This window comes from Micromonospora sp. CNZ296, from assembly GCF_007827635.1.
Map to the genome: position 1 here is coordinate 1 of NZ_VISW01000030.1, position 53,589 is coordinate 53,589.

The 53,589-nt window shown below is 69.6% G+C and carries 53 protein-coding genes and 2 pseudogenes; 38 read left to right on the forward strand and 17 right to left on the reverse strand.

Translation table 11 applies throughout. The features are described 5' to 3' along the window. The 3 genes and pseudogenes from FB455_RS31280 to FB455_RS34985 all read left to right on the forward strand — a co-directional run. On the forward strand, nt 1-270 hold a 270-nt coding region (locus FB455_RS31280; RefSeq protein ID WP_145755680.1), incomplete at its 5' end, for a transposase family protein. 94 nt (nt 271-364) lie between these two features. Next, nucleotides 365-1,128, forward strand: a pseudogene (locus FB455_RS31285) (transposase family protein). Nucleotides 1,129-1,195: 67 nt separating this feature from the next. Then, nucleotides 1,196-1,549 (forward strand): annotated as a pseudogene (locus tag FB455_RS34985) (IS701 family transposase); the annotation flags it as partial. Here FB455_RS34985 and FB455_RS31295 read toward each other — a convergent pair. The 4 genes from FB455_RS31295 to FB455_RS31310 all read right to left on the reverse strand — a co-directional run bounded on the left by FB455_RS31295 (nt 1,515) and on the right by FB455_RS31310 (nt 6,870). Next, nucleotides 1,515-2,738 carry a cytochrome P450 gene (locus FB455_RS31295; RefSeq protein WP_013285022.1) on the reverse strand — a complete coding sequence of 408 codons (1,224 nt, stop codon included), beginning with the start codon at nt 2,736-2,738 and terminating at the stop codon, nt 1,515-1,517. The pseudogene FB455_RS34985 and the gene FB455_RS31295 sit on opposite strands and share 35 nt — an antisense overlap. Further along, the gene (locus FB455_RS31300) at nt 2,722-4,707 is read right to left on the reverse strand and encodes a non-ribosomal peptide synthetase (RefSeq protein ID WP_013285021.1); all 1,986 of its coding nucleotides are present in this window, start codon (nt 4,705-4,707) and stop codon (nt 2,722-2,724) included. The genes FB455_RS31295 and FB455_RS31300 overlap by 17 nt, the downstream gene beginning before the upstream one ends. Next, nucleotides 4,697-5,419, reverse strand: a complete 723-nt coding sequence (locus FB455_RS31305) for a hypothetical protein (RefSeq protein WP_013285020.1) — start codon at nt 5,417-5,419, stop codon at nt 4,697-4,699. Before FB455_RS31305 ends, FB455_RS31300 begins: the two co-directional genes overlap by 11 nt. Nucleotides 5,420-5,571: 152 nt before the next feature. Continuing rightward, nucleotides 5,572-6,870 (reverse strand): MFS transporter, encoded by a 1,299-nt coding sequence (locus tag FB455_RS31310; RefSeq protein WP_049794821.1) that lies wholly within the window; start codon nt 6,868-6,870, stop codon nt 5,572-5,574. Nucleotides 6,871-7,912: 1,042 nt separating this feature from the next. On the opposite strand from FB455_RS31310, the gene FB455_RS31315 reads away from it, so the two are divergent. From FB455_RS31315 to gntD, 4 genes are read left to right on the forward strand one after another with little or no spacing between them, the layout of a single operon-like run. After that, nucleotides 7,913-8,182 carry a hypothetical protein gene (locus FB455_RS31315; RefSeq protein ID WP_145755681.1) on the forward strand — a complete coding sequence of 90 codons (270 nt, stop codon included), beginning with the start codon at nt 7,913-7,915 and terminating at the stop codon, nt 8,180-8,182. After that, nucleotides 8,179-9,429, forward strand: a complete 1,251-nt coding sequence (locus FB455_RS31320; RefSeq protein WP_114919805.1) for an ATP-grasp domain-containing protein — start codon at nt 8,179-8,181, stop codon at nt 9,427-9,429. Before FB455_RS31315 ends, FB455_RS31320 begins: the two co-directional genes overlap by 4 nt. Nucleotides 9,430-9,447: 18 nt before the next feature. Then, on the forward strand, nt 9,448-10,302 hold the full coding sequence (locus FB455_RS31325; RefSeq protein ID WP_083791314.1) for a thioesterase II family protein: 855 nt from the start codon (nt 9,448-9,450) through the stop codon (nt 10,300-10,302). 36 nt (nt 10,303-10,338) lie between these two features. Continuing rightward, nucleotides 10,339-11,361, forward strand: coding sequence for a guanitoxin biosynthesis L-enduracididine beta-hydroxylase GntD (gene gntD / locus FB455_RS31330; protein WP_013285016.1), 1,023 nt, complete (start codon nt 10,339-10,341; stop codon nt 11,359-11,361). Between the two features lie 3 nt (nt 11,362-11,364). Here the strand turns inward: gntD and FB455_RS31335 are convergent, their stop codons facing one another. Continuing rightward, nucleotides 11,365-12,141 (reverse strand): integrase core domain-containing protein, encoded by a 777-nt coding sequence (locus FB455_RS31335; protein ID WP_013285015.1) that lies wholly within the window; start codon nt 12,139-12,141, stop codon nt 11,365-11,367. A gap of 50 nt (nt 12,142-12,191) precedes the next feature. On the opposite strand from FB455_RS31335, the gene FB455_RS34990 reads away from it, so the two are divergent. Then, complete coding sequence (locus tag FB455_RS34990; protein WP_275896027.1) at nt 12,192-12,326, forward strand: hypothetical protein; 135 nt, start codon at nt 12,192-12,194, stop codon at nt 12,324-12,326. A gap of 6 nt (nt 12,327-12,332) precedes the next feature. On the opposite strand, the gene FB455_RS31340 is transcribed toward FB455_RS34990, so the two are convergent. Continuing rightward, nucleotides 12,333-13,115: an IS5-like element ISMau1 family transposase gene (locus tag FB455_RS31340; protein WP_114919804.1), complete on the reverse strand. Its 783-nt coding sequence runs from the start codon at nt 13,113-13,115 to the stop codon at nt 12,333-12,335. 135 nt (nt 13,116-13,250) lie between these two features. On the opposite strand from FB455_RS31340, the gene FB455_RS31345 reads away from it, so the two are divergent. After that, nucleotides 13,251-13,832 carry a hypothetical protein gene (locus FB455_RS31345; RefSeq protein WP_013285013.1) on the forward strand — a complete coding sequence of 194 codons (582 nt, stop codon included), beginning with the start codon at nt 13,251-13,253 and terminating at the stop codon, nt 13,830-13,832. Nucleotides 13,833-14,021: 189 nt separating this feature from the next. Here the strand turns inward: FB455_RS31345 and FB455_RS31350 are convergent, their stop codons facing one another. Continuing rightward, nucleotides 14,022-14,474, reverse strand: coding sequence for a hypothetical protein (locus tag FB455_RS31350; RefSeq protein ID WP_013285012.1), 453 nt, complete (start codon nt 14,472-14,474; stop codon nt 14,022-14,024). Nucleotides 14,475-14,846: 372 nt separating this feature from the next. Here FB455_RS31350 and FB455_RS31355 point away from each other — a divergent pair, with 372 nt between their 5' ends. After that, on the forward strand, nt 14,847-15,227 hold the full coding sequence (locus tag FB455_RS31355; RefSeq protein WP_013285011.1) for a hypothetical protein: 381 nt from the start codon (nt 14,847-14,849) through the stop codon (nt 15,225-15,227). A gap of 293 nt (nt 15,228-15,520) precedes the next feature. On the opposite strand, the gene FB455_RS31360 is transcribed toward FB455_RS31355, so the two are convergent. The 5 genes from FB455_RS31360 to FB455_RS31380 form a co-directional block, all read right to left on the reverse strand. Then, complete coding sequence (locus FB455_RS31360) at nt 15,521-16,129, reverse strand: hypothetical protein (RefSeq protein WP_013285010.1); 609 nt, start codon at nt 16,127-16,129, stop codon at nt 15,521-15,523. Nucleotides 16,130-16,297: 168 nt separating this feature from the next. Then, the gene (locus FB455_RS31365; RefSeq protein ID WP_013285009.1) at nt 16,298-16,549 is read right to left on the reverse strand and encodes a hypothetical protein; all 252 of its coding nucleotides are present in this window, start codon (nt 16,547-16,549) and stop codon (nt 16,298-16,300) included. Continuing rightward, a complete protein-coding gene (locus FB455_RS31370; RefSeq protein WP_041798892.1) occupies nt 16,533-16,754 on the reverse strand; it encodes a hypothetical protein in 222 nt (73 codons plus the stop codon). The genes FB455_RS31365 and FB455_RS31370 overlap by 17 nt, the downstream gene beginning before the upstream one ends. A 455-nt stretch (nt 16,755-17,209) precedes the next feature. Continuing rightward, nucleotides 17,210-18,346, reverse strand: coding sequence for a tyrosine-type recombinase/integrase (locus tag FB455_RS31375; RefSeq protein ID WP_013285008.1), 1,137 nt, complete (start codon nt 18,344-18,346; stop codon nt 17,210-17,212). A 63-nt stretch (nt 18,347-18,409) separates the two neighbouring features. After that, nucleotides 18,410-18,712: a helix-turn-helix domain-containing protein gene (locus FB455_RS31380; RefSeq protein ID WP_013285007.1), complete on the reverse strand. Its 303-nt coding sequence runs from the start codon at nt 18,710-18,712 to the stop codon at nt 18,410-18,412. Between the two features lie 933 nt (nt 18,713-19,645). Between FB455_RS31380 and FB455_RS31390 the strand changes: the two genes are divergently transcribed. Next, complete coding sequence (locus FB455_RS31390) at nt 19,646-20,188, forward strand: IS1096 element passenger TnpR family protein (protein ID WP_013285006.1); 543 nt, start codon at nt 19,646-19,648, stop codon at nt 20,186-20,188. Nucleotides 20,189-20,408: 220 nt separating this feature from the next. On the opposite strand, the gene FB455_RS31395 is transcribed toward FB455_RS31390, so the two are convergent. Both FB455_RS31395 and FB455_RS31400 read right to left on the reverse strand, forming a co-directional pair. Continuing rightward, complete coding sequence (locus FB455_RS31395; RefSeq protein WP_244879772.1) at nt 20,409-21,332, reverse strand: TRM11 family SAM-dependent methyltransferase; 924 nt, start codon at nt 21,330-21,332, stop codon at nt 20,409-20,411. A 61-nt stretch (nt 21,333-21,393) separates the two neighbouring features. Then, nucleotides 21,394-22,320 carry a hypothetical protein gene (locus tag FB455_RS31400; RefSeq protein WP_013285004.1) on the reverse strand — a complete coding sequence of 309 codons (927 nt, stop codon included), beginning with the start codon at nt 22,318-22,320 and terminating at the stop codon, nt 21,394-21,396. An 836-nt stretch (nt 22,321-23,156) separates the two neighbouring features. On the opposite strand from FB455_RS31400, the gene FB455_RS31405 reads away from it, so the two are divergent. The 15 genes from FB455_RS31405 (at nt 23,157) to FB455_RS31480 (ending at nt 39,695) form a co-directional block, all read left to right on the forward strand. Continuing rightward, complete coding sequence (locus FB455_RS31405) at nt 23,157-24,041, forward strand: hypothetical protein (RefSeq protein WP_013285003.1); 885 nt, start codon at nt 23,157-23,159, stop codon at nt 24,039-24,041. 633 nt (nt 24,042-24,674) lie between these two features. Next, nucleotides 24,675-25,067, forward strand: coding sequence for a pilin (locus FB455_RS31415; RefSeq protein ID WP_013285002.1), 393 nt, complete (start codon nt 24,675-24,677; stop codon nt 25,065-25,067). Between the two features lie 2 nt (nt 25,068-25,069). Beyond that, complete coding sequence (locus FB455_RS31420) at nt 25,070-25,984, forward strand: TrbL/VirB6 family protein (protein ID WP_013285001.1); 915 nt, start codon at nt 25,070-25,072, stop codon at nt 25,982-25,984. Next, nucleotides 25,981-26,943, forward strand: coding sequence for a PrgI family protein (locus FB455_RS31425; RefSeq protein ID WP_013285000.1), 963 nt, complete (start codon nt 25,981-25,983; stop codon nt 26,941-26,943). Before FB455_RS31420 ends, FB455_RS31425 begins: the two co-directional genes overlap by 4 nt. Further along, nucleotides 26,940-28,763 (forward strand): VirB4 family type IV secretion system protein, encoded by a 1,824-nt coding sequence (locus FB455_RS31430; RefSeq protein WP_013284999.1) that lies wholly within the window; start codon nt 26,940-26,942, stop codon nt 28,761-28,763. Before FB455_RS31425 ends, FB455_RS31430 begins: the two co-directional genes overlap by 4 nt. Next, nucleotides 28,760-31,270, forward strand: a complete 2,511-nt coding sequence (locus FB455_RS31435) for a helicase HerA domain-containing protein (RefSeq protein ID WP_013284998.1) — start codon at nt 28,760-28,762, stop codon at nt 31,268-31,270. Before FB455_RS31430 ends, FB455_RS31435 begins: the two co-directional genes overlap by 4 nt. Nucleotides 31,271-31,644: 374 nt before the next feature. After that, nucleotides 31,645-32,484 carry a replication-relaxation family protein gene (locus FB455_RS31440; RefSeq protein ID WP_013284997.1) on the forward strand — a complete coding sequence of 280 codons (840 nt, stop codon included), beginning with the start codon at nt 31,645-31,647 and terminating at the stop codon, nt 32,482-32,484. Nucleotides 32,485-32,962: 478 nt separating this feature from the next. Next, on the forward strand, nt 32,963-33,775 hold the full coding sequence (locus FB455_RS31445) for a hypothetical protein (protein ID WP_013284996.1): 813 nt from the start codon (nt 32,963-32,965) through the stop codon (nt 33,773-33,775). Between the two features lie 423 nt (nt 33,776-34,198). Beyond that, nucleotides 34,199-35,035, forward strand: coding sequence for a hypothetical protein (locus tag FB455_RS31450; protein WP_013284995.1), 837 nt, complete (start codon nt 34,199-34,201; stop codon nt 35,033-35,035). Continuing rightward, the gene (locus FB455_RS31455) at nt 35,032-35,349 is read left to right on the forward strand and encodes a hypothetical protein (RefSeq protein WP_013284994.1); all 318 of its coding nucleotides are present in this window, start codon (nt 35,032-35,034) and stop codon (nt 35,347-35,349) included. The genes FB455_RS31450 and FB455_RS31455 overlap by 4 nt, the downstream gene beginning before the upstream one ends. Nucleotides 35,350-35,608: 259 nt before the next feature. After that, nucleotides 35,609-36,760, forward strand: a complete 1,152-nt coding sequence (locus tag FB455_RS31460) for an FAD-dependent monooxygenase (protein ID WP_013284993.1) — start codon at nt 35,609-35,611, stop codon at nt 36,758-36,760. A 32-nt stretch (nt 36,761-36,792) separates the two neighbouring features. Beyond that, nucleotides 36,793-37,143, forward strand: coding sequence for a histone-like nucleoid-structuring protein Lsr2 (locus tag FB455_RS31465; protein WP_013284992.1), 351 nt, complete (start codon nt 36,793-36,795; stop codon nt 37,141-37,143). Between the two features lie 177 nt (nt 37,144-37,320). Then, on the forward strand, nt 37,321-38,319 hold the full coding sequence (locus FB455_RS31470; RefSeq protein WP_013284991.1) for a hypothetical protein: 999 nt from the start codon (nt 37,321-37,323) through the stop codon (nt 38,317-38,319). A gap of 95 nt (nt 38,320-38,414) precedes the next feature. Beyond that, nucleotides 38,415-39,062, forward strand: coding sequence for a GGDEF domain-containing protein (locus FB455_RS31475; protein WP_013284990.1), 648 nt, complete (start codon nt 38,415-38,417; stop codon nt 39,060-39,062). Between the two features lie 123 nt (nt 39,063-39,185). Then, nucleotides 39,186-39,695: an immunity 21 family protein gene (locus FB455_RS31480; protein ID WP_114919799.1), complete on the forward strand. Its 510-nt coding sequence runs from the start codon at nt 39,186-39,188 to the stop codon at nt 39,693-39,695. Nucleotides 39,696-39,746: 51 nt separating this feature from the next. On the opposite strand, the gene FB455_RS31485 is transcribed toward FB455_RS31480, so the two are convergent. Further along, on the reverse strand, nt 39,747-40,265 hold the full coding sequence (locus FB455_RS31485) for a hypothetical protein (RefSeq protein WP_013284988.1): 519 nt from the start codon (nt 40,263-40,265) through the stop codon (nt 39,747-39,749). Nucleotides 40,266-40,437: 172 nt separating this feature from the next. Further along, nucleotides 40,438-40,986 carry an aspartyl/asparaginyl beta-hydroxylase domain-containing protein gene (locus FB455_RS31490; RefSeq protein ID WP_013284987.1) on the reverse strand — a complete coding sequence of 183 codons (549 nt, stop codon included), beginning with the start codon at nt 40,984-40,986 and terminating at the stop codon, nt 40,438-40,440. A gap of 657 nt (nt 40,987-41,643) precedes the next feature. Between FB455_RS31490 and FB455_RS31495 the strand changes: the two genes are divergently transcribed. The 12 genes from FB455_RS31495 to FB455_RS31550 all read left to right on the forward strand — a co-directional run bounded on the left by FB455_RS31495 (nt 41,644) and on the right by FB455_RS31550 (nt 52,391). Continuing rightward, nucleotides 41,644-42,078, forward strand: coding sequence for a hypothetical protein (locus FB455_RS31495; RefSeq protein ID WP_049794816.1), 435 nt, complete (start codon nt 41,644-41,646; stop codon nt 42,076-42,078). Between the two features lie 22 nt (nt 42,079-42,100). Beyond that, entirely contained in the window at nt 42,101-43,138 is a 1,038-nt protein-coding gene (locus FB455_RS31500) for a hypothetical protein (RefSeq protein ID WP_013284986.1), read from the forward strand. 111 nt (nt 43,139-43,249) lie between these two features. Continuing rightward, nucleotides 43,250-44,320 carry a M23 family metallopeptidase gene (locus FB455_RS31505; protein ID WP_013284985.1) on the forward strand — a complete coding sequence of 357 codons (1,071 nt, stop codon included), beginning with the start codon at nt 43,250-43,252 and terminating at the stop codon, nt 44,318-44,320. Nucleotides 44,321-44,438: 118 nt separating this feature from the next. Further along, nucleotides 44,439-45,110 carry a hypothetical protein gene (locus tag FB455_RS31510; RefSeq protein WP_013284984.1) on the forward strand — a complete coding sequence of 224 codons (672 nt, stop codon included), beginning with the start codon at nt 44,439-44,441 and terminating at the stop codon, nt 45,108-45,110. Nucleotides 45,111-45,187: 77 nt separating this feature from the next. Further along, nucleotides 45,188-46,288 carry a DUF4314 domain-containing protein gene (locus FB455_RS31515; RefSeq protein WP_041799207.1) on the forward strand — a complete coding sequence of 367 codons (1,101 nt, stop codon included), beginning with the start codon at nt 45,188-45,190 and terminating at the stop codon, nt 46,286-46,288. A gap of 56 nt (nt 46,289-46,344) precedes the next feature. Next, complete coding sequence (locus tag FB455_RS31520) at nt 46,345-46,827, forward strand: hypothetical protein (protein ID WP_013284982.1); 483 nt, start codon at nt 46,345-46,347, stop codon at nt 46,825-46,827. A gap of 338 nt (nt 46,828-47,165) precedes the next feature. Then, entirely contained in the window at nt 47,166-48,335 is a 1,170-nt protein-coding gene (locus FB455_RS31525; RefSeq protein ID WP_013284981.1) for an AAA family ATPase, read from the forward strand. A gap of 30 nt (nt 48,336-48,365) precedes the next feature. Next, entirely contained in the window at nt 48,366-50,003 is a 1,638-nt protein-coding gene (locus FB455_RS31530) for a VWA domain-containing protein (protein WP_013284980.1), read from the forward strand. A gap of 280 nt (nt 50,004-50,283) precedes the next feature. Then, nucleotides 50,284-50,895: a hypothetical protein gene (locus FB455_RS31535; protein ID WP_013284979.1), complete on the forward strand. Its 612-nt coding sequence runs from the start codon at nt 50,284-50,286 to the stop codon at nt 50,893-50,895. Continuing rightward, nucleotides 50,892-51,500 carry an HAD domain-containing protein gene (locus tag FB455_RS31540; protein ID WP_013284978.1) on the forward strand — a complete coding sequence of 203 codons (609 nt, stop codon included), beginning with the start codon at nt 50,892-50,894 and terminating at the stop codon, nt 51,498-51,500. Before FB455_RS31535 ends, FB455_RS31540 begins: the two co-directional genes overlap by 4 nt. A 38-nt stretch (nt 51,501-51,538) precedes the next feature. Beyond that, nucleotides 51,539-51,937 (forward strand): hypothetical protein, encoded by a 399-nt coding sequence (locus FB455_RS31545; protein ID WP_013284977.1) that lies wholly within the window; start codon nt 51,539-51,541, stop codon nt 51,935-51,937. Then, entirely contained in the window at nt 51,930-52,391 is a 462-nt protein-coding gene (locus FB455_RS31550; protein ID WP_013284976.1) for a DUF4262 domain-containing protein, read from the forward strand. Before FB455_RS31545 ends, FB455_RS31550 begins: the two co-directional genes overlap by 8 nt. Nucleotides 52,392-52,732: 341 nt before the next feature. On the opposite strand, the gene FB455_RS31555 is transcribed toward FB455_RS31550, so the two are convergent. Continuing rightward, nucleotides 52,733-53,482: a hypothetical protein gene (locus FB455_RS31555; RefSeq protein WP_013284975.1), complete on the reverse strand. Its 750-nt coding sequence runs from the start codon at nt 53,480-53,482 to the stop codon at nt 52,733-52,735. Nucleotides 53,483-53,589 lie beyond the last annotated feature (107 nt).

Below are 53,589 nucleotides of genomic sequence, written 5' to 3' on the forward strand. Positions count from 1 at the left end.
ATGACCTTCGCGGACAAGGGCTATCAAGGCGCCCCCGGCAGCGTGCGCACCCCGTTCAAGCGGCGCCGCTTCCGGCCGAAGCTGTCACGCCGGCAAAAGGCCGTCAACCGGGCCCACGCGAAGATCCGCGCCCGCGGCGAACGCGCGATCGCCACCCTCAAGACCTGGAAGATCCTGGTCAAGCTGCGCTGCTGCCCACACCGAGCGACCGCGATCGTGCAGGCCATCCTCGTCCTGCACCACGTCGAAGCCGACCGCCACGCAGGATGAAAATGGCTCAATGTTTCGATTCCGGTTTTAAGAAACGTCTCGTGGCACGGTCCTCAGTCCGCTGAGGACGATCGTTGGCGATGCCTGAGCGCAGGTGATCTCCACAGCCCGCCCCGAGTGGATCTTTTTGTTCACCGGGTTGCGGCCTGCCCAGTTCCGCCGACTGGTCCGGCTGGTCGCCGAGCGTGGCGGGGAATCGATCGCCGAGGGCCGGCCGGGCCGACAGCGGGCCCTCGACTTGGCCGATCGGGTGCTGCTGGTAGCCGCCTACTGGCGCAGCAAGCTGACCATGCGCCAGATCGTGGCGCTGTCTTGGGGTGTCGCACTCCGCCGCCCACGGATCATCGACACCCTCGGACCCCTGCTGGCCCTCACCCTGGTCCGCCAGCGGCCGGTCAGCCAGATCGCCATCGTCGACTGCACCCTGATCCCGACCCGGGACCACCGCCTCGCCGCAGCGAGCAAGAATTACCAGCACTCGGCGAACCTGCAGGTCGCCATCGACGCCAGCACCCGACCCGGTCATCGCCATCGGCGACCCATAACCCGGCAACTGAAACGGCGCTATCGCCTACCGCACCTCAGGCACCTATCAGAAATGTGCCGGACGGCCCTCGTGGCCGACGGCGTCTACTGCGGCAACCCGGAGGTGATCCCGTACCGCGAGCCCCCACGGCGGCGGGCCGCTACCGCCGTGGAAAGAAGACTTAATGCAGCATCGCACCGTCCAAGCGCAGATCGAACGCGCCTTGGCCAGAAAAGAACTGGAAGGTCCTACGCGGCCATCGCCACTCCGCCCATACATTGACTGCTGTCTATCTCGGCGTCGCTCACCTGCACCACGTCGCTCTGAGCTAGTGACCGCCCGTCCAGGCCGCAGGCAACCCCTCCATCCAGTTGCTCGGTTGTCTGCACCCGACCCCGCCCGGACCGGCCTGCCAGTGAGCTGTCCGGGCACCTCTTCGCTCTGCGGATGCGGTCCCGCCGGCCGGACCATCCGACGCGGCGACGTGGTCCTGCCCGAATGCTGGCTGCTCCTGTAATAGCCCCCCGGCCAGCACGAACCCACCGACTACTGACTGTCCGACCTGCCCGCCGAGACGCCACTGACCGAACTGGTCCGCCCCGGTCAGAAGCCGCTGACGCGTCCAGCACGACTACCGCGAGCTGGAGGCCGCCCTCGGGCTTCGACCACTTCGAAAGCCGCTCCTGGATCGGCTGGCACCACCACGTCGCCCTCAGCACTACAAGCGACGCATCCGGACGGGTAGGTGGTTAATGCCGAGGATGAAGTTGGAGCGCATCCGTTCCAACTTCCCATCTATTTCCCACTCGATCCGGTTGTCGATCAGTGTCTTGAAGAGAATCGACAGTTCCACATGACCCAGCATGGCACCGATACATCGGTGGATGCCGTTGCCGTACGACAGATGCTTGTTCGGTGTACGGGCAACATCGAAACGGTGCGGGTCGGGAAACTGCTCCGAATCACGGTTGGCGGACACGTTCCACAGCGTGACCGGGTCCCCCCGTCGGATGGTGCGGCCGGCCAGTTCGGTGTCCCGGCCAGCGATTCGTAGCACGTACGCGTTTGTGGAACTCCACCTCAGGATCTCATTGATCGCGGCGTCCAACAAATGAGCGTCGTCCGACAAACGTTGATACTGCTCAGGGTGCTCGGCCAATGCGACCAGGCCGGACGAGGCGGTGTGCGAGGTTGTCTCATTGCCCCCAACCGCGACGTTCATGCAGTTGTAGAGCACCTCCTCCTCTGACAAACGGCGACCGTTTAGCTCGGCGGCGGCCAGGATGCTGATAACGTCCGGCCCGGGTCGCCCTCGCCGGGAGGCGAGCAGCTCATCGAAGAACTCGAAGATCTCCATCTGGATTGCGGCGAGTCGCAGGCGCTCGTCGCCGGTCTGATCGACGTAGCCCGGGTCCCGGTAACCGACCATGCGTCTGGTCATGTCGATCAGCGCGCGTGCGTCTTGGTGGCCGATGTCCATCATGACCATAAGCGCCCCGGCCGGCAGCTCCGGCCCGATGTCGGTCGCGAAGTCGCAGCCCCCATCCGCGATCGCGCGGTCGACGGCTGCTTCCACGAGGCTCTCGACCTGTCGGGCGACTCGGGCGACCATCTCGGAGGAGAACGCGCGGTGCATCTGCTGGCGCAGCAGACGGTGCCGCGGCGGGTCAGTCGAGACCAGCATCCGGCCCGCCGCCGTGTCCGCTTCACTGCGGTAGGAGCCGCCTAGCATGGCCCCGCCGGACGACAAAAAGGTGGCGTGGTCCAGGTAGCTCGCGGACACCTCGGCATACCGGGTCAGCGCCCAGAAGCCACCCCCGTCAGGCAATCCGTGCCAGTGGACCGGGTCGTGTTCTCTCAGCAGGTCGAACATTGCGTGGTGCTGCCCACGGGCGAATACATCGACATCCGTCAGCGTCACCGATTCAGAAGTGATGGTCACCCGAAGAGGCCTTTCGCTTGCGAACGATTGTCGCGAGGTCAGCGAGCACCGTCGTACTCAGGACGTCCTGCATATCGAGCGGCGCGCCGGTGTCATTGATGACCCGGCGGCGGACGCGGAACGCCAGGAGCGAGTTCCCACCGAGCGCGAAGAAGTCGTCATGGACCCCAACCTGCTCGACATCGAGCAACTCCTCCCAAAGCTTGGCAAGGTAAGATTCCACCGCGTCTCGCGGTGGCACGGTGTCTCGGCGCCGGTCGAGTTCCTTGCGCGCCAGGTCCGCCAGTTGCCGGGTGTCCCGCTTGCCGTGATCGTTCGCCGGGATCTTCGGGACGACGGCGAAGGCGCTGGGGACCATGTACTCGGGCATAGTCTCAGTAGCATGTTCGCGCAGCTTCCGCAGCGACATCTTCTCCTCTCCCGCTACGAGCGCCACGAGATGCTTGCCGTCGCCCTCCCCGATTGCGACCACCGCCACCTCCAACACCCCGCCGAGGCGGGCGAGAGTTCGTTCCACCTCCCTCGGCTCGACGCGGTAGCCCCGCACCTTGACTTGATCGTCGATTCGGCCCAGGAACTCTAGCTGCCCGTCCTCACGCCGCCGCGCCAAGTCACCCGTCGCGTACATACGGCCGGGGTGGAAAGGATTCGGAAGGAAGCTGGCCGCGGTGAGCCGTGGCTGGCCGAGGTATCCTCGGGCCACCCCCGATCCTCCCACGAACAGCTCACCGGTCCTCCCATCGGCAACCGGATAGCGGTTCTGATCCAGTACGTAGATCTGTGCATCCGCCAAAGGAGCGCCGATGGGCACGCTGGTGTCGTCCGGCAGCACGGTCTTGACCCGGTACGAGGTGCAGGCGGTCGTGCCCTCGGTTGGCCCATACAGATTGTGGAAGTGACCACGAAAGGAGCTGCTCAGCAGGTCACGGCACGCAGAGGGCAGGATAACGTCGCCGCCAGTGTGCAGGAGGCGCAACGTCGAGAAGGATTCCCGGTCCTCGCGTACAACATGGTTGACCGCCATGGTGGGCACCAGCATCGCGGTGATCCGTTGACGGCGCAGTTCGCGTTGCAGATCTCCTCCGATCAGGTCAGGCATGGTGGGCAGTACGACGATTTCCGCCCCCGCTGCCAAAGAGCACCAGACCTCGAAGTTGAACGCGTCGAACGACAGACTCGACACGTGTCCCACCCGATCCTGTGGAAGGATTTGGGGCAGCGCCGGATTTACAGCGAAATATGCGAGATTGCGGTGCTCCAGGACGATGGCCTTTGGCGTTCCCGAGGATCCCGAGGTGAAGAGGACGCAGGCGGCCTGGCAACCCATCACCGAAGTAGCGGGCAAGTGGTCAGGACTCTCGCCCGTCAGATCCGGCGGTAGCGGCGCTATCGCCTCCAGTCCGGCGAGGCCGTCCTGTGGGCCGGGCGTCGTGATTACGAGCCGCGCTCCGCTGTTTTTGATCATGAGATCACGTCGCGAGTCCGGCAAACGGGCGTCGATCGGGACGTATGCACCGCCGGCCTTGAGCGTGGCCAGCAGCGCGATGATCACGTCGACGCCCCGGGGGAGGAATACAGCCACGCGGTCCTCGCGCTGAACGCCTCGGCCCACCAGGGCCGCCGCCATCGCGTCCGACGCCTGGTCCAGTTGGACGTACGTGAGGGAGCGGACGGCGTCGGACACGGCCGGGCGGCCGCCGTGACGCGCAACGCTGTCGGCGAACAACGTCAGCAGGTTGGGGTGATCGCAGGTGGAGGAATCCATGCATTCGGCGACAGGCTCGGCCGAGGTCGACCCCAGCGCCTCCGCCTGTTTGAGGCACGTCGCATACGTTCCCTGGTGACCAGTCGGCGTCCAATCGGCGGGCAGTTCCCGATCCACCGGCCAGATACTCAACTGCCCGTTCGTCCAACGCACCACCTGGAATGCCATTCCGCTGCGTTCCCAGCTCGCGGCCTCAGGCTGCATGCTCGGCCTCCTTGACGAGGATCGAGAGCACGGCTTCTGCGGTGCTGGCGTGGCGAAGCAGGTCGTTGCGCGACGCGTCGATGGCGACGGTTAGAGTTCGCGTGGCACCCGGCCATTCCGACGCGTGCTCGTGCCCTCGGGAAACAATCTGGTACGCCGGTCCACCCCAGGCCGGCCACGAGGTGTTATGTGCCGCCACGAGGTGGCCCAGCCAGTCGAGGTAGAAGTCAGCGATGGCCTCGGCATCGGCCATTGTGGCAGCGGCGTCGCCGGGAGAGTAGGTCGCCGCCTGCTCACCGACACCCAGCAGTCCCGCGTGCATTGACCGGAGCACTGCCTCCGGCCGCTCGCGCACGGCCACTTCGTCGAACATCGACGTCGGGGTCCACCCCGCCTCGTCCACGGAGAGAAACTCTCTCAGCTTATGGAGCGCCATCTCGTATTGCTCCTGGACCGCAGGTGCCCGGGCAGGTTCGCCGTCGAAGAGTATCAGCGGCAATGCGCGGCCGGTGATGGCGTAAACATAGGCCGCCAACTCCTGTGCGATGGGAGCCGCCATACAGTACGCCAGCACCGCCCGCACGCCGTCAACGTCGCCCTGCCGGCCCAGCAGCTCCATGGCGTAAGCGCCAGCGGAAAACTGCCGCGGAAACGGTGGGCTCAGCATGTAGTGCACCATGTGCCCGTGCGACTCGAGGTCCAGCGCCGACACGGGCGCCTCCGGCCGCCGCCCGGTGTAGTCGAGGACGAGAATTCTGCCAGTCCCTCCCGCGCCATCACTGGCGCCGGGTGTCCATGCCTCATTAATCAATGCAATCCCTCGAAATATGCCAAGAGTGGAAGGTCTGACGACAGCGGTCCCCGTCATCTTCCTCTCTCCCCCAATGCCGGCGCCGCGTGGCTCGTGCCGCTTACGGGGCCAACATGCGGCTGCGTCTCTACAAGATCGGCCGACGCCATCGCCTCCTCTGGCTGCAATGGGGCGTGCGAGGAAAGCGTCCAGGTGATCGGCATGGCGAGCGCGGCCAGCGTCACGGCCAGATAGAGGACCGAGGCACCGACGAGCGTAACCTGCGTGGTGATCGTCGCCGCGACCGAACCAACGACGGCCAGCCCGATGGGCCGCAGGACGGTGGAGCCGAGATAGTCGTAGGCGATGACCCGCGATAGCACACGTTCGGGCACGTGGTTCTGCATCACGCTTTCCCAAATCGCGTCGGCGAAGGCTATCACGGCACCAAAGAGGAACGACATGCCAGCGAGGGCATAGACCGGTGCCGGCGCCGCGAGCCCCAGCAGCACGGCCGGTGAAAGCAGCAGCGACCCGCCGACCGCGACCAGTGGCCGCTTTGGATGCCACCGCACCGCGACGAGACTGCCCAGGAGCGACCCCATACCCACGGAGGCCGACATGATCGCCCACGCGGTCCCGCCACCCAGGGAGGTCTTAGCGACGACTGGGCCGAGCACCCAGAAGACGGCGAGAAGCGCGAACTGGAACAGCGCGAAGTTCAGGATCCAGGAACGCAGCCATGACCGGGAGATTACCTCGTTCCAGCCCTCCGCCAGGTCCCGCACGAAGCTCTGGCGCTCCTTCGCAGGCCCTCGCTCTGCGGGACTGACACGAGTGAGCAGGAAAGCACTGACCGCGAACGACGCTGCATCGATGGCAAGTGCCCATGCGGGACTGGTTACCGCGAGGAGTACACCGGCGATCGCCGGGCCGGCCACGTGGGTCAGGCCTGCCATCGAGTACATAAGGCCGACACCCCGCTGACGCAGCTCCCGGGGCAGCACCTGTGCTAACAGGCCACTCGACGCTGGCCGGTAAAAGGCGGTCGCCGTGCCGTGAACGGCTTGGAGGACCACCATGGCCCACATGGGCGCATGGTTGGCGAAGATGAGCGCCGCGAAGATGCCCTGGCTGACGAATCGCACCGCGTCGGAGCCGACCATGATCAGCTGACGGGGCAGTCGGTCAGCCCATACGCCGCCGGTCAGGACGAACAGCGCCATGGGCACCGTCCGCGACAGGAGGACGATTCCCAGGGCGGAGGCGGAGCCGGTGACCTGCAGTACCGCGAAGGCGAGTGCTACCGGAACGACCTGGTCACCGAGGAATGAAGCCATGTTCGCGAAGAAAAGGTTGCGGTAGTCCCGCACTCCTAGCGGTAGGACAGACTCCCTGATGGAGGCTGACATCAGACATTCCTCTCGACGAGCTGTCGGGCATCTTCGCCTGACCGCCCCGGTGCCATGGAAAATGATGGGTCTTAGCGTGTCCTGGCGAACGGGACGGGCGGTCCCTTTCGTCATCCAGACCGCTGTGGATCCCGAGCCTGTGGCCGCTATACAGAGGCTGCGGCATTGCCGGGGGGGGATGCTTACGGGCCCAACTGCACCCCGGTCTCCCCAGGGGCGTCGAACGCCTGCCGAACATCAGCGTTTGGCTGGCCGATTGGGGGTACTACAACGCGGCCTGGCCCAGCCTTGGCACCCGTGACGTGGTGACGGGCACGCACCCCAATGTCGTGCCGTGGTGCCCCGGCCGAAGCCGGCAAGCCAGGCTGGCCGAGCGCGAACAGTTGCCCGCAGTTGTCCTCTATGGCAACAACGGTCTCGGCCAACTCCACACCCGCCTTGCAGGTATTCACATCGAGCACGGCCATGGTCTTAGTGCTACTTTCCGATGTAATCGCACGGAAGGGTTTCAGTTGGCCTGGATGGCGGTTGACCTACCCATAGTGGTCGATGCCATGCCTCGAGGCGGCGCAGCTTTCGACACCGACGAGGACGCGGCGGACGCCGGTGATTCGAGCACTGGCACGAGGAAACCGAATTGAAATGCGATCACCGGTGGGAGAATTTGACGAATCCTCCTCCGCATGACCGGCGCGCCTGGACATAGCCATGGAAACCCCCGCTTGCCTTCTGGCCTGTTCGGCGCATCAACCTACGGACACCCCCACCGCCTGTCAACCACTCGTATGGACTAGAGAGGACACATAGAGGTTCATTTGTCCACTTCGTACGCCTGGTGCTCTCAGCCCGACTTAGGACGATAAGACCCCTCTCCGCCGCTGATGGTTGGTGGTTGACGACGCAGCAGGTACCGGCTATGTTCGCTCGCTAGCACTGTCCTCAGTCATGCAGCAGCAGATGGGCGAGTGATCGACGAGGACGTCGCTGTAACGGGGAACAAGTTATGGAGACAGAATTGAAGCATGCGGGGGATCGCATCGTCGCCAAGTTGAACGTGGCTGATTGCGTTCATTCAATTCAGTCATTTCCCCCTGCCACATTCAGGCGTTTCGGCATTGTCAGGTTCGTGCTCGACGATGTCTCACCAACTGGCGACCCGCTCTCTACGCACACGCACTTACTTGCCGTGCATCACGTGCAGGACTCGCTGCTGCCGCTGACAGGGGACAATTTGACCGCGAAGCTGTCCGGCGGCCGGGAGGTAGTGGCATGACGGACGTGCTGCCGACGGTTGTCGTCGTGTACGACATCGGCGCGGCGACGCCACTGGAAATCCTGTCGGCGGCCGCTGGCACCTGCGATGTTCTCTTCCTGTACGACCGCAGCCGACCTGAGGCGGCACCCGGCGTAGAGTTCATCCGGGAACTCGCCGACGGTCTCGACGCCACTGGCCGTACCGTGGACGAGCTCGCCGATATGCTGCGTGAGCGACGGCCGGCCGGCATTGTTACCTTCAGCGAGTACGCGCTACGACTGACCTGCCAGCTCGGAGAGCGGCTCTCCCTGCGCGGCCACGATCTCGCCACCCTGGACCGGCTGACCCGCAAGTCGCTGCAGCGGGAGGCCCTCGCCAGCGCCGGCGTGGACGGCCTGGCGTTTCGTCTCGTCCGCTCCGTGGAGGAGGCCACCGCCGCGCTCGATGAGATCGGCTTCCCGGCCGTGCTGAAGCCGTCAACTGGCACGCACAGCCGGGATACCTTTCGTCTCGACTCCGCCGAGGACTGGCATAACCTCGCCCGCTCCATCGACCTCTCAGAGGACTTCGTCGTCGAGGAGCTGCTGGTGGGCGACCGGCGGTGGACGGGCGAAGGGTGGGGTGACCACGTCTCGGTGGAGTACGCCAGTTTCGATGGCGACCATCAGCACATCGTCACCCTCGGAAAGTTTCCGCTGGCCGAGCCGTTTCGTGAGACGGGCGACTTCTTCCCGTCCACCCTCGACGAGCCTGCCCGCCAACAGGTCCGAAGCCTGGTCGCGGCTGCGCTCACCGCGGTCGGCGTGCGCGACGGGGTAACCCACACGGAGGTCAAGTTCACCGCGACGGGTCCGCGGATCATCGAGATCAACGGCCGCTTGGGCGGCGGCACCGCCGACATTGTCCGCAAGGCAGGCGCGCTGAACCCGATCACCATCGCCCTTCAGATCGCACTCAACTACCGACCGCAGCCCGACTGTCCCGACAAGTCGGAGGAGGTGGTCTTCGAGATGAGCGTCCTATCCCCGCTGGAGAGGGTGAGGGTCGAATCGATCGGAGGGCTCGATGCAGTCCGCGCCCTCGAGGGGATCGACCGTGTGGTCGCCGTTGCCCGTCCGGGATCGATCGTCGACTGGCGCGACGGCTCGGTGAGCCAGCTTTGCACGGTATTCGGCCGGATCCACGGGCACCCGGCACTGGCCCGGCTGCGGCGGGACATCCACAAAACCCTGGACGTAACCTTTTCGCCCGGCGCCGCATGGTGACCTTCACGGAACAGCCCGATGGATGACACTCAAGGTTCGCCTCAGATCAATCGATACCGGCCGGTTCTACCAGGGGTGTCGTCGGTCGGCACGCGCCGGCTAGCGAGTGCCGAGCGGTGGCTGGTATGCGGCAGATCGACGCCGGCGGCCGCCAGTCGGATCTACTGTCTGTCGCATGCCGGTGGCAGCGGCAGCGAGTTTGGTCGTTGGTCGCCGCCCGGGCAGGACATCGAGATTTGGGGCGTTCGCTACCCCGGCCGTGGCACTCGCCTGCGGGAGAAGCCGTACCGCCGACTGGACGAGATGGTGGCAGCCCTCCTCGACGGGGTCGACTTCGTGCCGCCGTTCGGGCTGTTCGGGCACAGCATGGGTGGGTTGGTCGCCTTTGAGGTGGCCCGCGTGCTCAGGCGGCAGGGACGTCCTGGCCCGGATTGGCTTTGGGTCTCGGCCTGCCCGGCACCGCACCTTGCCCGCCCGGAAGCGCCCATCCACCATTTGCCCGACAGCGAATTCCTCGAAACGGTGGCGAGCCGCCACGGGGGGATGCCCGCCGAAGTGTTGCAGGACCAGGAATTGGCCGGGATCGTCCTGCCGTACCTGCGGGCCGACCACGAGATGGTTGAGTCTTACGTCTACCGGCCAGACGAGCCCCTCGCCTGCGCGACCCACGTCCTCTATGCCACCGACGACCTTGTCTCGATCGACCGGTTCGAGGCTTGGTCGAGTCTGACGACTAGGCCGCCGACATTCCACCGGTTTACGGGCGGGCACTTCTACATCAATGAGTACAGGGAATCGGTGCTGCGACTCATGTCGAGCGTGATCTCCGAAGACCAACCACCCCACGTGGTCCGGTGCCCGCCCCCTCCCTGAAATGCACCCAGATCCGGAAGGCAATGAAGTCAAGCTATGAAGACCCTGGACAGGATCGCTCAGTACACGCTGTCGTCGGCCGAGATCGATGAGATCGTTGGGTACTCGCGCATGTTGTGCGACGAGCCGATCCCGCCGACCGACCCGCGCTTCTGCGACAAGCACTGGGACCTTCACCTGCATCTTCCTGAGGGAGTACGCCGGTTCCTGGAGTGGTTTCGCCGGACAGAGGCGGCCGCGGCTTGCTTGGTCAAAGGTTTCCCTGTGCCGGAGGACCAGGTTGGTCTGACCCCGCCGACGTGGGAGGAGGCACTTCTCGACCGCCCGGTCCTCAACCACGACATCTTCATCGCGATGTGCGGCTTGGCACTGGGGGATCCGTTCACATGGTCGACCCTGCAGAACGCTTCCATGATCCAAAACATCGTCCCGATCCGAGGCGACGAGCGACGGCAGAACGGGCACAGCAGCGAGGTGCTACTGGAGTTCCACACCGAGGACGGCTTCCACCCCGCACGCTGTGACTACCTGATGCTCTTTGGTGTCCGCAACAACGACGAGGTCCCGACGTACTTGGCCTCCATCGGCGACGTGGAGCTTTCCGACGCGGTTCGGAGCGTGCTGTCACAGCCACGCTTCCACATATTCCCCGACGACGAGCACGTGCGGCAGTTGCAGCGCCGGCACCCGGACCATCCGGCGCTCGCGCGGGCCTTGGAGCTCCAGCGGGCTCCGGAGGCGGTCGCAGTCCTCTTCGGTGACCGACTCAATCCGTACCTGCGGATCGACCGGCCGTTCATGCGCTGTGCTGAGGGCGACGTGGAAGCTGAGAGGGCGCTCGACGCTCTTATGGCGGAACTGAAGCGGCACCAGCAGTCGGTTGTCGTAGAGCGTGGGACCCTCCTGGTTGTCGACAACTACCGAGCCGTGCACGGGAGAAAAGCGTTCCGCTCTCGGTATGACGGCAGCGACCGATGGTTGAAGCGCATGATCGTCAGCCGTAACTTGCGGAAGGCCGAGGGCGATCGGGGGCCGTCGAGCTACCGGGTGCTGTTCTGAACGCTACAGGCAGATAAGCAGCGGTTTGCCGCTTGGCGGGGCTGGCCATACCCAGACGAACCTGTCGAGATGGCCCGGGCAGACGGTACCAACTGCAACATCAGGTCCGCATATCCACGGCGGGTGCCGGGGAACAAAAGATATCAACCAGTTCGGGGGCGAATAGTTCAGGACCCGTTGAGTGAGCCATGTTCTCCTGGGCCTAGTTGCTCCGCGCGGCTTCGGGCAGAGCGGGCGGTTGTGGGATGGCGCGTACGAACCGCTCGGGGTTGCGGGCGTAGGCGGCGGCCAGGACCTCGCGCACCCGCTCGGCGTGGCCGTGTGGACGTCGTTCGGGGTGTGCCAGCCGATGCCTGAGTGCCGGTGGATCGTGTCGTACCAGGTGAAAAAGGCCCGGCAGTGGGCTCGGGCATCCTGGATGGATCCAAAACCGTCGGGGAAGTCCGGCCGGCACTTCAGCGTCCTGAACTTACTCCCGAGGTCGTCCATCAATCGCCAGTACACGTCAGACTCGTAGAAGCCCTCAGCGTCACTGTTTCCCTCGGCGGGATCGATCTTGTACAACTCGGGGACATCATAGGCGATGGTGTATCCCGCCTCAGAGTTGTTCCACTCGACGCGGACAACCATGTTCGCAGTGCCGATGTCGTAGTTGTCGTTCCCGTGGTTCTTGACGATGTATTCGAACTGATACGTGAAGGTGTAGCTGTCGTCTTTCTTGAGCGACCGCAGATAGTCCTGCTCGTTTACGAAGCCATGGTTATCGGACTCACTCCACATGGCAGCAGCATACGACCACCCAGGCCGACGAGGCCTGCGGGCACTGGTCGGTGGAGGCCAACGGCACGGTGATCGAGCAGGCGCAGATCCTGACGACCTATAACCTGGCCGCCCTCGTTCATGCGGTCGGCGTCGCTTCCACGGGCGGCTGGCCCGAACGGTGCGACGCACGGTCGCGACAGTGAGCAGTTTCATCCTGCGTGACGCTTGGCTTCGACGTGGTGAAGGACGAGGGTGGCCCGCACGATCGCGGTGGCGCGGCGGGGGCAGCAGTGCAGTTTGGTCAGGATCTTCCAGCCCTTGAGGGTGGCGTTGGCGCGTTCGCCGATGGCGCGGATCCGGGCGTGGGCACGGTTCACGGCCTTCTGCCCTCGTGACAGCCGCTGCCGGTATCGGTGGCGTTTGAACGGTGTCCGGATGCTGCCGCCCGCGCCTTGGTACGCCTTGTCGACGAAGGTCATCACGTTGTCCCTACTCAACGCTTGGATCAGGTCGCGCGTGCGGGCAGCGGTCAGGTCGTGGACGGAGCCGGGGAGCGCGGGCGAGGCCCAGACGAGCCGACCGGCCGGGTCGGCGATGACCTGCACGTTCATGCCATGACGGCGGTGTTTGCCGGAGTAGTAGGGCTTCTGGCCCGCGACGCGGTCCATCGGGATGAGGGTGCCGTCGAGGACGACATAGGCCAGGCGGCGGATCCTGCGCATGGCGGCGGACAGGTCGTCGGCGGCTGCGGCGAGGAGGTCGACGGCCTCGCGGACGTACCGCCAGGCGGTCGCCACGCCGATCTCGAACCCGCCGGCCAGCCGGGTGTAGGTGTCACCGTTGCGCAGGTGGGCCAGGGCGAGCAGCGCCTGACGGCCGGGCCCGAGCCGTCGCCAGCGGGATCGGTGCTGGTGACGGTGCCTGCGGATGAGGCCGGCGAGGTGGTTCAGGGTCCGGGTGGACAGCGGAATCGCGGCAGGGTAAGACAGCATGGCGAGGCTCCCGTTACGGCATCGGATCTTGGTCGACTGCTGCCTTACCAGGAGCCTCGTCCTTTGTAGACACCGGGCCTCACCCGCCACCCGTGACCTGCACCATCACGATGAAAATGGCTCAATAATCCGCAGGTGGATGTTGCCGAACTACTCGCCCGGGCTGCGGCCATGGTCCCGGCTGATGTCGTCAACGAGGCCGGCGTGACGAGGGTGGACGTCCGCGAGTACCCCCACCACGACGAGTGGGAGGTCGCGCTCGACCTCCTTGCGGAGGACCTCGGCTCGGGTTGGCGACCACCGGTCGCTTGGTGGGATCTGCTGATCGACAGCGCCGAACTGATGGGGCTTTCTGATGCCGCGGCATGGTGCCGCTGGGGTCGGTGGGAGAGCATCCACGGGATCGTCCGCGCCGAGTTGCGGCTCCTGTCGCCCGCCGAAGGTGGCCGACAAACGCCGATCCCGGGCAAGGGCATCCTCCGACCGCTGTGGGATATCGGCAGGCGCACGGCCGCGGGCGACCCCGATATGCTCGTGGCACGCATCTGGGTGGAGTCAGCACCGACGATGCCGCCGGCCGCCACCGGGTCCGTCCGCCTTGGCCCGCTGTCCCCAGCCCTCTGGAGGCACCTGCAGCCGGGCATGACGATCACCATGCACGAGGGCCGGCCCACCGTAGGAACAACCACCATCATCGAGACGTCGAATGTGCGCTAACTCGGTGCGACCGAGAGCACGCTCGATCGGATTGTGGCGGCACTGCGTAGCGCGTCGTCTGAGGCATGAGCCGGCATACGTCGCCGTCGTCGGCGTGTCCGGCATCAAGGTTGTCGCCGAAGTATCACCGGGCGCATGGACGACAGCCGTCCCGGTGAGGATACGGCGATGCTACGGAATGCTCTCCCTTCACAAAGGCTGCACGCCGGCGGCCGGCACCGTCGCGATCACGTAATCCTCGATCAGGTCCGGCTGCAGGCCGACCATCGCGTCCCTACCGACGTAGCGGACGACGAACGTAGTCTCGCGGAGCCACGTCTCGTCATAGTCGGCAAGGCTCTCTGGCACCTCGCCCACGAGTCGCACCTCGTCACCCGGCTTGACCACGGCATCTGCCGGAGCCTCATCGCGTTGGACGGCCGTGATCGCACCGATCAGAGCCTTCAGCGGTTCGGTGTCCGCGCCGTAGTGCACCAGATGACCCGCCTGGCCGAAGACGACATCGGCCTGGGCTCCGCTCAAGTCGGCGAGCGCCTCGACCGCACCGGCCGCCAGGGACGGACTCCCCGACGTGTGAAGTTGCGCCGCCAACGCTCGGAGCAGGCGATCGATGACAAGCTCCGCGGTCTCCTCGTCCCTCATCTAGCGAGGATATGACCAGCCGACGGCACCGTTGACGGCCAGCACGTGCAGGGCCAACTCTGGTGTCATACCAGACGGCCAGTCCGTCGGCATCCGCCCCGGCGTGAGCGCAAACTGCCAGCCGCGGACCCCAGCCGCGCGCGCTGATACTTCGGTATTTCCAAAGTGGTCACACCGCGCAGGAGACCCTGGTCAGATGGCTGCTGGTGGGACTCGGGTCTCAACTGCCCGAATCCTACCAACTCCACCATGGCGGATCTAGAGCCGCACGTCGATGCAAGTTTGCCCCGGCGCGGCGCTGGGCGAGCAGCCATGAGGCTTGCCCATCCATCGCGGAGCACTGGCTCATGATCACTGGGATAAGCTCCGCCGGTGAAGCGACTCCTCGCCGCGGGCCTGCTAGGTGCCGTCCTCTTTCTCTCCGCCTGCAGCGACGACAAGCCGGAGGCAAGCCGTCCCAGCCCTGACCAGTACAGCCGCAGCGGCTGCATCTTGCTGGCGCAACGGTTGAAGGAGAATGACCATGGCTGGATCCTGAATGGCAGTGTCGCGACCCGGGCTGCTCGCTCGACAGACCCCGCGATAAACGCCGCCGGCAAGGAGTTGGTGCTGGCCGTGCAGGAGGCCGGCGACCTGGACGTAGGCAGCAAGGGCAAAGCAGACATGACACAGGCCGAGGCCCGGGTCACCGAAGCTCAACAGAAGCTGAAGACAGCGTGCCGTGACCTGCTAGGCGAAGAACCCTGGTCCTGACCACACGGCCGTGCCGTGTCCTGCACCGCGGAACCTTCACGCCCTGGGCTTAATCGCTGGCGGACTCGGCTCGAACGTGCAACCTGCGCCACGGAGCGACGTCGGCTTGATAGGTGGGCGTGGACCTACGTCACCGGATGACCCAGGACGCCACCATCGGCGGCCACTTCGTCGTCGCTGAGGTCCCAGGTCATGCCGGGCCCAGGTCCGCCATCGACCGAGTATCGCAGCTGGTCGTTCTCGTGTCGTCATGACTGCTCCCATGAGAACCCGGCGTTCAACGGGGCGGGTCCTCAGGTGGCCGGGCGCTCCAGTTGGGAACGCGTCTGCACGAACATGCTGGCCGCGCTACCGGTAGATGGGAAACCGAGGAAGGCCACCATGCCGACGCTGTGGTTGTCAGCCCACGCACAGACCTCGACGTTGACGCCCTGGGTTTCACCCTTGCCGCAGCGGGCGTCGCCGCCCATTGGCCCCGGCCGGGTCGGCTTGACACCGGACAGCCTCGGCAGGGTCGCGAAGAGTCTGTCGAGGGTTGCCTTCGGGTCTGTTACCTTTCCGGACACTCCGCTGGCCAGGGCGCTGTACTGCTCATCTGCATTGGTGTAGGCCGCTGCGACCGCGCTAGTTGGCTCACCGTCGAGGAGTTCTTTGAGCCCGCCCATGCTTTGCTGGGCTTGTTCGCGCAACGTCTGGCTCTTCGATTCGGGCCAGCCGCTCACCAACCTCTCCGGTTTTTCGAGACGCATGGCCGCGGTCGGTGAGGGCGACGCCGACCGCGCTTCCGTCTTCCGCTCGGCGTCGTAGGCGGGTTGTGAGCAGCCGCTCGCCACGAGCAGGCCGGCGAGGGCTAGCGCGACACTCGCTCGGCGCGGTGCGGCGTCGGTTTGCCGTGTACGCATGCGTCACTCCCTCGTCTCACGTCTACGGGCGCACGATATCCCGAAAGATCACCATGAAGGGTCCCGGCTTCCGGTCATCCCAGAAGCTATCGCCACATGGTCAGCGAAGGATCCTGGTGGACGACGGAGCCTTTACCCGCCTTGGATGAGGGCTTCACTGGTGTGCGGTTACTCGATGTCCAGGGTGACGATGACGCCCTGATTCGCGCACGCTGTCTGCAGGCCCGAGATGTGCGTCGTCATCGGGCCAATGAACGCCAGCGCGCCCATCTCCTGCCCATTCGGGATCTGCGACATCTGCCAGGCGAGGTCCATCAGCGCCATGCCGTGCGCGCGGATGTCGTCGTGGCGGGAGTTCTCGAACACACTGCGGGCCTGCCGGTACTCGGCTTCGATGAGCTTGTCATCGCCGCTGTCCATAGCGCTGCCGTCGGCCTTCTTTCCTCGCGCGCATGGCCTTGCAGACGACGACACCGGTGTCCTCGCGGATGAACCGGTCGTACAGGCCGTAGCCGCCGACGGCGAGCAAGAGCACAGCGAGGCTGCGGCGGCGGCGATCAGCGGCTTGCGGCTGGGCGCGGCCGGCGGTGCCGACGGCGTCATCCCAGCGGCGGCCGGCGGCCACTCGGCCAGCTGGTGCTGGACGGGCGGCTGGCCGTAGACGTCGTGCGGCTGCTGCGCTTGCTACGGGTTGGTTAAGACTGTCTCCCCACGTGACATGTCGTATCGATGATGGTCCGAAAGTGGGTGTTGACCTGCCCGTTGTCAGCTAGGTGACCGTGGGTGTGGCCGGTCAGCTGGTGCGGGTCGGTCGGAACGTGCCGACGGTGGCGGCCACATCGCCGGGCATGTGGCGCCGCTCGTCGAACACGTACGGCTCAAGGAGGGTCCAGCCGTCGGCGCTGAGCTGCGCGAACCAGGCTTGACGGCGGAGTCTCAGATGCTCTCCGCAGCGGTGCAAGTGCCCGCGAATGCTCGGCACAACACCCCCCGCTCAAACAGTGCTCGCCCATGTCCAGCCCTGGGCGAGATGATGTGGCCCCTAACGGCTGGACACCTATGCGCACCTCAGCAGCCTGATCAAGCGACGGGTCGCAGATGCCGCAGCGTGCTGTTGGGGCGGTCGGGATGGGTTGTCTCCCAGCGTCGCTGCAGCGCATCAACAAGGTTGGTGATCATGGGTTCGGTGACGTGGCTGTAGATGCCTCTGACGCCGGCGAGGCGGTGGCCGAGCCGTCGGGCCTGGGCGATCTCGGGGATGCCGTCTTCGATCAGCCAGGTCTTGTGGGTGTGGCGCAGGTCGTGAAAGTGCATCCCGGGAAGGATCGGCGGAATGTCTCGCTGGGGGCCGCCGGTGAGGGCGGGGGTCCACGCGCGGCGGTTGAAGTTGGAGCGACGTTGGTGGTAGCCGCGGGCGCCCGGGAAGACGGTGTCGTGGAGATGTTCGGCGAGGTGGGTGGCAAGGAGATTGGTGAGGAAGCGGGGTAGGCGGATGTGGCGGACGGAGTCGTTTGTCTTGGGTGGGCCGAGGTACAGCTTGCCTTCGACTTCGTGTAGGGCGCCGGTGTCGGGGTGGACGTAGATGCTACCGAGGGTGAGGTCGAGGTTGTCTCGGTGCAGGCCGGCGAGTTCGCCCCAGCGCATGCCGGTGTAGGCGGCGGTGAGGACCATCAGGCCGTCGGAGGGTCGGGCTTGGCGGGCGACGATGGCGGCGACTTGTTCGGCGGTGGCGTGGGGCCGCTCGGCGCGGATGCCTTTGGGGATGCGGATTCCTCGGCAGGGGTTGAAGGGGATCCGGCGGTCTTCTACGGCTTCTTGTAGGACCATCGACAGGACCATGATCACGTCGGCGACGGATCGGGGTGCGAGGCGTTTGCCGAGGGCGACGGCGAGGGTCTTGATGTGTTGGCGGCGGATGTCGACCAGGGGTAGCGGGCCGAGGGTGGGCAGGATGTGCAGCCGCAGGTGGCTGCGGTAGGCGGCCCAGGTCGCGGGAGACGCCTGGTGGGTGGACTCCCAGATGGGCACCCATTCGGCGAGGGGGATCCGTCCGCCGCGAGGGTCGATGAAGGTGTCGCGGGCGACTTCGACGTCGATCTCTTTGGCGCGAATGACGGCGTCGGCGCGCCGGTCATGGGTGGAGTCTGTGGTGACGGTGCCGTCGGTCATGCGGAGGCGGACGCGGAACTTCATGCCGCGTTGTTCCACCCAAGCCATGGGTTACTCCATTCGGTGCGGGTGCGGTGCGTCGGTGATGGACGCGTGACTTCGCGGGTCGGATCAAGTCGGCGTCGGCGGGTGGCGGCGTCGGTGGGTGCGGCGGCCGGTGGCCGGTTCTGCGGAGGCGGCGATGAGGGCGGCGAGGTCGGCGGCGGAGAAGCGCAGGTGCTTGCCGAGGAAGGTGCAGGGGATCTGGCGGCGCCCGGCGCGGCGGCGTAGCCAGGATTCCGGGATGCGCAGCAGCGCTGCGGCTTCGGCTGGTGTGTAGAGGCGCGGTTCCTGCTCGTCGTGGTGCCCCGTCGCGCGGACGGGTGTGGGTGGCGGCGGTGGGCGTCGTCGGGGGCGGGGCGGGTTGTCGCGCACGGTGAGCTCCTCGCAGGCGCGGGTGGGGCGTGCTCTTCGCGGGCGGATGTCTGGTCGGCCCGTGAAGAGCCCGCGGGTGGTCAGTGGTGACGGCACAGCAGGAGGGCGGACGCGGCGGCTGCTTGGGCGGGGACGACACCGTTTCTGAGAACCCGTAGCGCGACGGTGCGAGGCAGGGCGAACGCCGGGTGACCGAGGGGTCGGGCAGGCCCATGAGCCATGCCACGAACGGTGGGGCCAGGACGGGTTGGCCGCCTTGTCCGGGTTGGATGGATGCGGGGTGCGCCGAGCGTGGTGGTGGGGTGAGCGACGGTGGTGCGCAGGCCAGATCCGCCGGTGCGGTGGTGGCCGGGGCCTCTGGCATCAGGAGGCGCGGGGTCTAGGCAGCAGGACCCCGGACAGGGTTGGGCGGAAGTCGGGGCCGACTCGGTGGCCGCTGGTTCTGCTGTCGCTGGCAAATCGGGTTGGTGGGAGGTGGCGGGTGCCGTGGGGGTTCGGTGATGTCGAGCAGCCGTGATGGGTGCTCGGGTCCTTTACCCTCGCGGGCGCAGAGGGTGGGCAGCGCGAGTACCTGCTCCCCCGCCGCCGGTGGCGAGCAGGATCAGCTGGTCCCGTCGGTGCGGGCGTCGGATGCACAGGCATAGCCGGCTCGTTTCGTACCCGAGCGTGGCCAGGTCAGCGTGAACGACGTCGAGTCCGCGTGCGCGGAGGCGGCGACGTCTTCCACGAACACGAGGGGCGGTCGAAGATCGCGAACAGCGTGGGTGGCGCTTGTCGACAGATTGCTATGGACACCGCTAATGGCGGCGCGTCTGCCGGCCTTGGAGATGTCTTGTCGCTCCAATGTCAAGCTTGGGCTTCTGGCCCCCGGCGGCCTCCGAGGGAGGTGCCGCCGGTAGCGTTCTTTGCGCAGCTGGTGACGGAGGCGGTGCGGTGGCGCGGACGTGGTTGTCGATCCGGGTTGAGTTGGTGTCCGGCCGTGGCGAGGACTTCTGGCCTCGCCCAGGGCGGATCTTCGCGGCGGCGCGGACGCATACGTTTGAGCAGTTCGGCGCGGCGATCGATGACGCTTTCGGCCGATGGGACCTGGCACACCTGCGCCTGTTCACCCTTGCCGACGAGACACCGGTCTGCTCGTTCCAGGTCCGGGAAGAGGCCCCGGACGGTGCTGTCGACAGCGACAAGACCAAGCTGAGCCGGCTCACCCCAGGTGAACAGCTCGCTTACGTCTTCGACATGGGTGACGACTGGGCGCACCTGTGCACGGTCGATGAACAGCGGATCGATCCGCTGGAACAGCTCGGCTTCGTCCCGACGGAGCCGACGCCGTACTGGGGCTGGGGGAACCTGCCCGATCAGTACGGTCGACGGTGGGACGGCGACGATGACGAATCGCCGATGCCCAAGCCTCCCAAGAACCCGCTGCGTGATCTTCCTCCGATCCTGCCCTGGTGGGGACCGCGGCGCCGCGGCTAAACCCGGCGGACGTGCCTCAATCGGGAGATAGGGACCAAGCTTCAACTACGTCACGCCGGCAGATCGACACGGCGGCGGACGACATGACAAGACCCTCGTCAGCCCCCAGGGCGACAGCACGGAAACGAGTCAGCCCACCCACCGTGACGTCTCGACCACGGGCGGCGGACCGACCCGCCCAGCGCCGCACGGGGCGGCAGCACAGGAATGAGGCAGCCCGCTACCGCGCCTTGGGTTCCCCGTGAGAACACTTGGGTTCGCGGGAACTTCCGGAACTCTGGCTCTTGATGAACACGAGGACATCCTCGTGCGCGATCAGGTGCATGGGGGTGCCGGCGGCCCGCGCCTTACGGACGGCCTGGAGTTGGAAGAACGACGGCCGGGCCACGAGACCGCCGTCGCGGACGGCGGCGAGCAGCGCCACGCACCGGTCGACGGGGGTGAGACCGGCCCGGATGCCGGCGCCGATGACGGCCGACGGCAGGTCGACCAGTTCGCCGTGCTTGCGCCACGGCCGAGCGGTCACCACGACGACCCCACCGGGGCGTAGGAGAGTGTGGCAGCCGGCGAGGATCTGCGCGAACCCGTCGGCGAGCCCGGTGAGGTCGCGGTAGGCGAGGTTGCCCTTGTCGGTGCCGTCGTTGTAGGCGTTGTCGAACTTCGCCACCCCGTCGGCGCCGGGCCGCACCAGGCCGTGCACGGTCGGCCCATACGGCGGAGAGGTCACCACGAGGGCGACCTGCCCGGTCAGGGCCCCGGGTACGAGCGACAGGATGCGGGTGGCGTCGCCACGGATGACGCCGGCCCGGCCGGTCGCACCCTGAGTGTGGGCGTGCTTGATGTTGGCGTCGGCGATGTCGGACCAGCGGGACTCGTACTCCACGCCGATCGCGTCGCGGCCGGAATGGATCGCCTCGACCAGGGTAGTGCCGATCCCACACATCGGGTCCAGCACCAAGTCCCCCGGCTGGGTGTAGGCGGTGACGGCGTGCGCGGCGATCGCGGGAAGCATCCGCGCCGGGTGCTGCACCGACTCACGGACGTACCGGCCGCGGCGCTGGACCGGGCCGGTGGCCTGCGCGGTCGCCCACACCGACAGGCCCTCCGGGCCGGCAGCAGCCCGATGACCTCCGATCGAGTCGATGGTGAAGGGGGCAGTCGGTGTGCTCTGCTCGTCGGGGTCGCCGACGGTGTCTGCGCGGTGCTTAGCCACGGCCACCACCGCCCTCGCGCCCGCCCCGTCGACGCGGGGCGTCGCGCTGGCTCTGGGCCTGGCTGAAGACCATCAGGTCCGCATGGACTCGCAGGTGCGCCAGCTGCCACCGCTGGTCGGTGGTGGTGAGGGTGAGCAGTTCCTCGTCGGTGACGTGGTAAACGAACGCGTCGCCGTCGGTGTCGGCGGTGACGGCGACGAGGTGCTGCAGGTAGCCCAGTCCAACGCCGGCGGCGGCCTGGACCACGCCGGAGAAGTCTTCCGGGCCGGTGGTGGTGCCGGCCGGGACGGTGACGACGAGGATCAGGCAGCCGCCCGGTTGCAGCAGTGCGGCGCAGGCGGTCAGCAGCCACGCCAGCCGGACCCGGTTGGCGGCGGCGTGCTCGTGCAGGGGCCAGCAGGCGACCACGAGACTGGTCGCCTGCTGCAGGGAGCCGCCGGGTGGCGGGTCGGCCGCCGTGTCGGTCGGTGGGTGCAGTTGCGGGTCGGTGAGATCGTCACCGAACCAGGCGCCCATCTCGGGCAGGTCGTCCTGTTCCCCCGGTTCCGCGTCGCCGGTGGTGCCGGCGGACGGGGCTACGGTGGCTGGGCCGATGATCAGGCTGGACGTGTCGGTGAACCACGCGGGGCGGTGACGGCGTGCCCCGGCAGCGCAGGCCTGGGTGAGGGCGTGGTCGCCGGTGATGTCGACGACCGCCTCGCCGGGGCGGCTGTAGGCGGCGATGAGGCGGCCGGCCAGTCGGGTGCCGATGCTGCGGCTGGCGTCGCCCGGGGTGCGGGCGGTGCGCCAGACGGTGAGCGGTACCGGCGGGTCGCCGGCGACCAGGTCGGTCGGTGTCGGGTCGACCTCGGCCAGCGGGCCGGTGTCGACGGTGGGATCGGGATGCGGATTGTGGTGCTGCGGCGTGTGCTCGCTCATGTGGTGTCGGCTCCGCGCCGCGCCGTGGTGCGCTGACACCCTCAAACCGGTGTTTGTCAGCTGTGGCGAACACCTGCCCCTCTCACGGTCATCTCACGAATCTCTGACAGCCGGTTCCCGTCCGCTTAGCTGTCCTGGGGCTCCGGGATGTTCACGCGGGCGCCGACTCCATGGGTCGGATCAATATCGGGAGGCTGCCAGAGCCGACGATCGACCCAGTTCTGTCAGCCGCCCAGTGTCACGGCCACCTCGGCCACACCAGCGGCGTACGCCAATGACACGGAGTGCTGGCCGGCATTGTCAGACCGCTGTCCGACTTCCCCGGACAGCAGCGGCGCCACCGAGGGCACCGGCTCCGAAGCTGTCATTCGGACGGCGGCTCGTCAGACCGTCACGGCCCGGCGGACGGACGCTGTCAGCCGGCACGCCGGCGCACCCCACGCCCCGTGGACGCCGACAGGCGGCGGGGCGTCCAGCCGATCGCGGTCTGTCACTGTTCGCTGTCAGGCACTGTGAGACGGGCTGGGAGGCGTCGTCGGGCCAGCGCCGCGGTGGCGCGTCCTCTCATCCGGCCGCGGCTGCGGAGCATGTCCGTCCGTCTCTGGTCGTGTCAGCGCGCAGGTCAGCGTGGCGTATCAGAACGGTGGACGTCGACGTCGATCGTCAGTGAGCGGTGGTGTCGCGAGAGGCGACTGATGGCGTCGACCCGGTGTCCATGTCGGCCAGCCTGCGTTGTCAGAGGTCCGTGAGGCCGGGGTGGCGCAATGGCGGTCAGGCGTGCCGGCTGCCGCTTCGGCCCGTCATCGACATTCGTCTCTGACATGGGAGTTCCGGACATGACCTCCTCCGCCACCGGCTGGCCCGACTCGCCTCTGGACGCCGTGGACACCGCGTTCGCCGACCTGACCTGCGACCCCGACCCGTTGTCCCTGGACCTCGATTCGCTTGTCGGGCAGCTCGGTGATGACACCGGTCTACCCAGGGGTGTCATCGCGCTGCCGGCGTTGCGGCAGTGGCTGCTAAGGCATCCCCGCGCCTACTCGGTGCGGGACGTGGTGTGGCGGGAGCTGATCCGCCGCGCCCGCCTCGACGGGCCGGCCTGGGTCATCGCCGCGGTCGCCCTGGCGATGCCAGCGCTGCGCCGCTACGCCGGCCAGCTGCATACCGGCTGGGCCGGCGACGCCCACGACCTGGACGCCGAGATCCTCACCGGTTTCCTGACCGCGCTGCGCGACCGGGTTGACCTGGCCCGCCCGGCGCCGTACGCGGCGTTGTGCATGGCCGCGTGGCGGGCCGGCCATGAACTGCGGCAGCGTGCTGGCGCCGAGGCCGTGCCGGTGGACGACCTCGAGCACGTCACCGGCCCGCGTACTCCGAAGCGGCCCTACGGGCATCCGGACCTCCTCGTACGCCGCGCCGTCGAGGTGGGCATCGTCGATGAGTGCGATGAGCAGCCCTACATCGACCTGCGGCTGGGCCGGCGGGCCATCGAACCCATCGCCGCACGGCTCGGCGTGGAGGTCGACACGCTGCGGCGGCGCGTCGAACGCATCGACGTGCGCATCGCCGAAGCGCTCGCCGCCGGGTTCCTTACCGAGGTGCTCTCATCGCGGGTGCAGGAGGACCTCGCCGCGGCGGCCGAGCGACGACAACACATTCGGGCCGCCCGCGGTGCTGGTCCGCGACCGGCCGCGGCGCGGGTGACGCTGGCAGCCGCCTGAGGTGCCATCCCCCGTAGAGCGCCCCCACGCGGGCCCGACCATCTGGTCGGGCCCGCGACCGTGTGCGGCGAGCCTGCCGTGCCGCATCGGCGACCGGTTCCCCATCCATCCCCTGGTACGGCGGCGAACCGCCGTGCCCGTGGGCGGGGGCTGTCGGGACTCCCACAGCGGCGTCCAGGGGATGTCGAGGAGGCTGCTGTGAGGTTCCGGCGCCGACGCTGTGGGCGGCTCCGTCACCAGCGTCGGAAAGGCGTGCTGGCCAGGGCCGCTAGAGGTTTGTGAGGTCGTGTCGGAGCGCTGTGGGACAGGCAGGTGTTCGCCACGGCTCACAAACGCCGGTTTGAGGGTGCGGAACTCCTCCGGCGCCAGCACGACGTGACGCGGAGGTTGGTTTCGCCCGCCGTCGGGCCGGGACATAGGGCTGACACGGGACCGGGTGCCTCGGGTGCCGCGCCACGTTGATGCGCTGACACCTCATCGATCGCCGCTGACCCGAACGGGAGGACGAGCTCCTCCCGAGGTTCACCGCGCTCCCCTGTCCGGCATGTGTCTCCCGCGCCCGGCGGCGGCTCCCCGACCGCCGCTTCGACTATTCGCGCCGGCCATGAGCCGGTGCGGGAGGTGCAGCCACCCATGTTCCCCACGTTGTGGGCACGTTCTCGTGCTCTGACCATCGCGCTGTCCACGCTTCGCCGCGTCGCCCGGGTCGCCGCGCCCGCCGCGGCTGCCCTCGGGATGCTGGCCGTGCCCGCCGTCGCCTACGGCGACGCCGGTGAGCCGGTCATCCTGGCCGTCAACGACCTGCCCACCGTCATCGCCAACCTGCAGGCCTGGGTGATGGGCATCCTGGCCGCCGTCGCCACCCTGTTCCTGGTCCTGGCCGGTGTGTACTGGGCCACCGCCGGCGGCGACCCCGTCCAGGTCGACAAGGCCAAGGGCGCGTTGAAGAACGCGCTGATCGGCTACGGCCTGGCCGTGCTCGCGCCCGTCCTGCTGAGGGTCGTTCAGGGAATCGTCGGAGGCTGACGATGGCCTGGGCGCTCAACCAGATCCTCGACTGGTTCGCCGGTCTGCTGCTGGACTGCCTGAACGGGCTCATCACCGCGATCACCCGCGCGCTGCTGATCACCCCGGACGTCACCGCGCTGCCGCAGGTGCAGGCCCTCACCGGACGGTCGGTCTGGATCGTCGACACCGTCTTCGTCCTGGCGTTCGTCACCGCTGGCGTTCTCACCATGGTCGCCGGCGGTGACGAACGCGCCCGCTACACCGTCAAGGATCTCCTGCCGCGGTGCGTGGTCGGGTTCGTCACCGCCCACTTCTCGCAGCTGATCGCCGGCACGCTGATCGAGTTCGCGAACGCGTTCACCACCGCCCTGACCGCGCAAGACTTCAACGGTGACGGGGCCCTCGACGCCGTCAAGACCCACCTGATGGCCGCACGGGAGCAGAGCGCCGGTCTGCTGTTCGTCGTCTGCCTGGCGATCATCGTTGTCCTGCTCGCCGCCACGGCCTGCAGTGTGATCGTCCGCTTCGCGGTCGCGCTGGTGCTCACCGCGGTCGCGCCGATCGCCCTCGCGTGCCACGCCCTGCCGCAAACAGAGGGTGTGGCCCGCCTGTGGTGGCGGTCGTACGTCGCCATGCTGGCGATCCCGGTGGTGCAGGCGTTCGTGCTGTTCGCCGGCCAGTGGATGCTGCTGGACACCAGCGCCATGCTGCCGCTGCTGGGCCTGCCGGTCGAACCGGGCGGAGTGCTCAACCTGTTCGTCGTGATGGTTTTGCTGTGGACCACGGTCAAGGTGCCGGGGTTGATGCGCCGCTACGCCACGAGCGGCACAGGCGGGCGTGGCGGCAACCCGGTCGGCGCGGTCGTGCGGGTCGTCGTGGTCCAGCAACTCACCCGCGGGCTGCGCGTCCCCGGCCTGGGGGCGGTGCGGCGATGAACCGCGACCGCCGCGACGAACAGGCCGTCACCGCCCGCATGCCCGCCGACGTGGACGCGCCGGACAAGGTGCTCTACGGGCTGACATTCCGGCAACTCGCGATCCTCGCCGTCGCCGCCGTCATCTTCTACGGCGCCTGGCGCGCCCTCCACGCGATCGTGCCCGCACCGGTGCTACTCGGCGCCGCTGTCGTCCTCGGCGGCCTGGTGTTCGGCCTCGCGGTCGGCCGCCGCGACGGACTGCCCATGGACATGTGGCTGACCGCCGCGGTCCGCCACTCCCGGGCACCACGCGCTCTGTCCACCACCGACACCACCGCGAAAACACCCGACTGGGTGCAGGCCCCGGCGTCGAAGGTAATGCTGCCGGCCCCGCTGAACCTGCCCGCCGACGCCATCGACGACCACGGGGAGATCAGCCTCGGCGGTGTGAAGGCGGCGATGGTCGCGGCGACCAGCGTCAACCTCGCGTTGCGTACCGCCGACGAGCAGGCCGCCCTGGTCGGCACCTTCGGCCGCTGGTTGAACTCGCTGTCGACGCCGACGCAGATCGTGGTGTCGGCGCAGCCGGTCGACCTGCACTCCGCCGCCCGCACCCTCGCCCAGGCGGCGGACGCCATGCCGCACCCGGCTCTCGCGGACGCGGCGGCCGACCACGCCCGATTCCTCGACGACCTCGCCGAACGGCGGGACCCACTGCGCCGGCAGGTCCTCATCGTCACCCGCACCACCAGCGGCGAGCGCAGCGAGCACGCCGCCCGGCGCCGCGCCGACCAGACGGTCCGGTCGCTGTCCGGGCTGGGCGTCACCACCCGCGCCCTCGACGGCCACGCGACGACCGCCGCCCTGGCCGCCGCCGCCGACCCGTACCGGCCGCCCCGCCCCGGCGGACTCGCCGCCCCCCACACCACCATCACCGGACCTCCGGTCAGGAGGCCACGCACCAGGAGGACATCGTGATCTTCGTCAGGCGCCGACGCGCCTCGCACGACGACAACCCCAGCGCCAGCCCGCCGTCCGCAGGACTGGCGGCGGCGGTGGCACCGGCTTCGGTGGAGGTCACGCCCCGGTTCCTGCGAGTCGGGGACGGCTACGCCGCCACGCTGGTGGTGACCGGGTATCCGGCCGAGGTCGGGCCGGCGTGGCTGGAGCCGCTGCTGTCCTGGCCAGGCCGCCTCGACCTCGCGTTGCACATCGACCCGATCCCCGCCCCGGTAGCGGCGTCCCGGCTGCGCAACCAACGCGCCCGGTTCGAGTCGTCCCGGCGGGCCGATGCCGAGAAAGGGAAGTTGGCCGACCCGTCCGTGGAGGCCGCCGCCGACGACGCCGCCGACCTCGCCGAACGCCTCGCCCGCGGGGCGGCGAAGCTGTTCCGCGTCGGCCTGTACCTGACTGTGCACGCCCGCACCGAGGCCGAGCTCCTCGACGCGTGCGCGCAGGTGAAGGCCGCGGCCGCGTCCACCCTGATCGAGGTGCAGCCCGCGACGTGGCGGCACCTGCCCGGCTGGACCACCACCCTGCCGCTTGCGACCGACAGCCTGCAGATGCGCCGCACCATGGACACCCAAGCCCTGGCCGCCGCGTTCCCGCTCGCGTCGGCGGACCTGCCCGCGCCGCTGCCCGGCGACCCGGCCACCACCGGCGGGGTGCTGTACGGGGTCAACCCGGACTCCCAGGGCATCGTCTGGTGGGACCGGTGGGCGCAGGAGAACCACAACAGCGTGATCCTCGCCCGCTCCGGCGCCGGCAAGTCCTACTTCGTCAAACTCGACGTGCTGCGCAACCTGTACCAGGGGGTCCACGTCGCCGTCGTCGACCCCGAGGACGAATACCTCCGGTTGGCCGACGCGGTCGGCGGCACCATCGTGCGGCTCGGCGCACCCGGCGTGAAGATCAACCCCCTGGATCTGCCGGCCGGAGACGGCCGCCCGGACGTGCTCACCCGCCGCGGCCTGTTCCTCCACACGCTGATCAGCGTCCTGTTGGGGCAGGTACCGCCGCCCGCCGAGCGCGCCGCCCTGGACCGGGCGATCCTGCAGGTGTACCGGCAGGCGGGCATCACCGCCGACCCGGCCACCCACCACCGGCCCGCTCCCCTGCTGAAGGATCTGGCCGCGACATTGCGGGCCGACGACAACGGCGCCGCCCACGAACTCGCCGCCCGGCTGGCGCCGTGGGTGGCCGGGTCGTTCTCCGACCTGTTCGACTCACCGACCACGACCCGCCCGGACGGGCACCTCGTGGTCTGGAGCCTGCGGCACCTGCCGGACGAACTGCGCACCGTCGGCACCCTGCTCGCGCTGGACGAGATCTGGCGGCAGGTCGACCTCCCCCGGCAGTACCGCACCACCTCCTCGCCGCAGGCGCGGCGGCTGGTTGTGGTGGATGAGGCGTGGCTGCTGATGCGCGACGGGGAAGGCGCCCGGTTCCTGTTCAAGATGAGCAAGGCCGGCCGCAAGCGCAACGCCGGCCTGTCGGTCATCACCCAGGACGTCGCCGACGTGCTCGGCACCGACCTCGGCCACGCCGTCGTCGCGAATGCGGCCACGCAGGTGCTGCTCAAGCAGGCCCCGCAGGCCATCGACCAGGTCGCCGACGCCTTCGGCCTGACCGCCGGAGAACGACGGATGCTGCTGTCGGCCCGGGTCGGGCACGGCCTGCTGATCTCCGGCACAAACCGGACCGCGTTCGAGTCGATCTCCTCGCAAGCCGAACATCTTCTCGCAACCACCACACCGTCCGACCTCGCCGACCTCGACGACGGGGAGGAGGACCTGTGACACCGCCCCTTGTCGCATCGCCGCCGCCGGCACCCAGTCCTTCCGGGCCGGACGCCGGTGTCATCCTCCCGCCGAACGCGCCCGCGCGCTGGGTTCTGCACACCGCCGAATGGGTGGTAGACCGGCCGTGGCTCCTGGCAGTCGCCGCCGCCCTGCTGGTCGCGTCCGTCGCCGGGCGCCACCTGCTCGACGGGTGGCGGCATCGTCGCCACGCTGACCGGGCCCGCCTGGTCACGGTCGCTCCACCACCGGAGGTCGACCCGCACAGCGCCGCCGCGCTGTGGGCGAACCTGCACGGCACGCTCACCCCGTCGCGCCCGCGCCGGCTGCTGTACGGCAGTCCGCACGTGGTGTGGCAGTACACCTGGACCGGCCGGCAGCTCCTCATCTCGATCTGGGTGCCCGGCACAGTGCCGGCCGGGGCGGTCGAGGCCGCCGTGCGGGCCGCCTGGCCCGGCGCCGCCTGCACCACCGACGACCAGGCCCCGTGGCCGATCCCACTCGACATGCCGGCCGCCGTCGGCGGCCACCTGCTCCCGACCGCCGCGGAGTGGCTACCGATCAACACCGACCACGACAACGACCCGCTGCGGGCGCTGATGTCCGCCGGGTCGCAGCTCAAATCGGACGAGTACGCCTGCGTGCAGATCCTCGCCCGCCCCGCCGCCCCCCGCCGCGCCGCACGCGCCCGCCGCGCCGCCGGCCGGCTCCGCGACGGCAAAACGGCCGTACCGGCCATCGATCCCGCCGCGCCGCTGCTGTGGCTGATCGAGGCGTTTCTTCCCGGCCGCACCACCACCCGCAGCGGCGGCCAGCCGGCCGGCCGCCGGGATCCCGGTGTGGAGCGGGACGTGCGGGCGATCCTCGACAAGACCGCCCAGCCGCTGTGGACGATCGGTATCCGCTACGCCGTCGCGAAGAACAACCACCGTGGTGGGTCCCGGCCGCAGGCCAGGCTACGCGGTATCGCGGACGCGGTCGCCTCGTCGTTCGCCGTGTACGCCGGCCGCAACCGGATCGCGCACCGGGCGCGGATGGCGCAGCCGGTGGCCGTGCTGGCCACCCGGCGGCTCGGATCAGGGTTCCTGGCCTCCACCCCCGAGCTGGCCGTCCTGGCCGCGCTGCCGCGGGATCTGGCCGTGCCGGGGCTGGATCGGGCGCGGGCGAAGTCCATGCCCGCCCCGGTGGCGGTACCGACCGGCGGCCGAGCCACGAAGGTTCTGGGTGACGCCGAAGTCGGTGGCCACGCGGTGGCCCTGTCCGTGGCGGATGCGAGGTATCACCTGCATGTGGTCGGGTCGACGGGCTCCGGGAAGACGACCCTGCTGGTCAACATGGCCGTCGAGGACATCAGAGCCGGCCGGGGCACCGTGGTCATCGACCCGCACGGCGACATGGTCCTCGACATCCTCGACCGGCTCCCCGCCAGCGTCGCCGGGCGGGTGGTGCTGTTCGACCCCGACCAGCCCAACCCGCCCACCCTCAACCCGCTGTCCGGCGACGACCCTGACCTGGTCGTGGACAACCTCGTGTCGATCTTCGGGAACATCTTCGCCAAGGCGTGGGGGCCGCGGATGGACGACGTCATGCGGGTGGCCTGCCTGACCCTGCTGCGGCACGCCAACGTCACCCTCCAGCACATTCCGCCCCTGCTCAACTCCGCGCAGTTCAGAAGCGCGATGACCGTCGGCCTGGACGACCCGGCCGGCCTGTCCGGGTTCTGGCAGTGGTACGACCAGCTCAACCCGGCCCTGCGCTCCCAGGTCATCGGTCCCGTCCTCGCGAGGTTGCGGGCGTTCCTGCTGCGGGACTTCGTCAAGCGCACCATGCGCTACCCCCGGTCCAGCTTCGACATGGGCAAGGTCCTCGACGGCGGTGCGCTCCTCGTCAGAATCCCGAAAGGCCAGCTCGGCGAGGACACCAGCAAGCTGCTCGGCTCCCTCGTGCTGGCCCAGGTGTGGCAGGCCGCCACCGCCCGCGCCAGCGTGCCCGCCGACCGACGCCGGGACGCCACGCTGATCATCGACGAGTGTCAGAACTTCCTGACCCTCGCCAACAGTCTCGACTCGATGTTGGCGGAAGCGCGGAAGTACCGGCTGTCGATGGTCCTCGCGCACCAGGACCTGGCCCAGTTCCCGAAGGACCTACTGGCAGCCGCGTCGGCGAACGCCCGCAACAAGCTGTACTTCTCCGTCGCCCCGGAGGACGCCCGCGTGCTCGCCCGGCACACGCTGCCCGAGCTCGATGAGCACGACCTGACGCACCTGGACGCCTACACCGCCGCCGGGCGCCTCGTCGTCGGTGGGCGGCAGACGCCGGCGTTCACCCTCAAGACCCGGCCGCCGAAGCCGGTCGTGGGTGAGGCGACGGTGATCCGGCAGGCCGCAGCGGAGGCGGTGCCGGCGCAGGACACCAGCGCGATCGACGACCTCGTCGACCGGTTCTCGGCCCGACCTGACGACAACCGCCGGTCCCGTGGCAAGAGCGCTCCGAAGGCGAACACCTGAACGCCGCAGGACGGTTGACGCGAGATCGACAGATCTGTCGACCGAGGTCGACCGAGTCCCGGTCGCCCCTTCCGTGCGGGCTTCACCAGCCCTTCACCACCGATCATCACACCGCACTGACAGATCCGGCCGTCCGGGTCTGTCAGTGCCGCTCACCGGCCGTGTCCAGCCTCCGGTGACCATCTCACCGAACTCAGACACCCTCCCTCGGAGGGACTCCTCTTCCGCTTGGAGCATCCACCGTGTCCACCAACAACTCCGTCTCCCGCTCGGCTTCTGCCTCTTCCTCCGCCTCTTCGTCTGGGTCCCGGTCGTCGTCTCGTCTTGCTCGTCTTGACCGGCTTCGTCGGTTGACCGCCCGTGATCATCAGCTGTTGCGGTGGCTCGCCGAGCACTACGTGCTGTCCACCGACCAGATCACTACGGCGCTGTTCCCATCGCGTCGCTCGGCCCGGCTCCGACTCGCCCAGTTGCACCAGATGGAGGCGGTCAGCCGGTTCGCCGACGTCACCACCGGCAGCGGCCAGTACCTCTACACCCTCGGACCGCTCGGCACCGTGGTCCACCCCACCCAGTTCAACGACCCGAACCACGCCGGCGTCCGCGCTCCCCGGACCAGCATCGACCGCACCGAACGCATCATCGGCAGCCGCCGCCTGCCCCACCTGCTCGGCACCAACCAGCTGTTCATCGACCTGCTCGGCTACGCCCGCACCGACGAAAACGCCCGGCTGGCGCGGTGGTGGTCCGAACAGCACACCACCGCCGCCTTCGCCGCCGCGTCCTACGCCGCCGGCAGCGGCACCGGTGTCCAGCCCGACGGACACGGCATCTGGCACGCCGGAGGGCGCACCGTCGGGTTCTTCCTCGAACACGACAATGGCACCGAACCCCTCGGTACCGTGCTGCGCAAGCTGCGCGCCTACGAGCAGCTCGCCCGCTACGGGCCCCGCTACCCGGTGCTGCTGCGCGTCCCCGGCCGCCGCCGCGAGCAGCACCTCCTCGACGCCCTCGCCGGGGTGCCCACCGCCATGCCCGTGGCCACCGGCCTTCACGGCGAGCACCCCGCCGGGCCTGCCTGGACGCTGACCACCGACCCCGGGCCGCGCCGCTGGCTGCACGAACTGCCCTGCGACCACGGCCCGGACAACCCGGCCACCAACCCGCACCGCTTCCCCGACACCGACCCCAGCGGCCCCGACCCGGAGCCCTGACATTCACCTTCACCGCACGCGCAGAGCAGCCGTCCACCGTCGTGGGCGGCTGTGAGACCGACCGGATCTCACAGTCCCGCCGTCCCTCGCCCGCGTAATCGAGCGGTCGTCTGACAGTGCAGGTCGACGGCACTACTGACGATCATGACGGCGGCCGGCGCTGACAGATCCGGCCGCTACCTTCATCGGCACCACCTTCACCCATATATCGCTCCACCCGGTCCGGTCCCACCTCGGGAACCGCCGCCGCACCTCACGGTGCGCTCCGCCCACCCGCCCTTGTCGGCCGGTCGGCGCCCGCGCCGCGCGGCGACCCTCAGGTCGCACAGCACCACCAGCACGAACCCGCACCATCCCGCTCCACCAGCAGCCCTCTGCTGCACCCATCCCTGTTCGTCCCGTGAGTCGACCCATGTACCCGGTGGGCCGGCCGCTTCCGCGCGCCCGACAACGCGCCCTACCGAAGGAGGAACCCCAGATGACCGCAACCAACGGTGCCGCGACTCCGCTGAGCCGCTTCGGCACCCGCGTGCCGACGGTGACGCCCCGCCCGGGCCCCAAGCTCACCCCTGCGGCCACCACCGCCAGCACCACGGCGCCCACCAGCCCGGTGGTCGCGCAGACCGCGACGATCAACACCATGATCGTCTGCCTGCCCGACGGACTGCCGTCGCAGGCCCTGACCGCCACCCAGCTCGACCGGCACTTCGGCGTGTCCGGCACCCTGCAGCCCCGCTTCTGGGCCATCCCGGACATGTGGCTGTGGCAGCGGCGCGACCTGGTCGCACCTCGCAAGGGACGTCCGGTGTACTGCGCCGGCGGACCGGTCAAGCTGCTCGACCTCGCCGCCATGCGCCACGCCGCTGGCGTCGGCGCCGGCATTCGCCATCAACTGTGGCAGCAGGTCGTGCACGGCACCCGGCCGGCCACCCCGTGGCCGACCCTGCTGGCCCGTCACCTGGCGGACCCCGCCCGCTACCCGCGCGAGCGGGCCGAGGCGGACTTCCACCAGCAACCCCGCGTCAACGCGATGCGGATGCACAACGCGGCCAGCTACGGCGCCGCCCGCCTCGGCCCAGGTGAGCTGGAGATGTTCCAGGCAGGCCCGATGGCCTACCAGCACTACAGCGCCACCACCGCCGTGTGCGGCGACGCCCTGCTCACGCCGGACGGGCACAAGCTCGCACCCGCGAGCGACGCCCTGACTCACCGGGTGACCTACCTCGAGCAGGCGATGCGGTACCTCGACACCGTCGAGACCGACCAGCGGCTGCTCGCCGTCGCCCTGTAGCACCACGGCACCGGAACCGGTCGGGCACCACCGCCCATCCCCTTCTTCCCTGGGGATCGGCGGCGACCCGACCGGCTCCACGCAACTCCACCCGCGCCGCGCCGGCTCCTGGCAGCAGACGCAAGCTCTACCGCCGCGCCCCTGAGGCTTTTCGAGCCCTGCGACGCACACCCCGCCACGACCAATGCAGCCACTGCCCCTACGCCACGTCCATTGCCACCTGAACCACGCCCGCCTGGGACCACGACCGACCCGCTTCTGCGGGCCACGCGTCGTCGTACCCGCGGGCCGGAGCAGCGTGGCGTGGACTCGCTGCCGGCCCCGTGCGGGCACCGCCCGGCGCCCCGGGCTGGGGCGCCTCGCAAGCCTGGCCAGCGAAGCGGCCGACCTTTCCCTCTTCCACACATCAGGAGGTTTCCCGCCATGTCCGATCGACTGTGGTTCCGCGTCGACGACGTCCTGCCGCTCGCCGAACACGCCGCCTCCACCGGCGCGCACCGTAGGACCCGGCAGCAGTACCGGGCCGGCGTCCCGGACCAGGCCGCGCTCATCTGGTCCCACGACATCGACGGTGACTGGTTGTCCTCCAACGGCGTCCCCCGCTGGTACGACGCCGACGGCGCCGACCACCGCGTCCGCGCCGAAACCTGGACCCACACCGCCACCGGCGCCACCGGCAACCCGATCCCTACTGACGACGGACACGGATTCCTGCCCCTGCACACCGAACACCTCGACGGCCGGCGGGACCTGCTCGACCTGCTCCGCTGCGCCCGCCGCCACGGGATGCGCTGGTTCGGGCTGCACCCGGACCCGGCGAGCGACGTCCGCTACCGCGTCTTCCGCAGCCGCGGCGACATCAGCCCGCCGCTTGCCACCTGGACTCCGGCGACGGTGACCTGCGACGTGGTCGGCGGCGGCGCCTACCGCGCCATGGTCGCCACCGGCTACACCACCCTCTCCCGCGCCGGGGTGCTGTGCCGCTTCCCTCGGTTCGCGGTGCAGCGCATGGCCGCCCACCTCGACGCCCTCTACCCCGGTGACATGCCCGGCGAGCATCCCCGGCTGCGGTTCGACGGCGACGAGGTCACCGTCGAGTGGGAGGACGACGACGGCCTGGGCAGCCGCTGGGTCGAGCACGACCGCATCGTCCCGGATGCCAACCGCTGCTACGCCATCGGCGCCTACCAGTGGCCCTGGATCCGTGTCGCGTCCGAGGCGACGACCCGCGCCACCGACCCGGAGGGCCGGTCGCGGTGATCGTTGACGAGGTGTTCCACCAGCGCGGCCACGGCACCTACGAGCTGACCCGGGTGCACCACATCGACGGGTACGTCCTGCGGGTTCGGGTCTGCCGCGATAGCTACGCCACGCAGAGCACGGCGGTCGCTGAGGTCCTCACCCCGCTGTTCACCTGGACGATCATCGCGAGCAGCCCCGGTAGTGGCTGGCACCGCACGACCCCGTCCACGCCCCCGGACGCGACACCGCTGATCACGGTCGCCGACGAGGTGCTGCAGCGGGCCCGGCGGATCCTTCCCGTGCCGCCTCCGTTCACCACGCCCGGCCGCTAACCCGCCGAGACCACACCTTCCCGCGCCGCCCTGCCGGCCCGGTCGCACCTCGCGCACCAGCGGACGCCGTCCGGCACCGCGCCTTCCGAACCTCCATCCGCCCGCCGCATCAAGGCGGCCGACCTGGGTCCGCGGTCCACCGTCGCTGACCCGCCTTCTCACTGGCACCACCTGGCCGATGCCCGGCGACCCGCGCACTCGCGCACACCCGGGCACGGCCGTGCCCGGGTTTCCCGCCCTCCAGAAGGGAACCCCTCTCATGAGATCCGCCACCAGGCCGTCCTCCGGCCGCCAGCCCAGCATCGCCGTCATTGGCGGCAGTATCACCGGCCCGGTCACCGCGCTGCTGTTGCTGCACGCCGGATTCGACGACGTCACCGTCTTCGAGGCCGCGCCGGCGTCCGCGCCGCTGGGCGGCGGCCTCATCGGCCTGGAACACCCCGCCCTCGACGTGCTCGACCGCCTCGACATCGGCCAGCACGAGTTCGTGGCCCACGACTCCGAGGCCATCGTTCAAATGACCGTCCGCGACCGCCAGCCGGCCGAGACGATCCGGCGTACCTATCCGGGGCGGAACACCACCTGGACGCTGCTGCACCAGGCGCTGATCCGCCGCCTGCCCGCCGGTGTCCTGCACACCGGTATGACGGTCACCGCCCTGGCCGAGCAGGCCGGTCGGCCGGTGCTGCGGTTCCGCGACGGCCACACCGCGGCCGCCGACCTGGTCGTGTTCGCCGACGGCCGGTCCTCCACCGGCCGCCGGCTGCTGGATCCCGAGCGGGCCCTGCGGTACGCGGGCTACGTCGCTCACCGCGGCATCGCCGACATCGCCCCCGAGCCCGGGCTGCGGGATTTCCTGCGGTTGCAGCCCTGCCCGGGCGTGCAGTTCAACCTCGCCCCGGTACCCGGCGGCTGCGACTGGACCTTCTACCTCGACTGCACCCGCGCCGAGTACGCGCAGCGGTTCGGCGCCGACCCCACCCGCCGGGTCTTTGCCCTGCCCCGGCACGTCAGCCCCGCCGCCCGCGCCCACGTCGACACCCACGCCGACCTGCTCCTCCCGGCCGACCACGCCGCCGTCGTGCACGCCACCACCACCCGGATGGCGGTACCGGTCCTCGACATCACCCCACCGCAGCGCATGGTCTGGCCCGTCGGCGCCGGTCACGCCGTTCTGCTCGGCGACGCCCTCGCCCCCGTCCGCCCGCACACCGCGCGCGGCGCCAACAACGGCATCGAACAAGCTGCCGGCCTCGCTGCCGCCCTCACTCAGCACCGCAAGTACCGAGCTGACCTCACCGCCGCCCTGCACGGCTGGCAACGCCGACACCTGCCCGCCGCCGTCGCCGCTGTGCACCGCGGGCCCGTCATCGGCCACCAGCTCGGCCTCGGCACCCACCAGCCCGCCTAGTAACCCACCCGAGAGGAAAGGAGGTGGCCCTCGTGGCCACCAAGACCACCGCGATCCTCATCGACGACCTCGACGGCTCCACCGACGACGTCGCCACCTACCAGTTCGCCTTCAACGGCGTCACCTACGAGATCGACCTGTCCGCCGGCAACTTCGACCGGATGGCCGCGGCGTTCGGCCCGTTCATCACGGCCGGACGGCGCCTGCCGAAACAGCCCCGGCCACCACGGCGGCAGGACGACACCGCGACCGGCCGCACCCAGAGCCAGGAGATCCGCACCTGGTGGTGGACCGTGAACTGGCAGGAGCTGAACCTGCCCCAGCCACGAACCGGCGGCGTCATCCCCGCCGCGGTGCGCGACGCCTACCACGCCGCCCACTGACCCCGGTCCCTACCGTGCCGTCCGGCGGGCGATCACCGGGCGGCACACCTGGACGCGCCTCGCAGAGTCCCGCATCCCGGGCAGACGACTTGATCAAAACCCGATCCGAAGCGTGCATCAGTGCACGCCTCACTCACCAACCCCTGCCGAGGGCAGGAGAAAGGGGGCCACGCGCCCATGACCAGCACCCCCACCAGCACGACCACCGACACGGCCGCACCAGCGCCACTGGCACCCAGCGTCGAGAAGGTCCTCGCCGCGCTGCACCGGCTCGGCGAGGCCACCGCCGCTGCCATCGCCACCGACGCCGGCCTCGGCTACTCCACCACCACCCCGAAACTGCGCACCCTGGCAAGCGCGGGACTGGCCGAGCCCACTCGAAGCGACACCGGACCCACCCTGTGGCGGCTGACCGACGCCGGCCGCGCGCATACCGAACAGGGCGGACACGGTGAGCCCGCAGCGGAGCCCGCTACCCGCGACACCGACACACCCGGTACCTCCGCCGGTCACGGTCCGATCGGCGGCGACAGGCAGGGCACTGGGGAGGCTGACGACAAAGACGGCGACGATCGGCCAGCCGTTGAGGTTGCCGCCGGCGGGCAGCCGAACGCCCTCCAGGAATCGGCATCGCCGGCTCCTGGTGATGCCGACGCGGTAGCCGAGGCGGCCGCTGAGGCCGAGGGCACCGACACCGAGCACGGCGACGACAACGCCCGCTCGACTGCCGAGCTCGAGGTGTCAATCGCGGCCGACAGCATCGGCCAGGCCATCGGAGCGACGTCCGCAGCGAACGATGCGGACGCCGAACCGGCCACACCGGATGGTCTGCCTGCTGGCACGGCCACCGACAGCACCACGGGTGAACCCTTCACGGAAGCACCGGCCGCACCGCCGACCACGCAAACGACGGGCGAGGCGGCACAAACCCCTACCCGGCGGGCGTCGGGCTCCCTGCGCGGCGCGATTCTCGACGTCCTCGAGGCCAACCCCGGCCGGCAGTACAAGGTCAGTGAGCTGTGCAGGCTGGTCGACCGGGCCAACGAGGGAACCGGCGCGAAGAAGGCCAGCGCGGGCGCGGTCCACAACGCCGCCGTGAAGCTCGTCGGAACCGGGCGAGCGGTCCTGGTCGCCGAGAAACCCGCCACGTTCGCCCTCGCCGACCCGACCGTCTGAACGATCCCGCCCTGCCGGTAGCCCGGGGGCGGGCGTCGAACTTCCCGGAACCACGCCCGCCTCCGGTGCTCCTTCCATAGAAAGGAGCGTCCGAAGTGTCTCCCATCCTGACCTCGATCGTCACCGCCGCCGGTGGAGTCCTCGCCGGTCTCGCCCTCGCCGCAGCGCTGCTGTGGCGCCAGCAGCAGGCGCTGGCCCGCGCCCGCTACGCCGCCGGCCACGACGACACCACCGGCCTACCGAATCGGCGGGCCCTGCTCGCCGCCCTCACCCGCGCCACACGCGCCGATGCCCCGTTCGGGCTCGTCCTGCTCGACCTCGACGGCTTCAAAGCCGTCAACGACACCTTCGGCCACGAGGCCGGCAACGAGGTCCTCACCGAGGTCGGCCGGCGGCTGGCCGCCCTGCGAGGGCCGGTGCGCCTCGCCGCGCGCCTGTCCGGCGATGAGTTCGCCCTGCTGGTCGACGGCGGCCCCGACGACGTTGCCGCCGCCGCGCGCGCCGCCTGGCGGGCGGTCGGCCGCCATTCCGTCGACCTCGGCGCGCACACGCTGACTCTGCGCGCCAGCGTCGGGCATACCAGCGCCGCCCTCGGCGTCAGCCCGCGGGCCCTGCTGCACCAGGCCGACACCGCGATGTATCAGGCCAAACAATCCGGTGCCGGAGTCCATGGCGCCACCGCCATCAACAGCCGCACCGGTCCCCCGCCGGGTTCCCGCCCGCGGGACCTGCGTCGCCGCTAACCGCTAACGGACACCGAAGGGGGTCGCCCGCCGACGACGTGCGCGAGGACAGCGTTCTGCCGCGTCTCGGCGGGCACTCGTGTATCGACGTTGCCTGGCAAGATCACGACGGGAGGTAGGTCATTGCAGTACACGTGGGTTTCGTCGGCTGGCGGGCCGCTGCTCGTCGCCCCGCAATCGGCGCTGTCACTGTGGAGCGGCGCTGATAGCACGGATGGACCCGTGGAGAGCTGGGGGGACTACGGCCGGGCGTGCGCGATCGACGGTTACGTCGGCGTGGTCGCCATCGGTCAGCGGCAGGCGCTTGTTCTGGGCGACGAGCCGGCAATGACGACGTACCTGTCCTCGGAACGGCTGTTCCTGCGGTGGGCAGCGGCGTACGAGGAAGACGATCTGGTGAGCGCTGCCCGCCGAGCGGTACGTGATGGCGTGGATTGGGACGCAGATAACAATGTCCGTTGGGTGGTGGACGGGCCAGTTGTGATGTTCGATTCGGCGTGGCCGGGGGCGGAGTTGGAGCCCGACAACCACCTCGTGATCGATCTCTGCCCGGGCGAATACCGGGTCCGTGCGACGTATCGCGCCGATGGTGACACCTGGATGGTCCTCGTTCAGCTTCAACCCGTGTCATGAACTCGCACGCTTATGCCCCTGACCACCTTGCCGTCGATTTCGGAGTCGCGCTCAGCTCAGACGGTGTCGGCGGTACTGCGGGGAGATCTCGCCGACCTCGATCCCGTTCTCGTCCAGGGCGTTGTAAATCGTCAGCCAGTCATCGGCGAATCGCAGACCCAGGGCCACGCTGCCGTCCGCCATGTCGCCCCCGACGTACTCCAGGAGCTCCACCTCCGCCAGGCGCTGCCCGTGTCGAGCAGCCAACGACGCGGGAGCATCGTCGCGCCACCGCAGGCGAAAGCCATCCGATGTCGGCCATACCGGCGCCCGGGTCACGTCGATCGTGCACCAGGTGATCGAGATGTCGTCGAACTTCTGATGGTTGATCTCCAGGCGTTCCTCATCGAAGTCGAGCACCATCGGGCAGTCGGCGAACCACGAATCGTCGTCGTCATCCCAGACCACCCAGGTGGACGTCAGCCTGCGGCCCACGAGGCCCCGTAGTCGCTGGGCGTGACGGCTGGCGATGTCGGATATTCCGTGGCGCCAGTCTGGCTGGTAGCCGGGGATCCCGAAGTTGAACGTCATCGGGGCAAGGTAGTCCTGGTCCGGGCAGCCAACGACACGGCATCTGGGTCTACCGCGTAGGGCGCTGCGCGTAGCGTGACGTCCTCAGGTGTTGCAGTGGCCTGGTATGCGGTCGAGTTCCTCGAACCGGCAGGATGAAGCAGGGCCGCGGAGCTGGGCCGGCCTGTCTCGCTCATCCGCCGCGCCGCACGAAGCCTGCCACCGAAGCCGGCAATTCGTCTTGCGGCATGTCCTCGTAGCCGGGACGGGCGAAGTCGAACAGAAGCACGATGCGGTCGCTGGAGCCGTAGTTCCACGCCTCGTGCGTGACGGTGTCGTCGAAGACGAGGCTCTCGCCCTCGCTCCATTGCCGGGTCTCGTCGCCCACGCGCAGCGCGCAGTCCTCTGGCACGACCAGCCCGAGGTGGGCGCGGTAGACGGTCGTCACCCATCCCTGGTGGGGCTTGATGTGGGTACCAGGAGCCATTCGAGAAAACCCAGCGGTCGTCAGGTGAGGGACCTTCGTCAACGCGGAGGCGGTGTGCGGGCACGCGTCGAGCGCTTCCTCGATCCGTTTCCCGAAGGCGACGAGGCCGTACACGCTCCAGCCCTGGCCGTACATCTCGCGTTGCACCCATGGCTGATAGGTCTCCCGAGGCAGAGCAAGGCACTCGTCCCGGATGACCTCCCACTGTGCCCGAAGATCGGCCAGGAAGGGAAAACGCCGCTGATCCACGAACATGAGACAGCATGATGCACCAACGAGGGGCGATGTGGGCTGCGGCACCGCCTCGTGTAGGCGGTCGTGGCAATGGCCCTTGTTCACAGCATTTACAGCTCTAGCCGCACGTTCATGCACGTTCCGGTCACCGGCCCACAGCGGCCGGTTCCCAGCGAGTAGCAAACCTGGGCCGGTGGTCGGCCGTCGCCACCGCCGGCAAGGCTTCGCGCCTCGACCGCTGCACGTCCGGCGTATCCGGTTGTGCTCCGGAACTCAACCGCCAACACCGATGACGCCCGACGACGGCATCCATCGCGCCTTCATCGACCCGCTCGGCGACAGCAACGGCCAGCCGTCTCCCGGCCGCTGCTCACCACCGTCGACCCCACCCACGTGCGCCGTGATTGCGCGCAGACCACCGGTGGCGGGCGCTGCTCGACCGGGCCCGGCTTGTCGCCCGCGTCGCGCAGGTCGAGGAAGTGGGCGGTGACCCCTCGCTGCTGTGAGGGCCGGTGACCTCTCACCCCGTCCAGCACGACTTGACCTCGATCAAGAGATGAGCGTCGATCAGCGCTGGTCGTCGTCTGTCGTCCGGACGTCAGCATTTCCCAGGGCCCTGGCGCGTGTCGGGCGGCGACCGTGCATGCCCGAGATCCGTCGACCGAAGGGCCATCCGCCATGGCACACCCCGCACACCCCGAGGACCGCAGCCGGCGTCCCAGCGACCGCACCGCGCTACCGGTGGACGTCACCGACAGGCTTCTGTGGGCGCTCGCGGTCGACGTCGCCGCCGCCCACCACCCGGGACCCGACGGTGCCTGCACGAACCTGCAGTGCCGCGGACAGCAGGGTCCTTGCTGGGCGCTGCGCACCGCCCGGCGCGCCGAACAACGCGCCCGCCGCGCCGCCACCGTCGCCCCGCGGCCTTCGCCGGGTCCGGCCGCGATCGCACGCGGGCGCGCCGCGGTTCCCGCCATGCCGCGTCGCTTGACCGGCTGGTTCACCCCGGCCCATCCGCCGACACCTGTGATGCGGCCCGCACTCGTACCGGGCGCGGTGCCGCCGGAATCCCGGCTGGACCGGCGCCCACCAGTGGCGGCGTCGGCCGCCTGAGCACGCACCCTGGAGGCAAACCGTGAACTTCCTACCGAACGACACACTCGCCGGCTACGCCCGCACCGCCGTGGACCTGCGCGCCCGCATGGTCGACTATCACCGCAGTCCGCTCGCGGCGCAGTACCTGCAGGCGTTCTTCGGCAGCCGTCTCGCCGACCACCCCAGCCCCAGTTCCGGGGGCATGGCGAAGGTCCTCACCGCGGTCCGTGCCATCACCGCCAACCCGTGGCGATTCGGCGAGCCGTACGTCATCGCCCCCGCGATGACCGCGATCATCGCCGCCGCCGCGGCGGCCCTCGACCTGACCGGCGAGGTGCTTCCCGCCGACGTCGCCCCCGACGACGGCGGGGTGCTGTTCCTTCCCGAACCGATCTACCACCGCGGCGTCAGCGGTGAGGTGTCCTCGATCGGGGCGATCACCTGGGCCCGCACCACCAACACCAGCAGCGGCCGGTCCTTCTGGGCCATCGCCGGCTGGGCCGACCACCACGACGCGCACGACCCGGCGGCGGTGCGCCGTCGTGTGCAGCTCGCTGACCGGCCCGACCTCGCCCGCCAGTTCGGCCCCTATGTGCTGACCGACTTCACCGAGATGCCCATCGGCCGGCCCGTTGACCCCCGCCCCGACCTGCCGGTCCTCGACGGGGACGACCGCGACTGGGAACCGGCGCCCGACGGCCGGTTCTGTATTGACGAGACCACGACCGCGATGCGGGCCTGCGCCGCTGTCGCCTATGCCTTCTGGCGTATCCAGGCCCAACCCCTCGCGACCGTCGCCGCCGCCCCCTTGGACCGCGCTGCGCGCCGCCGTGCTGTGCGGGCCAGCATCCGCCATGACACCCGTGTGGTCATGCTGCGCCGCACCAGCCCTCTCGCCGAACCGCCCGACGGCGAGCCCAAGTGGCACTACCGGGTGCGGTTCGTCGTCCGCGGCCACTGGCGACGCCTCATCGACCGCGACGGCCACCCCTACCGCATCTGGATCAACGCCCACATCAAAGGCCCTGACGGGGCGCCCTTGCTGCACGGCGAGAAGGTGGCCGTCCTCGCCCGCTGACTCCTGCACCTGCCCGAAGGCCGCGCGCCGCCGCTCCACAGGCCCGCGTGGCCTTCACCGTCCTCGCGACCCGCCGGCCCGCTGCCGGCCCTGCCTCGAAGGAGTCCAGTCATGACCACCCGCATGCTGTCCGGGATCGCCCTCGCGGTCACCGGCGTCCTGCTGCTGTGCTCCGGACTGGCCACCACCTTGATCTTCGGCGGCGGGGCGGGCGCGTGCGGGCCGGCTACCAGCGTCACGCCCACCGCTTCGTCGGCCGCGCGCAGCCCTGCTTTGGGTGGGATCGGTCCGATCGGTGACTGGAACGCCGAGCAGGTTGGCAACGCCGCCACCATCACCACCGTCGGCATGGGCCTCGGCGTCCCGCCCCGCGGCTGGGTCATCGCCGTGGCCACCGCGATGCAGGAGTCCTCCCTGATCAACATCCGTGGTGGGGACCGCGACTCGGTCGGCCTGTTCCAACAGCGCCCCTCCCAGGGCTGGGGTACCCCCGAGCAACTGCACGACCCGCGGTACGCGACGACGAAGTTCTACCAGAAGTTGCAGGCCGTCGACGGCTGGCAGGCGATGCCACTGACCGAGGCCGCCCAACGGGTGCAGCGGTCGGCCTACCCGGACGCCTACGCCAGGTGGGAACCCGACGCCGCCAGGATCGTCGCCGCCCTGACCGGGGCCAGCGCCGGCCCGGCCGCCTGCGGCGTGGCGGTCAGCGCGCAGGGCTGGGCCCAGCCGGTGCAGGGGGATGTCGGCTCCGGTTTCCGCACCTCGGGCCGTCCCGGGCACGACGGCGTCGACCTGATCGTGGGCAAGGGCACCCCGATTCACGCCGCGTCCGCCGGCACCGTCTCCGTCGTGCGGTGCAACGCCGTTGACGTTCGCACTGGCCGGGACTGGGGCTGTGACCGCGACGGCGATCCCGCTCTGACCCGCGGCTGCGGCTGGTACGTCGACATCAACCACCCCGGTGGGGTGATCACCCGCTACTGCCACATGCTCACCCGCCCCTCCGTCGCCGAGGGTCAACGGGTCGCGGCCGGTGACGTTATCGGCGTCGCCGGCAGCTCGGGCCACTCGTCCGGACCGCACCTGCACTTCGAGGTGCACCTCGGTGATCACACCTCCGGCACGGCCGTCGACCCGGTCGCCTTCATGGCGTCCGTCGGCGCGCCCCTGAATCAGTAGTCCCGATCGCGGATGCCGGCGGCGGCTCCGTGATCCACCCCCAGCTCCGGCGGTCGGCCCGCCTGGGGACGACCGCCGCAACCCACCCATCCGCACATCCCTTGAGGAGGACAAGGCCGTGAGCACACCCACGCTCATCGGTGTCGCCGCGTTCCGCGGCAGCTACACCGCCCGTTTGATCCAGTTCGGTGAGAGTCCGGAGGTTCTGGTGCCGCTGCTGCGCCGGATCTGGACCGACACATTCAGCCGTAACGCCAACGCTATGGCCGCCGCGCTGCTGGCCCACGACTGGTGGTCCCTCGCCGTCAACCCCAAGCCCCGGCGCTGGGACCGGCAGCCGCCCGTGCCCGGCCTGGGCTACCCGGTCGTCGCTCAGGACGCCACCGTTCGGCGGGGCGCGCTGCGCGAGGACGTCGGCGGGGCCCTGGAGTGGCTGTATCTGCTGCACCTCGACCAGCGGCGGCTGGTGGTGTACGAGGCGACGATCCACGGCCGCTGGCTGCGGCACAGCGCGCATCACCTCGACCCGGTCGAGGACCTGTTCGTCACCGCGACCGCCGACGACGGGGGCGGTCCGGAGATGACGGTGTGCACCGTCTGCGGCGCGGTCGACGAGATCGACCACGTCGAGGTGCCGTCCATGGCCGGCTACGGCTACGACACCGTCACCAGTTGCGCCCGCTGCGGTTCCTCGGTCGCCAGCGACCCGATGTTCGGCGATCACGTCACCCGCAAGCCCTGGCCACCGCAGAAACCCACGGCGGGCGATACGGCGGGCGAGACCCGATGAGCACCGACCGCCCGCCGTCAGCGGCCACCGACGACGGCGGCCCTTCCACCGGCCCCGTCGACCGATCGGAGACCGCCATGACCAGCTACGAGGCCGGGCAGCGTGTCGCCCTGGTCCACACCGACGACCCGTACACCCTGCTGCGGCCCGGCGACACCGGCACTGTCCGCCGCCACGACCAGCGGCACAACGTCGTGGAGGTCACCTGGGACAGCGGCTCGACGCTGGCGATGTGCCTCGACGCCGGCGACCGCATCGCACCGGTCACCACCACCCCGCCGCCGCCGACCGGTGACCCGGTTGCGGAGGCCACCGGATGGGCCGCCGCGCTGCAACGGATGCGCGCCGCCGGCGCCGAGGCCGGACGCACCGCCGCCGAATGGTGGGCGCAGGACACCATCGGCGCCCGGACCGGCGGTGACAGCCGCCTGGCCGCGCGCCGGATCCTGGTCGGCATCCACGACGGCGATCCTGCCATCCTCGACGCCCTGCCCCGCTTCTCCTCGGTGGGAGAGTCGGTCGACGTCGCCGGGTGGGAGCTGTTCGCCGACGCCACCGGCGACAGCGCGGGCTGGTTCGGGCTGCGCATCCCGCAGCGCGACGAGGCGATGGCCGTCTACCGCGACGCCTACGACACCGCCGTCACCGACCGCGTCGCGGAACTGTGTCATCTCGCGGCCAGCCCCACCGGCACGGATGTGTCCCACCTGCACCCCGACCGGGTCCGGATCGGCGGTGTCGGTGTGTTCGCCGGCGACTGGGCGCGCACCACCGGGCCCGACGGCGACGACCGGGTCGAGGTCGGGTTCGTCGGAACACTGATCGATTACTGGAACGGGTGGGCGGTGTTCTCCTGCACCCGCGACGTGGCGGAGGCGATCGTCGCCGACCAGCAGCGCCACCGCGGCCGGTACCGCGACAGCCTGCGCGAGCAGGGCGTGCCGGCCGACGACCTGGACCGGCAGGTCGACGAAGCGCTGGCCGGTCTGTCCTTCGACGGCGACGTCCTCGTCGCCGACCAGCGTGCCCTGTCCGGCGACCCGGACGCCATCGATCGCATCACCGCGGACGGTGATGGCCGGTACGTGGTGATGGGCCGCAGCTGGTGCTGGGAGGCCGTCGATCCGTACGTCTGCGACCGGATCGTCGGCGACCTGCCCGACACCGACAACGCATAGGCCGGCATACCCACCGATGCCCTACCTCGACGGGTGGGCCGACAGGAAGGAAACAAGTGACCATCCGCGCCCAAGAAGAGATCGTCACCCGGGTCTGGGCGCTGCGCGCCAACCGCGGGGACATCTTCGGCTTCCGAGAGGAAATGCTCGTTGAGGCACTCGACCTGGACCACGCCCGCCAGGTCATCGCCCCTCGACACCCGGGCGAGTGGACCCAGCGGGTCGACCACGAGACCCATGCCCGGGACTACCTGCGATTCGCTATCGGGAAGATCCTCGACCACCGCGGCAACTCGGCGAGCCGGTCGGTGGACAAGCTGAGAGAACTCGCCCGGCTCCTCGGCCGCGACGACGTCGTGGCGGCGATGGAGCACGCCAGCTACCCGATGTACGGGGCGCCCAAGGTCAAGGCGTTCACCGACGGGTTCGGCTGGCCGTTCCACGATGATCTCGACGGCGACGACGGGCTGGCTCTGGCCCGGATGGCCGAGGGACAGCAGTGCGATCCGCAGGGCTGCGAACGGGGCTGCGCCGACTGACCACAACCCCGCCGCCAGCACCACCTCCCGCTGCCACGGTGCACACGTAGTCAGCCGGCGCTCCCGCACCCGCGCACCCATTCGACTTGATCGGTTGGCCTGGCGGAGGTTCCATCGTCGGCGCCGACACCGCCCGCGCGGCCTCGACACCGACCAGCACGTACCAGCGGCGATCTGACGTGTCGCCGTAACCCTTCAGCACCAGGGGTGTGGTCGCCCACCTGCCCGGCCCCGCGCGGGCCGGCGTGGTTGGCCCCGCCCGTCTCCGCTGTGCGGTACCCACCGCCCGCGCACCCGGAGGCGGGTGCGCGGGCCCGACCCCGAATCGAGGCAATCCCATGACGACACCACACCCACCGGCCGGTTCACCGCAGAACGACCCGGCCCCGGCCAGCGGCGCCGGCACTCCCGCCACCGGGGCGGGCTCCGGCCGGTCCGGCTACCTCTACCGCAAGGTCGCCCTGCACCTGGCCGACTACCCCGACCAGATTCTCAAGGTAGGTGAGATCACCCGGGCGATCGGCGCACCGTCGTCCGGGGCGGTGTTCGAGGCGCTGAAGAAGATGGCCGCCGCCGGGCACGCCACCCACCACCGCAACCCACACCGGTTCCAGATCACCCAGGCCGGCATCGACGCCGCCGGCGCCCTCCCGCCCGCCGCGCCCCGCACCCGCTCCAGCGGCAGCAGTGGTGGTGGTGGTGGCCGGCAGTCCCGGCCCGCGCCGGTGCCGCGGCCGAACGGGACGCTTTATCACCCGCGGCGGCTCGGCAAAGGCTGGGACGTCGAGGAACTGCGCCGGCTGCGCACCCAGCAGGTGCCGGTGCTGCTGTACGGGCCGCCCGGCACCGGCAAGACCGCGATGGTCGAGGCGGCGTTCCCCGACCTGCTGACCGTCGCCGGCACCGGCGACACCGTCGTCGACGACTTCCTCGGCTCCTACAACCCGGTCCCCGGCGGCGGCTACGAGTTCGTCCACGGACCCCTCGTCACCGCGATGCGCCAGGGGCGGGTGCTGCTGGTCGACGACGCCACCCTCATCCCGCCCCGCGTCCTGGCAGTCCTGTACCCGGCCATGGACGGCCGCGGCACCGTCACCATCCCCGCGCACGGCAACGAAACCGTGCAGGCCGTCGACGGGTTCTACATCGTCGCCGGCCACAACCCGGGCGTGCACGGCGCGGTCCTCACCGAGGCCCTGGCCTCCCGGTTCACCGTCCACCTGCACGTCACCACCGACTGGGACCTCGCCCGCCAACTCGGCGTCCCCAAGCCGGTCGTGGCCGCCGCGATCGACCTCAACGCCGACCTCGCCGCCGGCACGACCGTATGGGCGCCCCAGCTACGCGAACTGCTCGGCTTCGTCACAGTCCGCGACCAACTGGGTATGAGCGCCGCCCTGGCGAACCTGGCCGGCATCGCCCCGCAGGACGCCCGCGACGACGTCACCGCCGCCCTGTCCCGGCACACCGGCACGCCCATCACCGCGCTCGCCCTCGGCAAGCGCTAACCGCCCCCTTTTCTGGAAGGAGCCCCGTTCGTGTCCCACCCGCACACCCACCTGCGCCCCGGCACACCGCCGCCGCCGGCCGGCGCCGCCGACTGGCGGGCCTGGTCGCAGGCGTGGACCCAGCACGTTCCGCTGCTGACCGGCCGTACCGACCTCACCGTCCTCGTCGCGCCCGGCGCCGCCGGGGACGCACCCGAGTGCTTCTACCCCGCCCTCAACCGGATCGAGGTCGACGCCACCTACATCGCCGACAGCCCCGACGTCACCGACCCGGCCAAGGCCCGGCACAAGCGGCTCGTGCCCACCGGCTACGGGCTGCTCGTGCACGGCGCCGCGCACGCCGTGCACAGCCGCTGGACCACCCCGCCCGGCACCCCGCCGATCCTCGCCACCGTGGCTGACCTACTCGAGGAATCCCGGGCCGAAGGACGCCAACGCGCCCGCCGCCGCGGCGACCGCCGCTGGCTGCGCCACGTCGTGACAACCCTCCTGCGCCCCGACGACGCGGCCATCGACGACGCGTGGCACGCCGGACAACTCGCCGCGCTGCTCCTGGCCCGCGTCGACGCCCGCATCGTCACCAGCAAAGACGTCCGCCCCGTTCGCGCCGCCGTCACAGGCGTCCTCGGACGCAAACGCCTGCGGCAGCTACGCGACATCTGGCGGGAGGCCCACACCTGCGACGACACCGACGCCGACACCATGATCTGCCTGGCCCGCCGGTGGTGTCAGGTCCTCGGCATCGACCCCGACCAGCAGTACGACACCCCCGTACCGGACCCGGGCTTGTTTCCCGGCCGCCTCGCCGCGGCCCTCGTCGACTACCTCGCCGTCGCCGCCGGCGTCACCCCGGCCGAGTACGCGACGGCGCTGCTCGCCCACCGGCACAGCCCACCCACCGAGTGGGACCGAACCGACCCGACCGAGCAGGAACACCGCGCGGCCCGCGACCTCGCCAACCGGCTGCGGCAGGCCCGCACCCGCCACCCCGAACCCGGCCGGCGCCCCTCGCCGATCCCACCCGGTCGGCTGCGGACCCGCCACGCCATCACCGCCGACGCGCAAACCGCCGCCGGGCAGATGCCGACCGCCGCCCCGTGGCAGCAACGCGCCCAGCTGCCTCCGGAGAAGCCCCGCCTGCACCTGGCTGTCCTGGTCGACCTGTCCGGGTCGATGGCCCGCTACACGCAGGCGATGTCGTCGGCCGCGTGGATCTTCGCCAACGCGGCACGCCGCGCGCAGGCGACGACCACCACCATCGGGTTCGGTGACCGCACCACCGTCCTAGTGCCCCCACGCACCTACCCGAGGCAGGTGCTGCACATGCGCACCGAGCTGGCAACCGCCACCTTCCCGGAAGCGGTCAAGGTCGCCGACCAGCTCCTCGACCTGCGCCACGGCCGCGCCCTGCGGATGCTCGCCGTCGTCTCCGACGGCTACCTCGACGACATCCCCGCCGGCCAGCAACTCGTCACCACCCTGCACCGCGCCGGCTGCGCCGTGCTGTGGCTCCACCCCGCCGACCCGCCCACCGACGGCGAACCGGCCGACCCGGACCAGATCTGGGGGCACACCTTCACCCACGCCACCACCCTGACCGTCACCGACCCGACCGAGGCCATCGCGGCGATCGCCGACGCCGCCGTCACCGCCCTCACCCAGGCCTGAACCCCGGCCGGCAGCCGACCAGTCCCACCCCGCGCCGCGGCGCTGCCCGGGCCGCTGCCGGGCAGCGCCGCGCACCGCGCCCCCGCGACATACCGGGCCTGGAACGCGGGGCTGCCACAGGCGGCCCCACTCGCATCTCGCGGAGGGCCCGATGCCGAACGGCATCGCTGCCGCCCCCGGCGACTTGACCATCCCTCGCCATCGAAGCGTGCATGCATCGCGCCCCGACCGATCCAGATCCCGGGGCGCGACTACGACGCTGCCCGACAAGGAGTTCCTCATGCGTTACGGCACCGACGACGAACACCCCTTCGACACCGACAACCGCGCCTGGCGGCGCCTGCACGACGTCACCAGCGAACACTTCTACGCCATCACCTGGAACCGTGACCCGGACGGACGGCCGGTCCTGCTCACCCTGCGCGACATGCGCACCGGCGACACCATCACCCTCGCCGTCCTCGACTCCCTGGAGATCCGCGACCCGCACGCGCTGATCGCCGTCCACACCAGCGGCGACCTCGACGCCCACGGCCCCACCAGCGGCGCCGACGCAGCCCACTCCCACGCCGCCACGCTCGCGCTCGACAGCACCACCCTCGCCGTGACCAGGCCCGTGCCGCTGCACGACCCCGCCGTCACGGATCTACCCGCCACCGGCTGGGTCGACCTCCCGCCCGACCTCGCCCACATTCTCCGGCCAGCGCTCGACGACGCCCGCACCGCCGTTCTCGTGCTGCTCGACCGCACCGACGGCAGGCTCGCCGCCATCGGCCCCTTCCCCACCCACGCCGCCGCCGACACGTGGCAACCCGCCGACCGGCCCGGCCGCACCGCCGACCGGCTCACCGTGCCCCTGCACCCGATCCTCAGCGAGCAGGCCCAGCCGTGACCACCACCCGACCACCCGCGCACCCCACTTCCTCCCCCGTCGTGGCCATCGACGTCGACGGCGTCCTCAACCCCGCCAACCCCGCCCACGCCGAAACACTCGGCTACCGGCCGCACCGCTACAACGGGCCCGCCCCCGACTGCCGGCACGTCACCGGCACCGTCTGGCTGAAACCCGACCACGGGCCCTGGCTGCGAGAACTCGCCGAACACGCCCAACCGGTCTGGTGCACCAGCTGGAACCACCTCGCCGCCGCATGGATCGCACCACGGCTGGGCCTGCCGACCACCTGGCCGCACGTCCCCGTCCACGCCGGCGGGGTCCGCTTCGGCCACCAGACCAAACTCAGCCCCCTGTACGCGTGGATCGCGCGGCGGCCACTCGCCGTCCTCGACGACGAGTTCGGCGGCAAGGACCCCACCACCGCCGGCCAGCGCACCGCCGACGGCGCACCCACCCTGCTTCACCCGGTCGACCCGTACGACGGGCTGCGCCGCGCCGACGTCGACACGGTGCTGACCTGGCTGGCTGAGCTCTGGCCACGCCACACCGGCACCCAAGAACTCCGTTTACCCGGACTCATCGAGCCCGCATCCAACGCCTAGGGATGCGGGCCCGTGCCGCACATGACAAGGACATGACGATGGACAACATGTTCGACGCCGCCGACGAACCGGACGTCGACCGGTCACCCCGACTCAGCGTCGGCGACCCGGAACTGCGCAAGACCCGCCGGCTCGCCCGCGAGTGCGCCACCTGCATCTTCAAGCCCGGCAACCCGATGCACCTCACCCCCGGCCGGCTCCAGCAGATGGTGCGCGAGGCGCGCGGCGACGCGGGATACATCATCTGCCACTCGACGCTGCCCTACGCCGGCAGCCCGGTCCCGCCCGCGCTCTGCCGCGGCTTCGCCGACCGCTACCGCACCTGGCAACTCCAGGTCATGGAACACCTCTGGGGCTTCGTCGACGTCGAGCCACCCCACCCAGGCACGGACCCCACCCCCAGCGCCGAATGCCTAGGAGACACCGACCATGCGTGACATCAACGACGTCCTCCGGCGTCAAGAGCGGATCATCGACACCATCGGCTGGGCCGTCACGTACGTCCTGCCCACCGACGACGGCACCGTCACCACCGCCCCATTCGCCTACACCGTCGGGCTCACCGCCCACGACTACCCCGAACTGATCACCGCCGGACTGCCACCCGAGGTCGCCCACAGTCTGCTCAACGACCTGGCTCGCCGGGTCTACGACACCGCCGAACGGTTCACCCACGGACAACGCCTCAGCGACCTCATCGCCGGCTACGACGCGATCATCATCGACGGGCCGCCGACAGACGAACTGATGCCCGGGTTGGCGATCAGCCGCTACGGCCGCGACCAGGTCCGCCTCCAGCAGATGGTGTGGCCGGACCAGCAGGGCCGATTCCCCTGGGACGACGGGTACCGCTTCGAGCCGCGGACACAGCCGCTGATCGGCCGGCTGTAGCCGGACACCCGACCTCCGTCGTCCGCGATCGGCGCCGCCGTGGTGGTCAGCCAACCGTATGAGTCGCTGCGTCCCAGCGCGTGATCGGCGAGCTCGTCGTGCACCGCTGGGCGGCCTCGTCTGTAGATACCCGTCGTTTCGGGCACCGGCGGCGCTCGGTCTCCGCCTGCGACAGAAACAGCCAGTCCAGGTACGTGGTGAGAACCGCGTAGGCGTAGGAGAGGGTGCCGTAGCCGAACCCTGGGGTGACCTGGACACCCGCTATGCCTAGCGCGCCAGCATCTACCGCGCCTGTCTGGTTCTCATCGCCGCCATCATATGGCTACGGCGATCGACAGAATCTAGCCGGACCATCTGGCGGTAATGGCCTCTTCAACACCGAAGCGCTCGCCGCAGGCCAGGCAGTCCGCTCGGCCAAACACGTAAGTCAGCTTCTCGGCGATGTCAGGATGGTCGTCGGCGATCGCGCGAGCGTGCAGGCGTTTTCCAACACCCGTCAAGTCATCAGGATCAGCGGGCAGCAGTGGCAGCCGCTTGGAGCCGGAGTCGTTCATGTACATGCTGTCCAGCGTGGTAAACGTTCCGTACTGGCCGAACGCGACGAAGATCTCTTCATCGCATTGCAGGCACGCCACCTCGTATTCCTCGTCGTTGAGCCCGTCGAGGTGTCTGCCCCAGACCTCGACACCCTCGAACGCCAGCAGCGCCTGCAACATATAGACGTAGGTGCTGGGGTCGTCATCGGGACCGGCACTTCGGAGCGCTTCCTCGGTCAGCGCTCTCAGTCGAGCGATTTCGTACGGATAAGTAACGTGCGGGTCGAGATCACCGTAGGGCTGATCCACGCTGGACACGATGTCAGCCGCCAGCGCCAGCGGCATCGTCCGCTGCGCGGGCGACCAGCGGCCCGCGATCTCCGTCAGGACTGACAACGCCGGGAAGCTTGCCGGGTACACCGTGCCCTGATGGCACAGCCGGGACCACAGTTCGCCCCAGACCGGGCTGCGCGGGTCCGGTTCAGCCCTCGCCAGCAGACCCGGAACGTCATCTGCCACGCCGTAGGCATGCCTGAGCTGGGACCAGTCCGTCATGCCGGTGATCTAAGGGGGTGTCTCAGTTGGTGAGGTTGTGGCCTCGGGCATGATCTTCTATTTGTGGCGGATGTTGTCGGGGACATGATCCAGACTTGGGCGCCGGA

Excerpts from the sequence above, each read along its gene's own strand:
- FB455_RS31300 (WP_013285021.1), bottom strand. The coding sequence starts at position 4,707 with ATGCAGCCTGAGGCCGCGAGCTGGGAACGCAGCGGAATGGCATTCCAG.
- FB455_RS31315 (WP_145755681.1), top strand. The coding sequence starts at position 7,913 with ATGGAGACAGAATTGAAGCATGCGGGGGATCGCATCGTCGCCAAGTTG.
- FB455_RS31320 (WP_114919805.1), top strand. The coding sequence starts at position 8,179 with ATGACGGACGTGCTGCCGACGGTTGTCGTCGTGTACGACATCGGCGCG.
- FB455_RS31325 (WP_083791314.1), top strand. The coding sequence starts at position 9,448 with ATGGATGACACTCAAGGTTCGCCTCAGATCAATCGATACCGGCCGGTT.
- gntD (WP_013285016.1), top strand. The coding sequence starts at position 10,339 with ATGAAGACCCTGGACAGGATCGCTCAGTACACGCTGTCGTCGGCCGAG.
- FB455_RS31335 (WP_013285015.1), bottom strand. The coding sequence starts at position 12,141 with ATGTGGAGTGAGTCCGATAACCATGGCTTCGTAAACGAGCAGGACTAT.
- FB455_RS31340 (WP_114919804.1), bottom strand. The coding sequence starts at position 13,115 with ATGCTGTCTTACCCTGCCGCGATTCCGCTGTCCACCCGGACCCTGAAC.
- FB455_RS31350 (WP_013285012.1), bottom strand. The coding sequence starts at position 14,474 with ATGAGGGACGAGGAGACCGCGGAGCTTGTCATCGATCGCCTGCTCCGA.
- FB455_RS31360 (WP_013285010.1), bottom strand. The coding sequence starts at position 16,129 with ATGCGTACACGGCAAACCGACGCCGCACCGCGCCGAGCGAGTGTCGCG.
- FB455_RS31365 (WP_013285009.1), bottom strand. The coding sequence starts at position 16,549 with ATGGACAGCGGCGATGACAAGCTCATCGAAGCCGAGTACCGGCAGGCC.
- FB455_RS31375 (WP_013285008.1), bottom strand. The coding sequence starts at position 18,346 with ATGGCTTGGGTGGAACAACGCGGCATGAAGTTCCGCGTCCGCCTCCGC.
- FB455_RS31400 (WP_013285004.1), bottom strand. The coding sequence starts at position 22,320 with ATGAGCGAGCACACGCCGCAGCACCACAATCCGCATCCCGATCCCACC.
- FB455_RS31405 (WP_013285003.1), top strand. The coding sequence starts at position 23,157 with ATGACCTCCTCCGCCACCGGCTGGCCCGACTCGCCTCTGGACGCCGTG.
- FB455_RS31415 (WP_013285002.1), top strand. The coding sequence starts at position 24,675 with ATGTTCCCCACGTTGTGGGCACGTTCTCGTGCTCTGACCATCGCGCTG.
- FB455_RS31420 (WP_013285001.1), top strand. The coding sequence starts at position 25,070 with ATGGCCTGGGCGCTCAACCAGATCCTCGACTGGTTCGCCGGTCTGCTG.
- FB455_RS31425 (WP_013285000.1), top strand. The coding sequence starts at position 25,981 with ATGAACCGCGACCGCCGCGACGAACAGGCCGTCACCGCCCGCATGCCC.
- FB455_RS31445 (WP_013284996.1), top strand. The coding sequence starts at position 32,963 with ATGACCGCAACCAACGGTGCCGCGACTCCGCTGAGCCGCTTCGGCACC.
- FB455_RS31450 (WP_013284995.1), top strand. The coding sequence starts at position 34,199 with ATGTCCGATCGACTGTGGTTCCGCGTCGACGACGTCCTGCCGCTCGCC.
- FB455_RS31460 (WP_013284993.1), top strand. The coding sequence starts at position 35,609 with ATGAGATCCGCCACCAGGCCGTCCTCCGGCCGCCAGCCCAGCATCGCC.
- FB455_RS31470 (WP_013284991.1), top strand. The coding sequence starts at position 37,321 with ATGACCAGCACCCCCACCAGCACGACCACCGACACGGCCGCACCAGCG.
- FB455_RS31485 (WP_013284988.1), bottom strand. The coding sequence starts at position 40,265 with ATGACGTTCAACTTCGGGATCCCCGGCTACCAGCCAGACTGGCGCCAC.
- FB455_RS31490 (WP_013284987.1), bottom strand. The coding sequence starts at position 40,986 with ATGTTCGTGGATCAGCGGCGTTTTCCCTTCCTGGCCGATCTTCGGGCA.
- FB455_RS31495 (WP_049794816.1), top strand. The coding sequence starts at position 41,644 with ATGGCACACCCCGCACACCCCGAGGACCGCAGCCGGCGTCCCAGCGAC.
- FB455_RS31505 (WP_013284985.1), top strand. The coding sequence starts at position 43,250 with ATGACCACCCGCATGCTGTCCGGGATCGCCCTCGCGGTCACCGGCGTC.
- FB455_RS31515 (WP_041799207.1), top strand. The coding sequence starts at position 45,188 with ATGACCAGCTACGAGGCCGGGCAGCGTGTCGCCCTGGTCCACACCGAC.
- FB455_RS31525 (WP_013284981.1), top strand. The coding sequence starts at position 47,166 with ATGACGACACCACACCCACCGGCCGGTTCACCGCAGAACGACCCGGCC.
- FB455_RS31535 (WP_013284979.1), top strand. The coding sequence starts at position 50,284 with ATGCGTTACGGCACCGACGACGAACACCCCTTCGACACCGACAACCGC.
- FB455_RS31545 (WP_013284977.1), top strand. The coding sequence starts at position 51,539 with ATGGACAACATGTTCGACGCCGCCGACGAACCGGACGTCGACCGGTCA.
- FB455_RS31550 (WP_013284976.1), top strand. The coding sequence starts at position 51,930 with ATGCGTGACATCAACGACGTCCTCCGGCGTCAAGAGCGGATCATCGAC.
- FB455_RS31555 (WP_013284975.1), bottom strand. The coding sequence starts at position 53,482 with ATGACGGACTGGTCCCAGCTCAGGCATGCCTACGGCGTGGCAGATGAC.